The 56776-nt window shown below is 69.9% G+C and carries 56 protein-coding genes and 1 tRNA gene (1 of these 57 running past the window's edge); 16 read left to right on the top strand and 41 right to left on the bottom strand.

The features are described 5' to 3' along the window. Positions 1 to 83, top strand: partial view of a transcriptional regulator gene (locus UA75_RS24910; RefSeq protein WP_075742332.1) — the 3' portion only. Its footprint begins 304 nt before the window's first position; the window shows 83 of its 387 coding nt (coding positions 305–387); its start codon lies beyond the left edge, outside the window; the stop codon is at positions 81 to 83. A gap of 143 nt (positions 84 to 226) precedes the next feature. Beyond that, positions 227 to 1366, top strand: a complete 1140-nt coding sequence (locus UA75_RS24915; protein ID WP_075742333.1) for a hypothetical protein — start codon at positions 227 to 229, stop codon at positions 1364 to 1366. Here the strand turns inward: UA75_RS24915 and UA75_RS24920 are convergent. Further along, positions 1349 to 1903 carry an NUDIX hydrolase gene (locus tag UA75_RS24920; protein WP_075742334.1) on the bottom strand — a complete coding sequence of 185 codons (555 nt, stop codon included), beginning with the start codon at positions 1901 to 1903 and terminating at the stop codon, positions 1349 to 1351. The genes UA75_RS24915 and UA75_RS24920 overlap by 18 nt on opposite strands. Positions 1904 to 1986: 83 nt before the next feature. Between UA75_RS24920 and UA75_RS33420 the strand changes: the two genes are divergently transcribed. Beyond that, entirely contained in the window at positions 1987 to 3219 is a 1233-nt protein-coding gene (locus UA75_RS33420) for a hypothetical protein (protein WP_157434422.1), read from the top strand. Positions 3220 to 3705: 486 nt separating this feature from the next. Here UA75_RS33420 and UA75_RS24925 read toward each other — a convergent pair whose 3' ends face one another. Together UA75_RS24925 and UA75_RS24930 are read right to left on the bottom strand one after the other, a co-directional pair. Continuing rightward, positions 3706 to 4176, bottom strand: a complete 471-nt coding sequence (locus tag UA75_RS24925) for a hemerythrin domain-containing protein (protein ID WP_075742335.1) — start codon at positions 4174 to 4176, stop codon at positions 3706 to 3708. Positions 4177 to 4416: 240 nt separating this feature from the next. Then, positions 4417 to 4959, bottom strand: coding sequence for a PadR family transcriptional regulator (locus tag UA75_RS24930; RefSeq protein WP_075742336.1), 543 nt, complete (start codon positions 4957 to 4959; stop codon positions 4417 to 4419). Between the two features lie 73 nt (positions 4960 to 5032). On the opposite strand from UA75_RS24930, the gene UA75_RS24935 reads away from it, so the two are divergent. Then, positions 5033 to 6094, top strand: coding sequence for a serine hydrolase domain-containing protein (locus UA75_RS24935; protein ID WP_198044207.1), 1062 nt, complete (start codon positions 5033 to 5035; stop codon positions 6092 to 6094). A 180-nt stretch (positions 6095 to 6274) separates the two neighbouring features. Here the strand turns inward: UA75_RS24935 and UA75_RS24940 are convergent, their stop codons facing one another. Both UA75_RS24940 and UA75_RS24945 read right to left on the bottom strand, forming a co-directional pair. Next, positions 6275 to 7969: a CocE/NonD family hydrolase gene (locus UA75_RS24940; protein WP_232251121.1), complete on the bottom strand. Its 1695-nt coding sequence runs from the start codon at positions 7967 to 7969 to the stop codon at positions 6275 to 6277. 205 nt (positions 7970 to 8174) lie between these two features. Beyond that, the gene (locus UA75_RS24945) at positions 8175 to 9392 is read right to left on the bottom strand and encodes a DUF418 domain-containing protein (RefSeq protein ID WP_075742338.1); all 1218 of its coding nucleotides are present in this window, start codon (positions 9390 to 9392) and stop codon (positions 8175 to 8177) included. A gap of 690 nt (positions 9393 to 10082) precedes the next feature. Between UA75_RS24945 and UA75_RS24955 the strand changes: the two genes are divergently transcribed. Then, positions 10083 to 10604: a PadR family transcriptional regulator gene (locus tag UA75_RS24955; RefSeq protein ID WP_075742340.1), complete on the top strand. Its 522-nt coding sequence runs from the start codon at positions 10083 to 10085 to the stop codon at positions 10602 to 10604. Then, a complete protein-coding gene (locus UA75_RS24960) occupies positions 10601 to 11236 on the top strand; it encodes a GyrI-like domain-containing protein (RefSeq protein ID WP_075742341.1) in 636 nt (211 codons plus the stop codon). Before UA75_RS24955 ends, UA75_RS24960 begins: the two co-directional genes overlap by 4 nt. 86 nt (positions 11237 to 11322) lie before the next feature. Here the strand turns inward: UA75_RS24960 and UA75_RS24965 are convergent, their stop codons facing one another. The 5 genes from UA75_RS24965 to UA75_RS24985 form a co-directional block, all read right to left on the bottom strand. Next, entirely contained in the window at positions 11323 to 11958 is a 636-nt protein-coding gene (locus UA75_RS24965) for a response regulator (RefSeq protein ID WP_075744178.1), read from the bottom strand. Continuing rightward, the gene (locus tag UA75_RS24970) at positions 11955 to 13235 is read right to left on the bottom strand and encodes a sensor histidine kinase (protein ID WP_075742342.1); all 1281 of its coding nucleotides are present in this window, start codon (positions 13233 to 13235) and stop codon (positions 11955 to 11957) included. The genes UA75_RS24965 and UA75_RS24970 overlap by 4 nt, the downstream gene beginning before the upstream one ends. Positions 13236 to 13239: 4 nt before the next feature. Next, positions 13240 to 13980: an ABC transporter permease gene (locus UA75_RS24975; RefSeq protein ID WP_075742343.1), complete on the bottom strand. Its 741-nt coding sequence runs from the start codon at positions 13978 to 13980 to the stop codon at positions 13240 to 13242. Between the two features lie 10 nt (positions 13981 to 13990). Beyond that, positions 13991 to 14899, bottom strand: coding sequence for an ABC transporter ATP-binding protein (locus tag UA75_RS24980; RefSeq protein ID WP_075742344.1), 909 nt, complete (start codon positions 14897 to 14899; stop codon positions 13991 to 13993). Positions 14900 to 15147: 248 nt separating this feature from the next. Continuing rightward, positions 15148 to 16203 (bottom strand): saccharopine dehydrogenase NADP-binding domain-containing protein, encoded by a 1056-nt coding sequence (locus tag UA75_RS24985; protein WP_232251122.1) that lies wholly within the window; start codon positions 16201 to 16203, stop codon positions 15148 to 15150. 80 nt (positions 16204 to 16283) lie between these two features. Here UA75_RS24985 and UA75_RS24990 point away from each other — a divergent pair, with 80 nt between their 5' ends. Next, positions 16284 to 17219, top strand: a complete 936-nt coding sequence (locus UA75_RS24990) for a helix-turn-helix domain-containing protein (RefSeq protein ID WP_075742345.1) — start codon at positions 16284 to 16286, stop codon at positions 17217 to 17219. A gap of 463 nt (positions 17220 to 17682) precedes the next feature. Here the strand turns inward: UA75_RS24990 and UA75_RS25000 are convergent, their stop codons facing one another. Beyond that, on the bottom strand, positions 17683 to 18504 hold the full coding sequence (locus UA75_RS25000) for a helix-turn-helix transcriptional regulator (RefSeq protein ID WP_075742347.1): 822 nt from the start codon (positions 18502 to 18504) through the stop codon (positions 17683 to 17685). 102 nt (positions 18505 to 18606) lie between these two features. Here UA75_RS25000 and UA75_RS25005 point away from each other — a divergent pair, with 102 nt between their 5' ends. Together UA75_RS25005 and UA75_RS25010 are read left to right on the top strand one after the other, a co-directional pair. After that, positions 18607 to 19332 carry an SDR family oxidoreductase gene (locus tag UA75_RS25005; protein ID WP_083683581.1) on the top strand — a complete coding sequence of 242 codons (726 nt, stop codon included), beginning with the start codon at positions 18607 to 18609 and terminating at the stop codon, positions 19330 to 19332. After that, on the top strand, positions 19326 to 19757 hold the full coding sequence (locus tag UA75_RS25010; protein WP_198042854.1) for a hypothetical protein: 432 nt from the start codon (positions 19326 to 19328) through the stop codon (positions 19755 to 19757). The genes UA75_RS25005 and UA75_RS25010 overlap by 7 nt, the downstream gene beginning before the upstream one ends. A gap of 312 nt (positions 19758 to 20069) precedes the next feature. Here UA75_RS25010 and UA75_RS25015 read toward each other — a convergent pair whose 3' ends face one another. Further along, positions 20070 to 21224, bottom strand: a complete 1155-nt coding sequence (locus tag UA75_RS25015; RefSeq protein ID WP_075742349.1) for an epoxide hydrolase family protein — start codon at positions 21222 to 21224, stop codon at positions 20070 to 20072. Between the two features lie 226 nt (positions 21225 to 21450). On the opposite strand from UA75_RS25015, the gene UA75_RS34135 reads away from it, so the two are divergent. Further along, positions 21451 to 22413 carry a helix-turn-helix transcriptional regulator gene (locus tag UA75_RS34135; RefSeq protein WP_075742350.1) on the top strand — a complete coding sequence of 321 codons (963 nt, stop codon included), beginning with the start codon at positions 21451 to 21453 and terminating at the stop codon, positions 22411 to 22413. A gap of 61 nt (positions 22414 to 22474) precedes the next feature. Here UA75_RS34135 and UA75_RS25025 read toward each other — a convergent pair. Next, a tRNA-Asn gene (locus UA75_RS25025) sits at positions 22475 to 22547 on the bottom strand. Between the two features lie 143 nt (positions 22548 to 22690). Between UA75_RS25025 and UA75_RS25030 the strand changes: the two genes are divergently transcribed. Beyond that, a complete protein-coding gene (locus tag UA75_RS25030; protein WP_075742351.1) occupies positions 22691 to 22891 on the top strand; it encodes a hypothetical protein in 201 nt (66 codons plus the stop codon). Between the two features lie 237 nt (positions 22892 to 23128). On the opposite strand, the gene UA75_RS25035 is transcribed toward UA75_RS25030, so the two are convergent. The 3 genes from UA75_RS25035 to dnaG all read right to left on the bottom strand — a co-directional run bounded on the left by UA75_RS25035 (position 23129) and on the right by dnaG (position 26573). Continuing rightward, the gene (locus UA75_RS25035; RefSeq protein WP_075742352.1) at positions 23129 to 23908 is read right to left on the bottom strand and encodes a trans-aconitate 2-methyltransferase; all 780 of its coding nucleotides are present in this window, start codon (positions 23906 to 23908) and stop codon (positions 23129 to 23131) included. A 203-nt stretch (positions 23909 to 24111) separates the two neighbouring features. Beyond that, positions 24112 to 24660 carry a hypothetical protein gene (locus UA75_RS25040; RefSeq protein WP_232237419.1) on the bottom strand — a complete coding sequence of 183 codons (549 nt, stop codon included), beginning with the start codon at positions 24658 to 24660 and terminating at the stop codon, positions 24112 to 24114. After that, a complete protein-coding gene (dnaG, locus tag UA75_RS25045) occupies positions 24657 to 26573 on the bottom strand; it encodes a DNA primase (RefSeq protein WP_075742353.1) in 1917 nt (638 codons plus the stop codon). Before dnaG ends, UA75_RS25040 begins: the two co-directional genes overlap by 4 nt. A gap of 69 nt (positions 26574 to 26642) precedes the next feature. Here dnaG and sigJ point away from each other — a divergent pair, with 69 nt between their 5' ends. Then, the gene (sigJ, locus tag UA75_RS25050; RefSeq protein WP_232237421.1) at positions 26643 to 27674 is read left to right on the top strand and encodes an RNA polymerase sigma factor SigJ; all 1032 of its coding nucleotides are present in this window, start codon (positions 26643 to 26645) and stop codon (positions 27672 to 27674) included. A 602-nt stretch (positions 27675 to 28276) separates the two neighbouring features. Here sigJ and UA75_RS25055 read toward each other — a convergent pair. From UA75_RS25055 to UA75_RS25065, 3 genes are all read right to left on the bottom strand, one after another. Then, positions 28277 to 29401, bottom strand: coding sequence for a serpin family protein (locus UA75_RS25055; RefSeq protein ID WP_075744183.1), 1125 nt, complete (start codon positions 29399 to 29401; stop codon positions 28277 to 28279). 455 nt (positions 29402 to 29856) lie between these two features. Further along, the gene (locus tag UA75_RS25060; RefSeq protein ID WP_075742354.1) at positions 29857 to 31128 is read right to left on the bottom strand and encodes a deoxyguanosinetriphosphate triphosphohydrolase; all 1272 of its coding nucleotides are present in this window, start codon (positions 31126 to 31128) and stop codon (positions 29857 to 29859) included. Between the two features lie 145 nt (positions 31129 to 31273). Then, on the bottom strand, positions 31274 to 31930 hold the full coding sequence (locus UA75_RS25065) for a YdcF family protein (protein WP_075742355.1): 657 nt from the start codon (positions 31928 to 31930) through the stop codon (positions 31274 to 31276). A 265-nt stretch (positions 31931 to 32195) separates the two neighbouring features. Here UA75_RS25065 and UA75_RS25070 point away from each other — a divergent pair, with 265 nt between their 5' ends. Next, positions 32196 to 32933, top strand: coding sequence for a peptidase E (locus UA75_RS25070; RefSeq protein WP_075742356.1), 738 nt, complete (start codon positions 32196 to 32198; stop codon positions 32931 to 32933). A gap of 121 nt (positions 32934 to 33054) precedes the next feature. Here UA75_RS25070 and UA75_RS25075 read toward each other — a convergent pair whose 3' ends face one another. From UA75_RS25075 to UA75_RS25085, 3 genes are all read right to left on the bottom strand, one after another. Continuing rightward, positions 33055 to 34446 (bottom strand): glycine--tRNA ligase, encoded by a 1392-nt coding sequence (locus tag UA75_RS25075; protein WP_075742357.1) that lies wholly within the window; start codon positions 34444 to 34446, stop codon positions 33055 to 33057. A gap of 139 nt (positions 34447 to 34585) precedes the next feature. Further along, on the bottom strand, positions 34586 to 35311 hold the full coding sequence (locus tag UA75_RS25080) for a class F sortase (RefSeq protein ID WP_083690901.1): 726 nt from the start codon (positions 35309 to 35311) through the stop codon (positions 34586 to 34588). 311 nt (positions 35312 to 35622) lie between these two features. Further along, positions 35623 to 36021 carry an antibiotic biosynthesis monooxygenase family protein gene (locus UA75_RS25085; RefSeq protein ID WP_075742358.1) on the bottom strand — a complete coding sequence of 133 codons (399 nt, stop codon included), beginning with the start codon at positions 36019 to 36021 and terminating at the stop codon, positions 35623 to 35625. A gap of 235 nt (positions 36022 to 36256) precedes the next feature. Here UA75_RS25085 and UA75_RS25090 point away from each other — a divergent pair, with 235 nt between their 5' ends. The 3 genes from UA75_RS25090 (at position 36257) to UA75_RS25100 (ending at position 37534) form a co-directional block, all read left to right on the top strand. Next, positions 36257 to 36547, top strand: coding sequence for a hypothetical protein (locus tag UA75_RS25090; RefSeq protein WP_083684150.1), 291 nt, complete (start codon positions 36257 to 36259; stop codon positions 36545 to 36547). 133 nt (positions 36548 to 36680) lie between these two features. Next, on the top strand, positions 36681 to 37124 hold the full coding sequence (locus tag UA75_RS25095; protein WP_232237425.1) for an ArsR/SmtB family transcription factor: 444 nt from the start codon (positions 36681 to 36683) through the stop codon (positions 37122 to 37124). Next, the gene (locus tag UA75_RS25100; RefSeq protein ID WP_075742359.1) at positions 37121 to 37534 is read left to right on the top strand and encodes a Fur family transcriptional regulator; all 414 of its coding nucleotides are present in this window, start codon (positions 37121 to 37123) and stop codon (positions 37532 to 37534) included. The genes UA75_RS25095 and UA75_RS25100 overlap by 4 nt, the downstream gene beginning before the upstream one ends. A gap of 217 nt (positions 37535 to 37751) precedes the next feature. Here UA75_RS25100 and UA75_RS25105 read toward each other — a convergent pair whose 3' ends face one another. The 19 genes from UA75_RS25105 to UA75_RS25195 all read right to left on the bottom strand — a co-directional run bounded on the left by UA75_RS25105 (position 37752) and on the right by UA75_RS25195 (position 56472). Beyond that, positions 37752 to 38825, bottom strand: coding sequence for a TIGR03943 family putative permease subunit (locus UA75_RS25105; protein ID WP_075742360.1), 1074 nt, complete (start codon positions 38823 to 38825; stop codon positions 37752 to 37754). Between the two features lie 229 nt (positions 38826 to 39054). Next, a complete protein-coding gene (locus tag UA75_RS25110) occupies positions 39055 to 40137 on the bottom strand; it encodes a permease (protein ID WP_083683587.1) in 1083 nt (360 codons plus the stop codon). A 76-nt stretch (positions 40138 to 40213) separates the two neighbouring features. Further along, positions 40214 to 40675 (bottom strand): YbjN domain-containing protein, encoded by a 462-nt coding sequence (locus UA75_RS25115; protein WP_232251123.1) that lies wholly within the window; start codon positions 40673 to 40675, stop codon positions 40214 to 40216. Beyond that, positions 40676 to 41545 carry an isoprenyl transferase gene (locus UA75_RS25120; RefSeq protein ID WP_083683589.1) on the bottom strand — a complete coding sequence of 290 codons (870 nt, stop codon included), beginning with the start codon at positions 41543 to 41545 and terminating at the stop codon, positions 40676 to 40678. Between the two features lie 375 nt (positions 41546 to 41920). Then, the gene (locus tag UA75_RS25125) at positions 41921 to 42661 is read right to left on the bottom strand and encodes an ABC transporter permease (protein WP_075742361.1); all 741 of its coding nucleotides are present in this window, start codon (positions 42659 to 42661) and stop codon (positions 41921 to 41923) included. Between the two features lies 1 nt (position 42662). Beyond that, complete coding sequence (locus UA75_RS25130; protein WP_075742362.1) at positions 42663 to 43595, bottom strand: ABC transporter ATP-binding protein; 933 nt, start codon at positions 43593 to 43595, stop codon at positions 42663 to 42665. A gap of 48 nt (positions 43596 to 43643) precedes the next feature. Next, positions 43644 to 44375, bottom strand: coding sequence for a hypothetical protein (locus UA75_RS25135; protein WP_075742363.1), 732 nt, complete (start codon positions 44373 to 44375; stop codon positions 43644 to 43646). A gap of 256 nt (positions 44376 to 44631) precedes the next feature. Continuing rightward, positions 44632 to 45360 carry a hypothetical protein gene (locus UA75_RS25140; RefSeq protein WP_075742364.1) on the bottom strand — a complete coding sequence of 243 codons (729 nt, stop codon included), beginning with the start codon at positions 45358 to 45360 and terminating at the stop codon, positions 44632 to 44634. After that, positions 45357 to 46235: an ATP-binding cassette domain-containing protein gene (locus UA75_RS25145; protein WP_075742365.1), complete on the bottom strand. Its 879-nt coding sequence runs from the start codon at positions 46233 to 46235 to the stop codon at positions 45357 to 45359. Before UA75_RS25145 ends, UA75_RS25140 begins: the two co-directional genes overlap by 4 nt. After that, the gene (locus UA75_RS25150; RefSeq protein ID WP_075742366.1) at positions 46232 to 46600 is read right to left on the bottom strand and encodes a GntR family transcriptional regulator; all 369 of its coding nucleotides are present in this window, start codon (positions 46598 to 46600) and stop codon (positions 46232 to 46234) included. The genes UA75_RS25145 and UA75_RS25150 overlap by 4 nt, the downstream gene beginning before the upstream one ends. A 658-nt stretch (positions 46601 to 47258) precedes the next feature. Then, the gene (gene recO, locus UA75_RS25155; RefSeq protein WP_075744189.1) at positions 47259 to 48032 is read right to left on the bottom strand and encodes a DNA repair protein RecO; all 774 of its coding nucleotides are present in this window, start codon (positions 48030 to 48032) and stop codon (positions 47259 to 47261) included. Between the two features lie 375 nt (positions 48033 to 48407). Continuing rightward, entirely contained in the window at positions 48408 to 49316 is a 909-nt protein-coding gene (gene era, locus UA75_RS25160; RefSeq protein WP_075742367.1) for a GTPase Era, read from the bottom strand. 82 nt (positions 49317 to 49398) lie between these two features. After that, entirely contained in the window at positions 49399 to 50211 is an 813-nt protein-coding gene (locus tag UA75_RS25165) for a DUF3592 domain-containing protein (protein WP_157434424.1), read from the bottom strand. A gap of 783 nt (positions 50212 to 50994) precedes the next feature. Next, positions 50995 to 51381, bottom strand: coding sequence for a cytidine deaminase (locus tag UA75_RS25170; protein WP_232237427.1), 387 nt, complete (start codon positions 51379 to 51381; stop codon positions 50995 to 50997). Beyond that, positions 51374 to 52732, bottom strand: coding sequence for a hemolysin family protein (locus UA75_RS25175; protein ID WP_075742369.1), 1359 nt, complete (start codon positions 52730 to 52732; stop codon positions 51374 to 51376). Before UA75_RS25175 ends, UA75_RS25170 begins: the two co-directional genes overlap by 8 nt. Positions 52733 to 52759: 27 nt before the next feature. Beyond that, positions 52760 to 53347: an rRNA maturation RNase YbeY gene (gene ybeY, locus UA75_RS25180; RefSeq protein WP_075744191.1), complete on the bottom strand. Its 588-nt coding sequence runs from the start codon at positions 53345 to 53347 to the stop codon at positions 52760 to 52762. Positions 53348 to 53352: 5 nt separating this feature from the next. Further along, positions 53353 to 54372 (bottom strand): PhoH family protein, encoded by a 1020-nt coding sequence (locus UA75_RS25185; RefSeq protein ID WP_075744192.1) that lies wholly within the window; start codon positions 54370 to 54372, stop codon positions 53353 to 53355. 455 nt (positions 54373 to 54827) lie between these two features. Beyond that, a complete protein-coding gene (locus UA75_RS25190) occupies positions 54828 to 55211 on the bottom strand; it encodes a histidine triad nucleotide-binding protein (RefSeq protein WP_075742370.1) in 384 nt (127 codons plus the stop codon). A gap of 520 nt (positions 55212 to 55731) precedes the next feature. Beyond that, entirely contained in the window at positions 55732 to 56472 is a 741-nt protein-coding gene (locus UA75_RS25195; RefSeq protein WP_075744193.1) for a 16S rRNA (uracil(1498)-N(3))-methyltransferase, read from the bottom strand. Positions 56473 to 56776 lie beyond the last annotated feature (304 nt).

Raw genomic sequence — 56776 nt, forward strand, 5'->3', positions numbered from 1 at the left:
CCATCGCCGAGCGACTGGACACCCTGGACGATCGCCTTGCCCGAGCGTTCGACCAGCCCGGCGGACGAGACGACTCCCGCTAGCCGGTGGCTGCTGTTCAGTGCTGCGCTCATGTCACCAAGAAACGGCAAGAATCCGCTGCTCAACAGTTGTCACCGGTTAACGGGGGCACCGATAACCCCCGTTAAGTGCGCAGGTCGCAGGGTTATCGCTATGGTGGTCGGCGATGGCGAAAACCTTGTTGGCGCGCGTGCGTCAAGAGTTGGGACACAGCCAAGACGCAGTGATCCGGCTGCTATTGGCACGTGCCGAGGTGACGAATGCCGCCATCGCCACCGGCCGCAGCCTCAAGACCAAACTCTCCCGCTGGGAGAACGGACACGAGACACCAGCGCCGTACTACCAAGCGCTGTTCCGCGACGTCTACGGCCGAACCAACGCCGAACTCGGCTTCCCCACCGAGGATGACGAGATCGACGACGCGGCCACCGAACTCGCCGACCGGCTGATCATCGCGCAGCGGCTCGACACCGAGACAGTCGAGCTGTTTCGAAGACAGGTCGATCACGCACGCCACATGGATCAACGGTTCGGCTCGGTGGCGCTGCTTGATCAACTCCGCAGCCAGATCGGCCAGATGGAAGACCTCTTAAGTCATGCCCTGCTCAGCTCCCAACGCGCCCCGCTAGCGGGGACACTCACGGAAGCGAGCACCCTCGCCGGGTGGACGTCGCTAGACCGGGGATCGACCACGCAGGCATGGCAGCACTACGAACGCGCCAAGGCAGCCGCACGGGAAGCCGAGTCACCCTCGCTGCTGGCACACGCGCAGGCCGAACAAGCCATGGTGCTTCTGGAGATCGGCGAGACCGGGGCCGCCGTAGAGCTGGTCTCAGAAGCGGTCACGCTCGGACGGAACGGGGTGGCTCCACTTCTGCGGGCATGGCTCGCCGCGACACTCGGCGAAGTCCTTGCCGCCGACGGCCGCCGAGACGACGCGCTACGCGCATTCGACGAAGCAGACGCGCTCCTGCCCGCCGACCCACGCGACCCCGCGTTGCCCTTCGTCTTCCTCGGCGGAACACACCTTGTCCGTTGGCGCGGCAACGCCATCGCCCGGCTCGGCGAACCCGATGCCATCACTCAGTTGACCAACGCTCTTGACGGCCACCCGACGACCTTCAGCCGCGCCCGCGCAAGCCTGCTCGTCGATCTCGCTCACGCACACGCCGCGACCGGCGACCGCGACGCAGCACGCACCTACGCTGGACAGGCTCGCCGCCTCGCCGCGCAACTCTCCTCCGAGCGGCAGAAGCGACGTCTCACCCGTCTGATCCTCCCCGGAACGTCATCCCTCGGCGCGTGAGGCCAGGAAGTACAACAACGCCACCAACGTCCCCGAACCGAGCAGCTTGCGTTCCTTGGCGAGCTTGGTCGCCCGCTTCAGCGACACCCACTCGACGGTCCCCGCTTCCTCCGTGTCGGTCGGCTCCCCGATCCGCTCCGCACTACGCCAGTGATAGACGTCCATCTCCGACGTCACCATGCCGGGGATGGGCTCGAAGCTGATCAGGTGCTCAGGCTCGCCCGTCGGCAGCCACCCGCACTCTTCCCCCGCCTCACGAGCCGCCGTCGCGGCAGACTCCTCATCCCCGTCGATGATCCCGCCCGGCAGCTCATAGCCCCACGCATCCGTGGCGAACCGGTACCGCCACAGCATCAACACCTCGTCACGGTCGTTGGTGATCAGCGCCACCGCGACTCGGCTAAGATGCACAACGTGATGGTCCCAACGCTCAGCGTTAGGCGCCTCGACCTGTACGAGGCTCAGGTCAACCCATCGACTGCGATAAATCGCACGCCGACGCCCCACCTTCCAAGTTCCCACATCGTCACCTACCACGCCTCGGATTCTACGACAGCAACCGGAAGCACAACCCACCCGGATTCACCTAATTAATCAACTCCGAGACTGGGTCAATCCAAATGGAAGAATTCAGCCGGCACTTCGCAGAGGAATTCATCAAGATAGCCTCACCGTTTCCCGCCCTGGCGATAGCCATGGCCTTCTACTTGATTTACGTCAACAAATCTGTTGAATTATACATAAGAGCCAAATACCCCGAGATGTCAGATGGCCGACGTGAGCCAAAAAAACGCATTCCTTTGCGGGTGGCGATTTCGTGCCACCTACTATTCCCTGCCACAGCGGTGATAACCTGGTTGATTTTCTTCTTAACCGGGTCGAATGTCGACCTTCCTTTGGCATTACTCATCGCACCCCCACTTCTCCTTGGAGTTCCATTCCTGATTTCCGTGCGTTCCTTCAAGAAGGATCGACTCGAAGAAAACTGCGATTTGAATGCACATTTTGGCGCATCGTACAGCGTTCGCTGGAATTTTTTACTAATGCGCCACCACTCCTGGGAATTGCTCCACCTGTTCTCACTGCTTGCCATCGGCATACCCCTGGGCACGTATCTAGACAGTTTGCCAAATGGATCGGGCCACTCCAACGGCGAGAATCAAATTTTTACCATTGGCGCGACATCCTGCGCAATAGCGGCCTGGATTGCAGCATCCCTCGTCACACGTAAGGCCGTAGCGGCAATGACGCCGCACGCGTCCATAATCGACTACTACATGCGTCTACGGCGAACAATGCCTCTATCGTCAACGAGCCCACTTAGCGAATCAAATTACAAGGCCTCACGATGGAGAACAGGGTGTCATCAATACTCACATGCAATGGCACGCGAACTGCGTTACTACGCAGCAGGAACGCGCAGCAGGCTCACGCCCGGAGACTTCCAAAAAATCGCCTCGACTTACGACTTACTTGCAACTCGCCTCGCCGAGGCCGGAGCACGGAACGCCGGGAAGGAAGAGGAAAGTCCAGAATTTAGGTTACTTGCACACTCGGCATTTGACTTGATCACGAACCGTGACATTATGCACGCTGCCGAACTAGCAAAAATCAACCTCGGCGCGACCGACCACGAACTAGAAAAACACTCAAAAATTCATAGCCGACGCGAAAGGTTTAGCAATCGAATTAGCGACCTGTCGCAGCGATCCTCCGGACCACTGAAGTTGACAATAATCCTAGGAGCTGCCATTTACCTGATCGCGAACGGAGACATCGAAAGAGTAATCGACTACATCCTGAGCGTGGTAACCGAAAAATGGACCGTCGCTCAAGACTTCGCGAGACTGTGACAGCAACCCGCCGCTCGCCGACCTGCCGAGACTCAGGCTCGCCTTGGCAACTCGTCTGGATTCGCCTTCCCCTGGCCGTGCTGACAGGAGGACTATCACATCATGGGTGCGAACCTGGGTGCGAACTGGCGACGAACAGCGCCCCTCGCGCCGACTTCGCACCCAACTCCCGCGCACAAAAGCCAAGGTAGATGAGCTGGACGATGTGATCTGGGACACTCATAATCCCTTGGCCGTGGGTTCGAGCCCCACCCGCCCCACAAGATCACGCCACGCGGAGCAGAGCGGCCCACGGCCGCTTGCATGGGCCGCTCGGCTTGCGTTTCGCCCAACACCCCAGCCAATCAGGCATGGCGGGCGTCACTGGTCATCACCAGTGAGCAAAGACCTCGCCGAACATCGGGCTTCGGCAGCCTCGATCCTGCGACCGCCGCCGCGCCCGCAGCCGAAGACGGTCACGGCGACGGCCAGCCAGTCACCAACGGCTCACAGCGGCCCCAGCACGTCCCGGGGATTCGCGTCGAGTCCGAGTGTGTCGAGCACGGACAGGAGGCTGCGTTCCTCGTAGCGGAAGTGGTTCTCCATGATCGCGGCGATCCCCTCGAGGTGTTGGTCGAGTTCGGCAGGGGAGGCGGCTCGCTCGACGGCCGTCTGCAGCTTGGCGAGGAGGTAGGCCATCATCGAGTGATCCTGCTCCAGCAGTCGCAGGGTCTCGCGCAGCTCTGGATGCGCCGCCTCGATGGCGGGGAACAGGCTGCGATCTTCGCCTTCGTGGTGATCGGTCAGCGCAGCGCAGAAGCCGTGGCAGAACAGCAGCAGATCGCGGGTGGCGGACCCGGCGGTCTCGCCGTCGCGCACCGCGTCCCGGGTGATTCGCAGAGTTTCGCGCAGTCGCTGATGAACGGCGCGCAGTTCATGACTCCAGGCGGTCAGCCTGGCCTTCTCGCCCTCAGCCATACGAGGGCGAAGGGAACGACGTGGTCATCGTCGCGCTCCTTCGTGCTTCGACGCCTCCATGCCTGGCACTGCCTGCCACCGACACGCGACGCTGGAACCACGGTATCCGACCGCGGTTCGCCGCCGATCCCCGACGCCTGTCCCCTGTTCGGTCCCCGCCGCACCGACCTCCCGGCCACACCGACCTCCCGGCCACTACGGCGGACGGCGATCGACCCTGCCCGGCTGTCGTGATCACCGTCACGAACGACGCTGCGCTTCGTCGCGATCGATGTGGTCGCGGAACCGGCCGAGCATGAACCGCAGCGAGGCGAGGCCGTAGTCGAGGGTCGCACGCTGGTAGGTGGCGACCTCGCGAAGCTCCTCGGGGACGTCGGCGGCGTTGACGCGTTCGTCGAGCTCCGAGAGCTTCGCCAGGTCGGCCACGATGCGCGTCTCGATGCGGTGCAGTACCGGCGCGCGTTCTGGCTGGTCCAGCAGGCCGAGGAAGTAGAGCCGGGAGAGCGCTGCGCCCTCCAGATCCGATCCGGACAGCTCGCTCGTCATCCACGTGTGGAACTCCCGCCGACCGGCCTCGGTCACGCGGTACACCTTCCTGCCTCGGCCGACGGGTTCGACGCTGGCGACCTCGATGAGACCACGCTCGAGCAGGGAGTCCAGGGCGCGCTTGATGCTGCCCGAGCTGGCGCTGTAGAGGAGCGCGACGCCTGCCTCGAATGCCTTGATGAGGTCGTAGAGGCTCTGCGGCGCGATCAGGAGCAGGCCGAGGATCACGTGTGCCATGCGTCGAATCTAGCCTATAGTCTCTCATAGACATGTCTATGAGAGATGTCTATCCGCCGAGGAGGACCACCCCGTGACAGCGCCGCTCGCCATGACGCAGGCACCCGACAACCACGTGCCCGCCGACGTGGACACGCGACTGACCGACCTGCTCGCGGAGCTCGCTTCTCGCGGCGGGATTCGCCAGGCTGCCGTCGCCGTCGCAAGCGACGACGGCACGCAGCGCTGGTCGGCCGCCGCCGGTCCGGCCGACACCATCGCGCATCCGCTGCGTCCCGATACTCCGTTCTTCATCGCGAGCATCACCAAGCGGTTCGTCATCACGCTGGTGCTCCAGGCTCAGGAGCGCGGGGAGATCGACCTCGCTGCGCCGATCACCGACTATCTGCCCGCGAACACGATCACGGGTCTGCACGTCTTCGGCGGAGTCGACCGCACGTCCTCGATCACCGTGCGGCACCTCGCGAGCCACACCTCCGGGCTGCCGGACCATTTCGAGAGGCGTCGCGACGGCCCCAGTCTGAACGAGCACCTGCTCGCCGGTCGGGATACGGCCTGGACCTTCGAGGACGTGATCAGGACCACCCGCGACCGGCAACGTCCGCACTTCGCACCGCAGGATCTCGCTGCCCCGCGACAGAAGGCGCGCTACTCCGACACCGGCTTCCAGCTGCTCATTCGAATCCTGGAGACGGTGACCGGTCGGCCGTTCGCCGATCTGCTCGCCGAACGGATCACCGAGCCGCTCGGCCTGACCAGCACCTGGTTACCCGGTCACCGCCCGGCAGGCGCGACGACCACTGCACTGCTCCCGCTCTATTCGGGCCGAACCCCCGTGGAACTGACCTCGTTGCTGGAGTCCAGCAACGACCTGTTCAGCACCACCGGCGACCTGCTCGCCTTCCAACGGGCACTGCTTCGCGGCGACCTCTTCCGCGACCCGCACTCCCGAGGGCTGCTCACCGAGCGACGCAACCGCCTGCGCAACATTCCCATCCTGCGTACGGACTGGGCACCATGTTCTACAAGGTCGGTCGTCTCGTGTCCGGGGGGCGCCGCCCTGTCACCCTCATCGGCCACTCGGGAGCCACCGGAACGTGGCTCTTTCACTGCCCGGAACTCCAGCTGCATCTGACCGGCACCGTCAACCAGGTCAAGGGGCAGGCCGTCCCCTTCAGCCTCATGGCGCGGGCGCTGGGCATCTGGCGGGCATGACCGGCCGCCCTCGGAGTGCGTCCACGCCACGGATGCAGGCCCCGCCGCTGGGGTCGAAGCGGCGGGGCCTGGCTTGCGCACCCCCGTGCGGAGGGTCGGATCAGCCCCTGGCGGGCGGCACCGTGAAGGACGGGGTGCCGATGGGCAGCTCCTTGCTCCACGCCGCCAGATAGGTGTCCAGGTACGGGGCCCGCTCGCCGGGGACGCCGTTGTCGTCGGCCGGGTCGTCCAGGGCTAGCTCGAGTTCGATGTCGTCGACCTGGATCGTCTCGTGGGCCGGGGTCTTGAGCCAGTCGCCGCCGGGCTGGATGGTGCCGATCTCGACGGCCAGGGAGTGGCCTGCGGCCATGGTCCAGTCGGTCGACTTGAGATCGAAGCCCATCGCGCCCGGCTTCACCCGGGAGACCTGCTCGTCGAACATGACCGCGTTGCCGTCCGGGGCGACGTCGTACAGCTTGACCATGAGGTCGCCGTATCCCCCGGCGGCCAGGGAGATGCGCGGCGTGCCGGTGATCCGGGTGTCCTGCTCAAGCGGCTCGGACCACTGGACGAACGTGTTCTCGTCCGTGGGGCCGGCCTCGGCGCCGTCGTCCAGGTAGGAGCCGCCGCCGATCGGGAGGGTGGCGGCGCTGTCCGTGACGGGCCAGGAGTCCTGGGCGCGCCAGGTGCCGTTGCTGTCCTGAACGGCGAAGTTCGGGTACTCGACGGACGGTTCGACGTCCTTGAGGTACTGGTCGTAGAAGGAGATCGTCTCCTCGAACCAGCCCTCGCGACCCATGGCCAGTCTGCCGTCCTCGACACGGTCGTTGCCGCGCACGTGGTCCCACTGGCCGAGCCAGCCGCGCTGGGGTCCCTCATGATTCTCCAGGAACTCCTGCATCGCCTCCGGCTCGGTGTTCCACTCGAGGAAGCCCTGGGTCACGAACAGCGGTGTGTCGGTGCCCTTGGCGTGTTCCGCGAAGTCGCGGGCCCGCCAGTACTCCGACTCCGGGTCGGCGTTCTGGTATCCGAGCAGGTTCTCCACGATGCACATCGGGTTGTCGTCCTCGTACGCGGCGTTCGCCAGATAGCGGGGATCGTCGTCCGGCATCTGGGGCAGCTCGGCGATCTTGTTGTACGCGTTGGCCGTGTTGACGATGGTGGTGCGGGGCACCCCGTTCGAGCGGATGTTGCGTTGCAGGTCCCAGATGGGTTCCTGGGCGACGACGGCCTTGAGGGCGTCCTGATTCAGGTTGTTGCCCATCAGGCCGGTGATGGCGTCCCAGGACTTGCCGTACATTCCCACGGCGCCGGTGGACCAGGACTGGTCCGCGGCCCAGTCGATCGCCGCCTTGACGTCGGCCTCGTCGCCGGGGCCCGCGAAGTCGAGGCAGCCGGTGGAGCCGCCGAAGCCGCGCGTGTCCACCATGACGAAGGCGTAGCCCCGGTCGAACAGGTCGGTGCCTTCGATGAAGTCGTCGAAGCGGTCCGAGGGGCCGGTGTGCGTCCAGTCTTCGACGTCGGTCTGCCCGGAGTGTCCGAAGTACGCGCCTGCCGACAGGATGACCGGCACCTGCTCGCCCTCGGCCAGGTCTGCGGGCAGCAGGACGTCGGCGTGCAGTTCCACCTCCGAGCCGTCCGAGGACGGAAAGTAGTGCTGCGTCCAGGCCGCACCCTCGGGGATGCGGTCGTTCTCCTCGTGGGTGACCGACTTGTCGGCCGTGGCGACCGCACCGGTCGCAGGCTCGGCGACGGCGGAGCCTGCCATCGCACCGGTCGCGGCGAGTACGACAGCGGCCGCGGCAGAGACAGCCACCGGATGTCGGGATCTGTTCACAAGTTCCTCCATAGCGGCGTGATGGTCGGCGGAAACCGCTTCGGAGGTCAGCAGACACCCGGCCGTAACGGCACAGTCAAACGTCGCCGTGGTGATTCGGTTCACAGATCACGCCGGAAGGTCATCGATGCGGCGCCGCCGTCGGAGCCCGACGGCGACGGTGCATGCCAGGTGTCCGGCCTGGTCAGGACGAGACGGGCGTCGCGATGGACCGACGTCCGCGATAGGCGAGGGCGCGCAGCAGCCACTCGGCGGGTCCGCGCCTGCCTGCGCGTTCGAGCAGGACGGCGAAGGCCATCGAGACGAGCCACGCCGCCACCGCCACCAGCGCGGCCTGCCACTCGTCGAGGACGCCGCCCAGCCCGAGGCCCCAGGCGGACAACAGCGGCGCGAAGATCACCGACTGTAGGAGGTAGCAGGAGAGGGACCGCTTGCCGACGGCCGTCAGGCCACGGACCAGCCGGCCGGGCGTGCGTGTCGTCGCGAAGCGTGCGGCGAGGAGAGCGAACAGCGCCGCATAGCCGAGTGCGGCGAACAGCCCGGTCAGCGCATGGAGCAGGATTGGGGACCACTCTGGCAGGTCCCAGACTCCGTGGTGCACGAGCACGGAGGGCACCGCGCCGAGCCAGCCGACGGAGATGCCGACGATCGCGGTGCGTCGGAGCAGCGGTCGGTGGGTCTCCGGTGATTCGAGCACCCGACGACGCGCGCAGACGATCGCCAGGAGCACGGCGATCGGCACGACGAGGCTCAGCACGCCCTGCGCGACCGCCAGGGTGAGCCAGAACAGGAATCGAGACGTGATCGAGTCGACGTAGGAGGTCATCGCGGCTAACTGCGGCAGCGCGGCCTCGGCCATGTCGAGAGATTCCGGGGCGGTCATCCCGGCCAGCGACACCAGTGCCGTGACGATCGCGAGGAGGCTGCCGAGCGCGATGATCCACCTGCGCAGAGTCCGGTCGGTGCGCCGCAGGAACAGCCAGACCACGATGAGGCCGATGAGACCGTAGGCGCCGACGACGTCGCCCTGCCAGAGCAGCGCCGCGTGCACCGCGCCGAAGACGATCATCCAGAAGTGACGGAGCTGGAGCAGCCGCCGCGCGGACTTCTCCTCGACGCCTGCCGCCGCCTGCCTCAGGTAGAGCTGCCAGATGCCGTATCCGAAGAGAAAGGCGAAGAGCGGATAGCTTCGCCCGTCGATCGCGACGATCGCGATGGTCTGCCACACCACGTCGAGGCCGGTCGCATCAGGCCGGTGGACGCTGCCGAGCGCGGTGGGCTCCCCGTAGAGGAACCAGGGAACATTGGCCAGCGCGATGAACAGGAGCATGAGTCCGCGGGCGAGGTCCGGTGCGATGGCCCGGCTCAGTGGCGGAGTCGGATGGTCGTGCGTCGTCGTCATCGTGGTCCTTCTCGTCTGAACGAAGCTGTTCTACCTGCGGCGTATGGGGTCCGGGGGTATCCCGGCCGGGCGAGTTCGTCGCGGGCGGCCCGGCTGATCGGCCGTCGCCGACGGGAGGCCGGTGCGCGGCGTTCGGGGATCGCGGGCGAGTCGAGGGACGAGCGCATCGGCGGTGAACTCCGCGACCGGGATCGGGCTTGCCGCACTCGCTGATCTGCCGGAACCCACGTGGCGAGGTCGGGCTGGCGCTGACGCTCGTCCGCTTCGGCGGCCCGTCCCCCGCGACCATCCGCCATCGGCCGCAGGCGAGAATTCGTGACCGCCTTCACCTGATCGTCGATCTCCACAGCACAGCGCACAGCAGGCAGGCCCGCTCGTCCGACGAGAAGCCCGTCGACGGTCAAGAGTACTGATCTGCGGTCGTCGTGGTCGACGGAAGTGATCTCTGCGGCCCGGCGCACGGCACCGACCGTCGTCGTGGGCAGGATTCGGCATATCCGACCTGCGGCTCTCGCCGCCACGGCGCGGACCCGGTGGCCCCGCTCGGGTCGAGCCCTCGTCTCGCGTCTCCAGTCGCACCCACGGCCGCCTCCGGAGGCCGCCGGCGTCCTGAGCTGCCAGAACACCCCGGGAACGATCACGAGGGCACCCCGACCCGCCGACATCTATTCTAGCGCTAGAATAACGGGTGTGGAGCTGACCCCGTCCGAGCTGACCGTGCTCGGCCTGATCATCGAACGCCCGCAGCACGGCTACGACCTGGAACGGGTCATCGAGCGGCGCGGTGTCCGGCAGTGGACGGACATCGGGTTCTCGTCGATCTACTACCTGCTCACCAAGCTGGAGGGCCGAGGGCTGGTCCACGTACCGGCGGCTCCCGTCGCGGCGAGGTCTCGCCGCGTCTTCCACGCCACCGGCGCAGGTCGAGAGGCGGCGGCACGCACCGCGCTCGCCCTCGTCACCGAGCTGCATCCCGTCCCGAGCCCGTTCCTGGTCGGCGTCGCCAACCTGCCGCTGCTCTCCGCGCCGGAGTACGCCCAGGCGTTGCGGGCGCGTCTCGCCCAGGTCGACGCCCGCATCACCGCCGTTCGGCAGGCCGAGCAGGCGCCGGTCCCCCTCGCGTCCCCGGCACGCGAGGTCTTCTCCTACGCACTGAGCCTTCTCGAGGCAGAGAGGTCGTGGCTCGCCAGCCGAGTCGGAGGAACCCGATGACGAACAAGACTGACTTCACGAAGAGTCTCGACTCCTACCAGGCGAAACGCGGCGAGTTCCGGATCGTGGCGGTACCAGACCTGCAGTACCTCATGATCGACGGGCACGGCGACCCGAACACCGCACCGGCGTTCGCCGAAGCGGTCGAGGCGCTCTACCCGGTGGCCTACAAGCTGAAGTTCGCCAGTAAGCGCGACCATGGACGGGACTACGTCGTCACCCCGCTGGAAGGCCTGTGGTGGGCGACGGACATGGACTCGTTCACGACGACGCGGGACAAGTCCCGCTGGGACTGGACCTTGATGATCATGACGCCGGACTGGATCGACCAGGACATGTTCGCCGCCGCCGTGGCGCAGGTCGACAAGAAGAAACGACCGGCCCGGCTCGGCGAGATCCGACTGGAGACCCTGTCCGAGGGCCGGTGCGTGCAGACGCTGCACGTGGGTTCGTTCGACGACGAGACCGAGCTGCTCACCAGGATGCATGACGAGTTCATCCCGGCCAACGGGCTGCGCATGGTCGCCAAGCATCACGAGATCTACCTCAGCGACGCCCGCAGGGTCGCACCCGAGAAGCTGCGCACCATCCTCCGCCAGCCGGTCGTCGCCGCAGCCGTCTCGGACGAGTAGCCGCTGGCTGCGCAGCAATGCCTCGCCGGTGAGCTGCGGCGGACCGGGCGTTCACGGCGCACGGCTCGGGTGATCGGGCGTCCCGATCACCCGTCGCCCCGCACGGTCAGGTAGCCGCGGGAGAACGCGGTCGCCACCGCAGCAGCCCGGTCCTTGACACCGAGTTTCGCGTACACGTGCAGCAGGTGTGTCTTCACGGTCGCCTCGCTGATGAAGAGCTGCCGTGCCGCCTCGCGGTTCGTCGAGCCCTTGGCAATCAGCTCCAACACCTCCAGTTCGCGCTGCGACAGCAGCTCGGTGGCGGGCCTGCGCATCTGACCCATCAGCCGGGTCGCGACTGCGGGGGCCAGCGCCGCCTGTCCCCGCGCGGCCGCCTCCACCGCACGGAACAGCTCCTCCCTCGGCGCGTCCTTCAGCAGGTAGCCGGTGGCGCCCGCCTCGATGGCGGGCAGGACGTCGCTGTCGGTGTCGTAGGTGGTGAGCACGAGCACGCGGGCGGGCACACCGCGCCGGGCCAGCTCCTTGATGGCGGCGACGCCGTCGACCCTCGGCATCCGCAGGTCCATCAGGATCACGTCGGGCTGGAGTCGTTCGCCTGCGGTGACGGCCTCCGCGCCGTCGCAGGCCTCGCCGAGGACGCCGAAACGCGGATCGGCGCCGAACATGCCGCGCAGGCCGTCCCGCACCACCGGGTGGTCGTCGACGATCAACAAAGAGATCACGAGCCGCACCCGGCCGGGATCGCAGGCACCGACGCCGAGATCGCGGTGCCGCCGCCGGGTTCCGACTCGATGTCGAGCCTGCCCGCGAGGCGTTGCACCCGCTGCCGCATGCCCGCGAGCCCGAACCCACCGCTCGCCGAACCGCCCGCAGGCCTGGCGTCGGGATCGAATCCCCTCCCGTCGTCGCGCACGTCCAGGGTCACCAGGTCCTCCATGTAAGACAGGGTCAGGCCGACGCGGCCCGCGTTCGCATGCTTGGCCACGTTGGCGAGCGCCTCCTGCGCGGCACGCAGCAGCGTCACCTCGACGTCGGCATGCATCGGCCGAGGGTCGCCGGTGGTGGTCAGCATCGCGTCGATGTCGTTGGCCTCCGACCAGCGGCGGGTCACGTCGCTGATCGCGTCCGCGAGCCGGGCGTCGGCGAGCAGCTCCGGCCCCACCGCGTGGACGGTCCGGCGGGCCTCGGTGAGACTCTCGCGAGCGAGATTCATCGCGTTCGTCATGTGACGGTTCAGCGTCGACGGCTCGTCCGTCGTCTGCTCGGCGGCCTGGAGCTGAGTGAGGATGCCCGCGAGACTCTGCGCCAGCGTGTCGTGGATCTCCCGTGCCATCCGCTGCCGTTCGTCGAGCACGCCTGCCTCCCGGGCCTGGACCAGCAGCTGAGCCTGCAGGCCCGCGTTCTCCTCCAGCGCCGCCGCCAGCTTGACGTTGGCCTCGTGCAGCTCGGCGAGCGCGCGCTGCTGCTGGTCGTTACGGCGATACCCCAGCTCGGCGAAGTGGAAGAACGACGAGGCCAGCACCAGCGTGATGCCGAAGAGCGCCGCCCACTCCCACCAGCCGTTGCCGTCGATCTCGGCGATGCCGCCCACGTACGACACGGCCGCGATCATCGCCGTGACGGTGACGCCGAGGTACCGCCAGCGGCCGTGCAGGAAGAGGAACGCATGAACGTAGCCGACGAAGGCGAAGATGCCGTACCACGGCGCGATCGCCGTCAGGCTGCCCGCGAGGACCGTCAACCCGGCGTAGTACAGGACCGTCGACGGGCCGTTCCGCCGCCCCCTCGCCTGCACCACGTCGAACCAGACCAGCCAGAGCGCGGTGAGCAGCGCGAGGCCGAGCACGAGCGGCCCGGGTACCGGCTCACCCCAGACCGGTTGCAGCAACGTGACGACGGTGCTGGCCGCCAAGAGGAGGTACGGAAGGACGCTGATGACCACGATCTCCCGGCGTTCCTCCCGGTCGAACTCCGCACGCAGCTCGGCCTCGATGCTCAACGACCTACTCCCAACGGAAATACCGCGCGGCCAGTCCGCCTGCCACGATCGTCCACCCCAGCATGACGACCACGTGCAACAGTTGCGGCCAGTGCCCTGCCGCGGCGTCCTGCAATGACTGCACGCCCGCCCCCAACGGGCTGAAGTCGCTGATCGTCCGCAGGAGGTCGTTCATCGAGTCGCGTGGCACCCACAGGCCTGCGAAGAAGGCGATCGGGAAGAACAGCACCAGCCCGATCGCGCTGGCGCTCGTGCTGCTCGGCGCCAGCGCGGCCACGAGCAGCCCCACCGCGAGCATCGCCAGCGCCGCCAGCAGATAGACCACCGGGTAGGCGAGCAGTTGCCTCGGCAGGTTCACCTCGAAAGCCACCCTGCCGACGGCGACCACGACCAGCATCGTCACCACGGACATGATCGTGCACATCAGCAGGTGCGCGCCGAGCATCAGCGCGGGCTTGACCGGGGTGGTCCGCATGCGCCGCAGGACGCCCTTCTCCCGGTACGCGGCGAGCTGCTGGGGCAGGCTGACGAGTGCCAGGGTGGCGATCGCCAACGCGACGAGGATGGGCGTGTACACGTCGATCGGCCGCGCCCCGCCGAGATCGGCGGAGGCCTCGCGAAGCGACGGGATCGAGCCGAGGATGACGAGCAGGATCGGGGGGAAGCCGAGCACGAAGATCATGCTGATCGGCTCCCGGAAGAACAGTCTGGTCTCGGTGGCGGTGAGTCGGAGCAGGGGCGGCATTGCGGTCTCCTCAGACATCGACGGGGTGGCCGGTGAGCGCGACGAACGCGTCGTCCAGCGAGGCCTGCTCGACGCGGAGGTCGGCGGCGATGACCTGGTGCCGGGCGAGCACGGTGGTCACGGCGTGCAGCAGGTTCCCGCTGCCGGTCACGACGAGCTGCCCGCCCGCCCGCTCGACCGACGCGACCTCCGGCAACGCGGTCAGCACGGCGTGATCCAGCGGCACGGACGGTCGGAAGCGAATCCGCTGCCGGTCGTTGACCCTGGAGACCAGTCCGGCCGGGGTGTCGAGCGCGACGAGACGGCCCGCGTCGATCACGGCCAGCCGGTCGCAGAGCCGCTCCGCCTCCTCCATGAAGTGTGTGACCAGCAGGACCGTCACGCCCCGGTCGCGGATGCCCTCGATGAGGTCCCACGTGTCGCGGCGGGCCTGCGGGTCGAGACCGGTGGTGAGCTCGTCGAGCACCGTCACCTTCGGACCGCCGATCATCGCGAGCGCGATCGACAGCCGCTGCTTCTGCCCGCCGGAGAGCCGACGGAACTGCGTGTCCAGTCGGTCGGTGAGCCGCAGCGCCTCGATCAGTTCGCGCCAGTCGACGGGGGCGCGGTAGAAGGAGCTGTACAGCTCCATCGCCTCGCCCACCTTGAGCTTGGCGGGCAGCTCGCTCTCCTGGAGCTGCACGCCGAGCAGCTGCCGCAGCTCACCGGTGTCCCGTCTCGGGTCGATGCCGCAGACCCGGACGCCCCCGCCGTCGGGGGTGCGCAGGCCCTCGATGCACTCGACCGTGGTGGTCTTGCCCGCCCCGTTGGGCCCCAGAATCCCGAATATCTCGCTCTGCTCGACGGTGAAGCTGACGCCCTTGACCGTGGTGTGATCGCCGTAGCGCTTGACGAGGTCGGTCACCTCGATGATTGCCATACGTCGAAGCGTGCCGCCTGCCCGCGATGCGTCACATCGACTGCGCGGTCAGGCCGATGCCGGGTTCGGTGGATGCCGCCATCCACCGATCGGTTGGTGCCGGGGTCGGCAAGGCGGGCAGGGGTCGAGGTCGCGCCGGGGCCGTCTGCCTGCTCGAGACGTCGCGGCCTGCCCCGACCGATGTCGATGCGCGTGCAGGCGAGCGCCGCCTGCACGCACCGCGCGCCATGCCGCGCCACTCGCCGTGCTCAGCCTCGGGGCAGGTCGACCGTGACGTGCGCGGCCAGCGCGCGCAGGAAGTCGGGTGCGTCGAAGAGCCTGCCCGCCGAGGCGACGCCCGTCGTGCGAGTCCGCCCGGAGAGGATGCGGTCGACCGCCTCCACCGCCAGCGGGGCAGTGACGGCGTAGATGTCCTGCCCCCGCGCGGCCGCCCGTCGCCGGGTGTCGCCGGAGCGGACGATCACGTCGACGAGGAAGGTCTGGGCGGATCGACCCCGCTCGTCGACGGGGACCGGGCCGGCCGGGTCTGGCACCGACAGGTCCTTCGCCGCGTCGACGGCCATGTACGTGCGCACCTTGGGGACCGACAGATGGCTGGGGATGGTGACGACGTCGGTCATCGTGAACCCGCCGAGAACGGGCCGCACCCCGAGCGGAGCGGGGAAGTCCCAGTCCAGGACCGGCGACGCGTCGTCGTGGTAGGCCAGTTCGCCTGCGGTGTAGCGGACGCCCCTGCCGTTGCGCCGCTCCCGCGAGACCCTGCCTGCCGCGAGGGTCCCGGCAGTGGGATGCCAGCTGCTCAGGCCGTAGGCGACGTGCACCTCGTCGGCGGCCGTCCAGTCGCCCATCGCCGTGGTGGCCAACAGATCGCCGAGACCGCCGTAGAAGGCCATCGCGGGGAGCACGACGGTGCCCGCCTCGCGGGCCCGGTCTCCGAAGTGCGCGAACGCGTCGATGTTGGCCTCGATCTCGGCCGACACGTCCACATACGGGATGCCCGCGCGCAGGGCGGCCTCGATCACCTGGGCAGCGGTGGCGGCGAAGGGCCCGGCAGCGTTGATCACCGCTGCCGCTCCGGCGAGCGCGCGATCGAGCGCGGCCGAGTCGTCGACGGACGCCTGCCGAGCGTCGAGTCCGGGGTGTTCCGCTGCCAGCGCATGCAGCCGCTCCGCGTCACGTCCCGCCAGGAGCGGGACGAACCCTCGCTCGCGCAGCTCGGCCACCACGAACCGTCCGGTGTGCCCGTAGGCGCCGAACACCGCGACCGTGTGACCCGATTCCCGCTGTTCCGCGGTCATGCTCATGTGATCCACGGTGAGAATCGTGGCCGAGGGGAGCAGGCGCCACGAGTGTCTTGAACGCCGTCATGCGTACAGTTTCGGACATGAGCACGATCGCGGTGGCCGTTGCCGACGGGATGCGGCACTTCGAGCTGTCGGTGGCGTACGAGATCTTCGGCGCCGACCGGACAGGGCAGGCCGACGCCTGGTACGACCTCGTGATCTGCGGCTCGGGCCCAGTGCGGCTCGGCCGGTTCCGGCTGGAGCCGGACGGCGGGCTCGACCGGTTGGCCTGCGCGGACACGGTGATCGTTCCCGCACTGGCCGACGCCGACGAGCCGCCGCCCGCCGACCTCGTCGACGCGGTGCGCACGGCCCACGAGGCGGGCGCGCGAACGGTCTCGCTGTGCACGGGGGCGTTCGTGCTGGCCGCCGCAGGCCTGCTGGACGGCAGGCGCGCCACCACGCACTGGGCCCACGCCGGGGCGCTCGCCGCCCGCCATCCCCGCGTGACAGTCGACCCGGACGTGCTCTACGTCGACGACGGCAGCGTCCTCACCTCGGCGGGCAAGGCCGCAGCGGTGGACCTGTGCCTGCATCTGGTCCGCTCCGACCACGGCTCGGCGGTCGCCAACACGATCGCCCGCAGCCTGGTCGTGCCGCCGCACCGGACCGGCGGCCAGGCCCAGTTCGTCACCGCCCCGGTGCCGGCCCGAGACACGCACCCGCTCGCCCGGCTCCTCCCCTGGGCGGCACAACGGCTGGAGCATCCGCTGACCGTCGCGGATCTCGCCCGCCAGGCGAACATGAGCTCACGCAACCTCGGTCGCCATTTCCGATCCGCGACCGGCACCACCCCGCTGCACTGGCTGTCGACGCAACGAATCCGCCGCGCCCAGGAACTGCTGGAAACCACCGACGACGGCATCGACGCCGTCGCAGCGGCGGTGGGCATGGGCACGGCGGCCACCTTGCGCAGGCATTTCCACCGCACGGTGGGCGTGCCGCCGGACGCCTACCGCCGCACCTTTCGCAGCTAGGTCGCCACCCGCGAGATCCGCCCCGCGGCGATGCTCGCCGAGCGCAGCCGGCTCGTCAGCCGCGCGGCAGGCTCGGCGCCGATCACCTCGGGGATCACGCCGCGTCAGCCGCCTGCCGGCGGGCGCTTCTTCCGCGCCGCCGGACGTCACCGGGCGCGTCAGGTCTCACCGGACCGGACGTCAGCAGCCTGCCCGAACCGCCCGACAGCCCGAACTGCCCGAGCCGCTCGGCTGCCCCGCGATACTGCGCAGGCGTCGCCGTCGGATGCCTCGCCGGTCGTGGCGCGGTTCGGTGCCGGACCTGCTTCCGAGTCCGCCCCGCACCGCAGGCTGGTCGTCGCGGGTCGGCACCGAGTTCACGAACCGCACCCCGCCGGGATCACCGGCATCGACGCGGAGAGGTCAGCACCGCCGTCAGGTGCAGGCTCGGCGGCGAGTCCGCCCGCGAACCACAAATCACGAATCACAAGGCGAATCGTTGAAGCCCGGTGACGCGGAGAAGTTCCAGCGCCGATGCCGTCGCCGTGCCGGGTGCAGCCGAGTAGATGAGGACGGTCTGATCACCCTCGGGCTCCCGGAGCACGTCGACGTCCAGGGTCAGCATGCCGACTTCTGGATGCACGCGGGTCACGCAGGCGGCGCGCAGCCGCCCGGAGCGGCCCGCTCGCCACAGACTGTCGAAGCGGGCGCTCCCGCCACGCAGGTCGGCCACGAGTCTCGCGAGGTCGGGATCATCGGGGTAGCGGGCCTGCGCCGTCCGCAGGCAGCCGACGCAGTCGGCGGCCGCCGAGGTCTCCGTATCGGGATTCGGGCCGAGAAACCGCTGCCAGATGAGATTGCGTCGCGCGGTGGGCAACTCGGAGAAGTCGCCGAGCAGGGCGGCGCCGAGCGGGTTCCAGGCGAGCACATCGGACTTGGCCGACAGCACGAGGGCGGGCAGGTCGGACATCCGGTCGAGCAGGCGCAGCACGCTCGGCCGGACCAGCATCGGAATCCGGCCTGCCTGCGGCGGTTCCGCGCCCGCGAGCCGGAACATCATGTCGCGGTCATCGTCGCCGAGCCGCAGCGCCCTCGCCAGCGCGCCGAGTACCTGCGTCGACGGTCTCGGCCCCCGGCCCTGCTCGAGCCGGATCACATAGTCGACGCCCAGACCCGCCAGCTGGGCGACCTCCTCCCGACGGAGCCCGGGGACCTGCCTGCGCAGGCCGGTGGGCAGGCCGACGTCGGCGGGTCTGACTCGTGATCGCGCAGTGCGCAGCACCGCGGCCAGTTCGGCTCTGTCCACGCACCCATCGTGCCGGCGGAGCGGCCCGTTCGGGGTGGTACCGGCGGTCCCAGGCCACCTCGGTCCTGGCGTCGGCGCCTCATCATCGGCGACGCTGGCAGCGTGTCGACGAACAAGATGACGACCGCCCTGGTGACCGGGGCGAACAAGGGACTGGGACGCGAGACCGTGCGCAGACTCGCGGCCGCGGGCTGGGACGTGTTCCTCGGTGCGCGTGACGAGGCACGCGGCAGGAAGGCGGCGGCGGAACTGGCCGACGACGGCGTGACGGTGCGGTTCGTCCCGCTCGACGTGACCTCCGACGAGTCCGTCGCCGCGGCCGTGGACACGGTGCAGGCCCATGCCGGGCGGCTGGACGTGCTGGTGAACAACGCGGGCGTCGGCGGGCCGCCGAACCCGCCCGCCGAGGTGCGAGCCGACGATCTGCGGCAGCTGTTCGAGGTCAACGTGTTCGGCCCGGTCCGAGTCACGAACGCCTTCCTGCCGCTGCTGCGGGCCGCCGAGAAACCCCGGATCGTCATGGTGTCCAGCGGGATGGGGTCCTTCGCGGTCTCGAACGACCCGCGTTGGTTCGGGCTGGTGCCGCCGACACTCGGCTATCCGGCGTCGAAAGCGGCGTTGAACATGATCACCAGCCAGTATGCCCGTGCGCTGGACGGAGTCCGGATCAACGCCGTGGACCCCGGCTACACCGCGACCGACCTCAACGGCCACACGGGCACCCAGACCGTGTCCGAGGGGACCGACGCGATCGTCCGGCTGGCCGGCCTCGGCTCGAATGAGCCGACCGGCGGCTTCTTCAACCGCGAGGGAGTCGTTCCGTGGTGACGACGCAGGAAGAGCACACCGGTGATGTCGTCCTGTCGCTCGGGCTGCATCCGAGTGCGGTCGATTTCAGTCTCCACCCGGAGATCACCGAGGAGACGCTGACGGCCCGGCTCGCCGCAGGCGAGGCGGCGATCCGAGCAGCGGGGTTCGACCTCGTGCAGTGCCTGGTAGCGGCCGACGAGGCCGAGGCCGAGCGCACGATCCGGCAGTGCGTCGCCCGACGAGCAGTCCACGTCGTGATGATCGGTGCGGGCCTGCGCGTTGCACCGGAGCACACGCTGCTGTTCGAACGGGTCGTGAATCTGCTCAACGAACTCGTTCCCGGCATCGTGTTCTGCTTCAACACCTCGCCGGAGAACACCATCGACGCGTTGCGGCGGCACGCACGGCCCGGCAGCGGTCACGACGGCATGGGACCGCGCTGACCTGCGACCACGCTGACGGGTGCGCGCCTCGGTGCGCACGCGGCCGTCGAGACGCCGACGGCCGCACCCGTTCGCGACCGGCCGGCTGCCATGGCAGTCCGCTTGCCGCACCGCTCGCCGTGACCTTCGGACACCGATCGAGGCCGCCCACGTCGCGCGCGGACCGGCCCGGATCGGGACGAAGCTCAACAGCATCAGGTGGGGAATCGAGTCCGACGCGCGACCGCAGGCACCGGCGTCGAAGGCCTGCGGGATTCGAGGGTCCGGCAGGCGCAGGCATCGCGATGCCGGGGTCTGCCGGTCGGCCCCGCCTCAGGCAGCACGCAGGGTGCGGAAGAACGCCCGGACGTCCTCGACGAGCAGATCAGGAGCCTCCATCGCCGCGAAGTGGCCGCCCCGGTCGTACTCGGTCCAGCGCACGACGGTGTGCTGCTGCTCGGCGACGGCCCGGATGGTGACGTCGCCGGGGAAGAGCGCACAGGCGGTCGGGACGCCGGAGTCGGCCAGCTCGGCACCCCAGTGCGTGGACTCCTTGTAGATCCGAGTCGAGGACGCGAAGGTCTCGGTGAACCAGTAGATCATCACGTTGGTGAGCAGCGCGTCCCGGTCCACCGCGTCCTCCGGCAGTTCCTTCGCCGGGTTCGAGAAGGTCTTGAACAGGTCGACGATCCAGCCCAGCAGCCCGACCGGCGAGTCGTGCAGGCCGAAGGCCAGCGTCTGCGGACGCGTGGACTGGATCGCCGCGTAGCCCCCGACCTCCTCGAAGCCGCCCTGCTCCGCCAGCCTTCGCTGATCGGCCTCGTCCCATCCGCTGGTGTCCTGGTCCCAGCCGCCGATGGTGAGCAGGCCGTTGACGTGGACGCCGACGACGTGCTCGGTGGCGATTCGGCCGATCTGCGGGCCGACGAGCGAACCGAAGTCGCCGCCCTGCGTGCCGTAGGAGGTGTAGCCCAGCCGAGCCATCAGCGCGGCGACGACCTCCGCGTGGCGTTCACTGCCGCTCTGCCCCGCCTCACGGGTGGGCCCCGAGAAGGCGAAGCCCGGCGGCGAGGGGATGACCAGATGGAAGGCGTCGGCGGGATCGCCGCCGTGCGACCGGGGGTCGGTCAGCGGGCCGATCACGTCGAGGAACTCGACGAAGGACGCCGGCCAGCCGTGCATCATCACCAACGGCAGCGCGGCAGGCTCGGGAGAACGAATGTGCAGGAAGTGGACCTGCTGCCCGTCGATCTCGGTGATGTACTGCGGGATCTCGTTCAGCGCCGTCTCCTGCGCCCGCCAGTCGTACCCCGTCCGCCAGTACTCCACGAGCCCTCGCAGATAGGAGACCGGCATCCCGTGGTCCCACCCCATGCCCGGCAGTTCGTCCGGCCAGCGGGTGGCGGCCAGGCGGGCGGACAGGTCGTCGAGTCGATCCTGCGGAACGTCGATGCGAAACGGGCGGATCTCGGGGGTAGGAGTCGTCATGGCGGCGACGGTAGAACGGCGTTAGAGCCTGTCTTTGATCCCCCTCCGTCGTGAGCGGGGATCAGCGTGGATGAGCTGCAAGGCGGAGGAAGGAGACATAACGGAGTTATGTTGACTGACGACAACGCCGCAGATCGCCGCGCTGGCCCCGCGCAACAGGAAAGTGGGGATCAAAGACAGGCTCTGAGGACCGGATCGCTCCTATGTTCCTGCGAGGATCGACGGCATGTTGGAGACCTCCGCCCGCCTGCTCAAGCTGCTGTCCCTGCTGCAGGCACGCCGCGACTTCTCCGGTGCCGAGCTGGCCGAGCGGCTGGGGGTCAGCCGCCGCACGGTTCGCCGCGACGTCGAGCGGCTGCGGGACCTCGGCTATCCCGTGCACGCCAGCCAGGGCATCTCGGGCTATCGGCTGGGTGCAGGCGCCGCGCTGCCGCCGCTGCTGCTGGACGACGACGAGGCGGTCGCGGTGACCGTCGGACTGCGCACCTCGGCGGAGAACTCGGTGGCCGGCATCGAGGAGAGTGCCCTGGGGGCACTGGCGAAACTGGAACAGGTCCTGCCGTCCCGGCTGCGCCACCGCGTCGCGGTGCTGCACTCGACGACCATGCGGGTGGGCGATACTTCCGGCCCGCAGGTCTCCTCGCAGACTCTGATGGCCGTGGCCGACGCCTGCCACCGACGCGAGCGGCTGCGCTTCGATTACGCAGGCCCGCGTGGCGGGGTGACGATCCGGACGGTCGAGCCGCACAACCTCGTCAGCTTCAGCCGGCGCTGGTACCTGGTGGCCTTCGACGTCGATCGGGACGACTGGCGTGCCTTCCGCGTCGACCGGCTGACGCCGCGCACGCCGACCGGGCCCTCGTTCCCCCGCCGGACCCCGCCGCACGGCGACGCCGCGACATATCTGACGCACCGGCTGTCCGCGCGGACCTGGCCCTGTCAGGCGACGTTCACGCTGCACCACGCGGCCGAGGCCGTCGCGGACCGGATCTGGCCGGGAATGGGCGTCGTGGAGGCGGTCGACGAACGCAGCTGCCTCTTCCACGTCGGCGGCGAGACGGTGGCGGACCTCGTGTGGATGATCACCTCGGTACGGGTCGACTTCACCCTCGTCACCGGCCCCGCCGAGCTGCCCGACGCGCTGCGGGCACAGGGTCTGCGCTGTCTCCGGGCCGTCGACGCGCCGTGATCGTCTCGGCCCCGGCCGCAACGACGAAAAACCCCAGGCCGGCGGCCTGGGGTGAGTGAGGCTCCTCCGGTTGGACTCGAACCAACAACCCTTCGGTTAACAGCCGAATGCTCTGCCAATTGAGCTACGGAGGAAGGTTATTCAGTTCTCTCGCCGGACTTCAAGTCCGACGAGACATACTCTAGCGCACCATCGGAACCGGTTTTCACCACCCCTCGGTTGAACACCTCGCGATGCGGGAACATGGTCCACACGAGCATCGACCGAGGAGGGCACCATGACCAAGCTGTTGCTGGGCGCGGCCATTGGTTACGTATTGGGGGCCAAGGCTGGCCGGGCTCGGTACGAGCAGATCGTGCAGGCCTATCGCCGAGCCCTTGATCACCCGATCGTGCGAGACGTCACCGCGAAGGTGCGGGGCAGAGTGGAGCAGCAGACCCGCCCGAAGCACCCGCAGCCGGACGACCTGCTGGTCTGACACCGGTTCGCACGAGAGAACACGGACGGCCGGGGGTCGAACCTCGGCCGTCCGCTTCGTCGAGTGCCACCCCCGGACCCCTGGACCCGCGGCCGCCGGGCCGCGCCGGCAGCGTCCGCGGCCAGGCCGTCGTCCCGGTTCACCAGTTCCGCGGCCGGACCGAGCCCGCCCCCGCCTCGACAGCGCAGGACGGGTTGCGCGACGGGACCGGTCAGGACGGCCCGAGCACCGCCGACCTCAGCCGAGCCGCCGGGCGACGACGAAGATCCGCCGGAACGGGAACCAGGTCACGCCGTCGGCCTGTCTCGGATACGCCGACCGAAGCCTCGGCCCGAGTTCGGCCCGGAACTCGGCCCAGCCCGCCTGGGTCAACACGCTCCTGATCGGGCGCAACGCCGTTCCGCTCACCCAGTCGAGGACCGGGTCCTCCCCGGTCAGCCGCTGGAGGTAGGTGGTCTCCCAGGCGTCGACCTCGGCACCCAGCGCCGCCAGCGGAGTCGCGTAGCCCACCGCGTCGAGGACGGCACCCGGTGCGCGCATGGCCAGCCCGTCGAGGCGGTCTCGCCAGGCGGGCGACCCCGCCAACGTGCGGATCTCGTGATGCGAGGGCGCATCGAAGTTGCCGGGCACCTGAAAGGCCAGCCACGCGCCGGGCCGCAGCCGGGTCAGCCAGCTCCGCAGCAGCTCGCGATGGCCGGGAACCCACTGGAGCACCGCGTTGCTGAGCACGACGTCGACGTCCTCGTCGGGCTGCCAGGCCGTGACGTCGCACAGGCGCGCATGCACACCTGCCGCCTTCGCCGCGTCCACCATCTCCTGCGAGGAGTCGACCGCCTCGATGTCGGCGTCCGGCCAGCGTTGGGACAGCGTGGCGGTGAGGTTGCCCGGCCCACAGCCGAGGTCGACCACCCGCCGGGGATCTTCGGCACCGATTCGAGCGACCAGCTCGTGAAAGGGCCTGCCCCGCTGGTCGGCGAAGGTCAGGTAGGTCTCCGGATTCCACTTCGTCGTGGCCATCGCGCCTCCTCTTGAAAAACGTACGTACGTACTTTATTCCCTTCGTGGTGTCGATGGGGCCGGAACAGCCGGGATCGACGGGAGAAGTCCCACATCGTCACCGCCTGTCGACCGCGCCGTGACGCCGCCTCGACCGGACCCTGCGGACCCGCGAGGCGGCAGAAGGAGCACGGCGGAACGAATGAATCGGGAGAACCGAGTCGCTACTCGACGGGCGGTCTGGCCTGGGCGAGCTTCGCGGCCACCTCGGACGCGATGTCGGCCACCACGGCCCGGTCCGTGCCGGGGTCGATCCGTACCTGAAGCAGCACGCCGTCGCGGCCGGGCACCCGCCGCTGCACGAACCACGCCCCGCCGCCGGGCAGCTCACGATGATGCCGAGAGGTGATCGAGGCGTTCACCCGTTTCAGGACGGCCTCGGGGACGCGACCCGCCTCGGCGATGGCATACCGACGAGGCGGCAGGTCCGTGAGCAGCTCGGCCTCGCCCGCAGCACCCGCCGACTCCGCCTCGACCACCGTCAGGCTGCCGTCCTTCCAGGTCGCCTTGGAGATCAGGTGCCAGCCCACTCGCCGAGAGCCCGACACCTCGGGCAGCCACAGCCCGAGCCGGGTCGCGACGACCGCGCCGCCGCCCTTCGTGGTGGCCACCGCGAGCACCCGCTCATCGGTCTCCAGGGTTCCGGTGAAGCTCGCGGGCAGCTTCGGCGAACCGACCACCCACAGCCGCAGTCGACGGATGAGATCCCTCACGACAGTCCTCCCACCGCCTGGTCCTGAAGCGCCTTCCGATACTGCTCCAGCCCGACCAGGTCTCCGAACAGGGCGTGATACTCCTCAGGCTCCTCCGTGGCCGACATCCGCTGCAACCGAGACTTCAGCTCGGCGATCTCCCTGGCCACCACGGACTCCTTGAGCCTGGCCAGCAGGCTCGCCACGTACAGCGCGTCCTCCTCCGATCGGGACCGCAGCGACTCCACCGACAGCTCGGTGAGCAGCGACCGGACCGAGGCGTGCGGGCAGTGCTCCGCCATGGCCGCGACCAGTCCGGAGCCCGAGAGCCCGCCCGAGGCTCCGCCCGCCGCGATCAGCGCCCGATGCACCGCCAGGTAGGCGGGATGCGTGTAGGCCTGCTCGGAGATCGAGTCGTAGACGGGCCCCGCCAGCGCGGGCCACTGGAGCGCGACCTTCAGCGCCTCCCGTTGCAGCCAGAGCTGCGGGTCGTCCGGCGCGGGCCTCGGCGGGCCGCTGTCGTCCCCGGCTCCCCGCCCCGGCGCGGGCTGCCGGGCCTGCCGCGTCGGCCGCGCCGGTTCACGACGGCCGCCGCCTGCCAGTTCACGGACCTCGCGCACCACCGAGGGCGTGTCGTCCCAGCCCACCCAGCCCGACAGTCGACGGGCGTACTCGTCGCGCAGGGCGACGTCGCGGATCTGCGCCACCAGCGGCGTCGACGAGCGCAGCGCGGCGAGCTGGCCCTCTGCCGTGTCAAGATCATGGCTCTTGACCACGCCCCGGATGGCGAACTCGTACAGCGGGCGGCGGCGGGCGACCAGGTCGCGCACGGCGGGGTCGCCCTTCTCCTGCCGCAGCTCGCAGGGGTCCATGCCGTCCGGCGCCACGGCGATGAAGGTGTTCCCCGACCAGTTCTGGTCGCTGTCGAAGGCCTTTCGGGCCGCCGACTGGCCCGCCGCGTCGCCGTCGAAGGTGAAGATCACCTCGGAGCCGAGGGAGGCCTGGTTGAAGGAGGCGTCCATGAGCAGTCGCGACAGCACCTTGATGTGCTCGTCACCGAAGGCCGTTCCGCAGGAGGCGACCGCTGTCGGCACCCCGGCCAGGTGCATGGCCATCACGTCGGTGTAGCCCTCGACGACGACGACCTGATGCCGCCTGGCGATCTCCCGCTTGGCCATGTCGAGACCGAACAGCACCTGGGACTTGCGGTAGATCGGGCTCTCGGCGGTGTTGACGTACTTGGCCTGGATCGGGTCCTCGTCGAAGATGCGCCGCGCGCCGAAGCCGACGACGTCGCCGCTCAGGTCCTTGATCGGCCACAGCAGCCTGCGGTGGAACCGGTCGATCGGCCCCAGCCTGCCCTCCTTGGCCAGGCCCGCCTTGTACAGCTCCGCCGCCTCGAAACCTCGGCCCAGCAGGTGCTTGGTCAGCCGGTCCCATCCCGAGGGCGCGAATCCGCAGCCGAAGCGAGTCGCGGCGGCCTCGTCGAAACCTCGGGTCTTGAGGAACTCCCTGGCCTCGGCCGCCTCCGCGCTGCGCAGCGCCTCCGCATAGAACTCGGCGGCGGCCTTGTGCGCCTCGACCAGCCGCAGCCGGGTGCCCCGGTCGCGCTGCACGACGGCGCTGCCGCCGACGTAGTTGAGCCGGATGCCGACCCGATCCGCGAGGCGCTCCACGGACTCGACGAAGCTGAGGTGCTCGCGCTTCATCAGGAAGGCGATGACGTCGCCGCCCTCGCCGCAGCCGAAGCAGTGGAAGGTGCCGTGCGTGGGCCGGACGTTGAACGACGGACTCTTCTCATCGTGGAAGGGACACAGCCCCTTCAACGCGCCCGCGCCCGCACGACGCAGTTCGAGGTACTCGCCGATCACCTCGTCGATCCGGTTCCGGTCGCGTACCTCGGCGATGTCGCTTTCCCGGATGCGTCCTGCCACGGTCGGCGAGTCTATGGGAGGGGGCCGACCTGGCGTCGCCGAGTCGGCGAGCGGGCGGAGAATGCCGGGGTGAGCCGTGTCGAGAAGGAGACCGCGGAAGCTGCGGGGACCGCGGATCTCGTGGAACTGGCCGAACGCTTCGAGGAGCACCGTCCGCACCTGACGGGAGTCGCCTACCGGCTGCACGGCACGCGTGCCGACGCCGAGGACGCCGTGCAGGAGGCGTGGCTGCGGCTGGCCGCGCTGGGGGCGCCGGATCGAGCAGGCATCCGGGACCTCCGTGCCTGGCTGACGACCGTGGTCGGCCGGATCTGCGTCGACCGGCTGCGCTCGGCGAGTGCGCGACGCGAACGGTACGTCGGGCCCTGGCTGCCGGAGCCGTTCGTCGCTCGCCCGGACGACGGTCGGGCGTCGACGCCCGATCCGCTGGAGCAGATCGTGCAGGCCGACGGGATGCGGATCGTCGCGCTGCTGGTGTTGGAGCGGCTCACCCCGGACCAGCGACTGGCCTTCGTCCTGCATGACGGCTTCGCGGTGCCCTTCGCCGAGATCGCCGACATCCTCGGCTGTTCGGTCGTCGCTGCCCGCCAGCACGCCTCGCGGGCCCGGCGGCTGGTGGCCGCCGCCGATCCGCCGCCGCGCGCCGATCCCGCCGAGCAACGACGGCTGCTCGAGGAGTTCCTGACCGCGCTGGCCGCCAGGGACACCGAGGCGCTGACGCGCGTACTGCATCCCGACGTGGTCGTCCACGGCGACGGCGGCGGCCGGGCCAAGACCGCCGTCCGGCCGGTTATCGGCGCGGAGAAGGTCATCCGCTTCCTGCTCGGTCTGGTCAACCGGTACGGCACTCGGCTCGCGCTAGGCGGCGTACCGGTGCTGGTGAACGGGGATCTCGGGGTGTTGATCGGCGGCGACAGGCCGAGCGCAGAAGGGCCGAGCGCAGCCGGGTCGAGTACGGGCGGGTCGGCAGTGGATGTCGCGGTCGAGGCCGACGGTGTGCCCATCGAACGCCGCGTCGCCTGGATCGCGATCCGGGACGGCCGCATCGAGGCCGTCTTCGATCTGGTCAATCCGGACAAGCTGACTCGCGTGGACGTCTGACCCGCGAGAGCGGCAACGCCGACGGCAGCGGCGGCATCCCGCGTGCTGGGCCTGCGGCGACGCGGGGCGCGGCCGCGAGGCGACGGCCATGCAGAACGCCTCGCTCAGTCGCACCCCGCCCGCTCCAGGGCGCCGAGGAATCCGCCCGCCGATGTCGGCGGCCTACGCGACGTCGGTCGGCGATGAGTGCCGCCGTGGCATCGCAGGCCACCGTCCTCATCGCCTCGACGGCATCAAGTTCGTTTAATACTGAAGTAATTGTGGCGGCAATGGTGCTCGTGTCGCCCTCCTGATCCACGGCCGCCCGGCGGACTCGATCCGACGCCGTCGCACCGGCCTCGGTTCGTCACGTCCGACCCGACGACGCAGCGACGGACGTGACGCAGGCGATGAGCCGACCGGCGGCGCTCACGAGGGGGTCGCATGCGAGCCCCTCGACCAGGATCACCGCGACGGTCGCCCGTGCCCGAGCCGAGGAGCAGGCGGCTTCCTCGGACCACGACCCCGAGACCACGCGGCGGCGCCCGCCCGGCACGGGTCCGGGTCGGCGCCGCCGAGGTCGAGTGGGCCCGGCACGCGCGGACGACGCCGCGCGCGGCGACTCAGCTCGGGTCGGTGACGCGGGCCAGGAAGTAGACCGAGCCGCTCCGACGATGGCGGATCAACAGCAGGAACGGACGGTCGACCCGCACCGTGATCGGCCGCTGCGGGACCATCGCGCCCGCCAGCACGAACATCGCAGCCGTCGCGGCGGCGCCCTCCAGCCCCTCCTCGTCGATCTGCAGCACCGACTCGTGCAGCACCGAGGAGATCTGCACCGGATGCGACTCGCTCAGCCCGCTGAAGTCCGCATCGTCGCGGAACATCGAGCGCACCCCGAGCCCGCTGAGCGAGGCCTTCAGGTCGGCACGGCCCGTGACGCGCAGCCGAGGCAGGAACAACTCGACCCGGGTGGCCCGAATCGCGTCGAGCAGGGCGCCCAGCGTCGCGCCGTCCAGGCCCGCCTCGGCCTCGGCCAGTTCGCCGTCTGGCAGCAGGATCACCGCCTCGACTCCGCCCTTCGCAGGCAGCCCGACGACCTGCCAGCCCGAGCGGACGGCGTAGGGCATCCGCTCCGTCAGCGTCATCGTCGGCACCTCGCGGACGCCCGCCCTCGCGTGGAACGGCAGCGGGCTGGTGGCGCCCTCGGTGAACCGATTGACCCACGCCGTCTTGAGGTACAGGGCGTTGACCAGCGCCGCCATCGTTCGCTTCTCGACGGTTCCTGCGGGCAGCAGCTCCGGAATGAGCCCCCTGGTGAGGTCGGCGACGTCCTCGTTGATCAACGTGCGCGCGCCCTCCGGGTCCGCCTCGAACGGCGCACCCTTGACCGCGCCGCCCGGCCACTGTTCGAGGTTGCGCCGGAACGAGGGGTGGACGACGAGATCGTCCCTGGTCCACAACGTGTTCGCCACCGAGAGGATCGGCGGGTCCTCGCCACCGCCCGAGGTGCTCAGCTCCGCCGACGCGATCAGCGGCCCCGCGACCCGATGCAGGTCGTCCGGCGAGCCGTCGGTGAGCACGCGGCTCAGTTCGTCTCGGGTGCTGCCCCGCGCGCCCGCCGCGGCCAGGCCGAGCGCGCTGGCGACGGACAGCGGTGACCAGCAGAAGTCACCGCCGTCGCTCGGAGCGAGCGCCCGGTGCAGGTTCAGTGCGAAGGAGAGGTGTGCACGGTCGTCCACGGTGATCAACAACCCCTGTCTGTCGTCGGCTCGATCGGCGAAAGGCGCACGGACGCGTGACCGAGCGGCAGGCCCAACACGCTGCGGCAGACATCGGCGGTGACGTCCATCGGGTTCCGACGGCTGGTCGGAGTCGCCGTCCGACGGCCTTCCTCCGCCGTCGCGATCCCCTGCGGGACCTTCCCGCCGGCTCTCTCGGCGGGACATCCCACCGAATCTCCTGGCGGGACCTTCCCACCGCGACCTCCCGGCCGCGACCTCCGATCAGCGCAACTCGGCCCCGGCGACCCCGGCTCGGCAGCGCCGCCGCTCGTGATCAACAGGCAGCCCCGCTGCCCGCCGAGCGAACGTCGAAGCCTCGGCCCGGCGCCGCGCCCCCTGACGAGGTCGTCAGGTGCGAGAGCGATCCGCGCGCCATGGGCCCAGTCTGCCGGCCGAAGCGGGTCGGCCGGGGAGATCGCTCACTCGATGCCGGGGCCGTCCCGGCCGGTCAGTCTGGCGTGCCACCGCACCGCCTGGCCGTCGGTCAGCGCGGCCACCTGGTCCAGGACCACCCGCAGCCGCGCCGCGTCGTCGCCCGCGACCTCCCAGGCGGGCCGCAACGCCGGGTCCAGCTCGTCGGGTGCTCGGTCGGCCAGTGCCTCGACCAGTTCGGCCAGCAGCTCGCGCTGGATGGTCTGCACCTGAAGCCGCTTCGGATCGCTCATCACATACCGCAGGGCGACCGCCTTGAGCAGGGCGACCTCGGCGGCGACCTCGGCGGGGACCACCAGATCGGCCCGGTAGCGACACAGTGGACCGTCGCCGAACTTCGCCCTGGTCCCGGACACCGCGGCGGCGGCGAACCGGCCGACCAGTTCGCTGGTGAGACGCTTCAATGCCACCTGGTCGGACAGGCTGCCCGCGTGATCCAGGACGTCGACGACCACGGGCAGCCGCAGCAGCCCCTCGGCGGCGGCCTCCAGCGCGGCCGAGGAGTCGTCGGAGAAGCTCTCGGCCGCCAGCCGCGCCACGGCGGCCCGTTCCGCCGGATCGGCCAGCAGTCGCAGGGAGATCCGGCCGGACAACACCCCGTCCTCCACGTCGTGGACGGAGTAGGCGACGTCGTCCGCCCAGTCCATGACCTGCGCCTCCAGGCAACGACGCCGGTCGGGGGCGCCCGCACGCATCCAGCCGAAGACCGGGAGGTCGTCCTCGTAGACACCGAACTTCCGCGTGCCTGCGACGCGCGGCCACGGATACTTCGTCGACGCGTCCAGCGAGGCCCTGGTCAGGTTGAGCCCGTGCGGACTGCCGTCCTCGGCCAACGCCTTGGGTTCGAGGCGGGTGAGGATGCGCAGCGTCTGGGCGTTGGCCTCGAAGCCGCCGCACGGACCGGCGGCGGCGTCCAGCGCCCGCTCCCCGTTGTGGCCGAACGGCGGATGGCCGATGTCGTGTGCCAGCCCGGCGGTGTCGACGATGTCGGGATCACAGCCCAGCTCGGCGCCGATGCCTCGGCCGATCTGGGCCACCTCCAGCGAGTGAGTGAGCCGAGTGCGCGGCACATCGCCCTCGTCGGGCCCGACCACCTGGGTCTTGCCCGCAAGCCTGCGCAGGGCCGCGGAGTGCAGCACCCTGGCCCGGTCGCGCGCGAAGGCACTGCGCTGTTCGGCCCGGCCTGCGTCGAGGACGGCGTGCTTGGGCGGTTCGCTCAGCAGACGAGCCGCGTCATGGTCGCGGTAGTCGGACGACACCGGGGCAGCCTAAGGGCAGGGTGCGGGTCTCGACAGGGTGCCTGCCGGGATGCCGCCGTTCGAGCGGGCGGAACCACCCGACTCCTGAAGAACCACGTGATCGCGATCCTGCGGCAGCACAGCCGGGACCGGTGATCGTCCCGGATCACTTGAGCCCGTTGTCCTCGCCCTCGGCGGGAGCGTGGGTGAAGCGGTAATGGAGCAGGGCGGCCGTCTCTCGCAGGATGTAGCGGGCCTGGGTCTCCCTGGTCTGCACGATCGGACCACGTCGGGTCGGTGACACCCAGGCGTCGATGCCTGCGTCACGAGCCATGGTCCTGGCCCGCAGCGAGTGCCACGGGTCGCTGACGATCACGGCCGAGTCCCACCCTCGTTCGGAGATGGCGCGCGCGGCGACCCGGAAGCTGCCCAGGGTGTCGACGCCTTCGCCGACGGCGACCACCCGGTCCTGCGGGATGCCGTGTTCGACCAGCCAGAACTCGCCTGCCTCCGCCTCGGTGTAGTTGTCCCCTGCCTGTCTGCCGCCCACCGTCAGGATGTGGTCGGCGACGCCCGACTCGTAGAGCGTCACGGCGTGCTCCAGTCGCGCCTCCAGCACGGCGGACGGTCTCCCGTCGTACTGGGCCGCACCGAGCACCACAACGACGTCGGCGCGACTGCGGTCGTCCTGACGGGCCACGAACCACACCCGGAACAGCGTGCCGCCGACCACGAGCGCCATGATCAACATGGTGCCGACGACGGTGCGAGTCAGCAGCCTGCCGAGGTGGAGACCCCGCAGCCGGTCCTCAGGGGCGGTCATGTCGGAGATCGTCGCAGAGCGGCGGGTGTCCTGGCGACGGTGGTCTGGATTTTTCGACCGTCTCCCGCGCGTCGTCGGGCCCGGCCGGGACGGTGCGGGTCGACGACCGCCGGACCGGGCCCGCCGCCGTCGGTGCGGCCGGCTCGGGCGTCGGTCGCCCCCGAACCGCGCGACGGCCCGAGGTCGCGGGGCGCCCGGACCCGCGCTGGCGGCGCCGTGCAGGCCCCGGCTCAGCGGATCGACGACCGACCGCCAGGATGGGCCGATGCCAGCCGACCAGCCCACGATCCTCGCCACGTCCGGTGGAATGCGCCGGGGCGCCAGCACCGAGATCGAGTTCGCGCCGCTGATCCACTTCGCCGTCGAGCTCTCCGGCGTGACGGGACGCAGGCCACGACTCTGTCACGTGGGCACGGCAAGCGGCGATCAACGCTGGCAGAGCGCCGCGGTCACCGAGGCGGGTCACCAGGCAGACATCGAGGTCACCGCACTGAACCTGTTCCCGATGCCGCCCACCACGGATCTCGCGGGACTGGTGCTGGCGCACGACGTCGTGTGGGTCAACGGCGGTTCGGTGGCGAACCTGCTCGCCGTGTGGCGGGTGCACGGCCTGCCCGAGGTGCTGCGGCAGGCCTGGGAGGCCGGTGTGGTGCTCGGCGGCGTGTCCGCAGGCTCGCTGTGCTGGTTCGTCGGCGGCCCGACCGACTCCTTCGGCCCGGACCTGCGGCTGGTCACCGACGGGCTGGCGCTGCTGCCCTATGGCAACGGCGTGCACTACGACTCGGAGGCCGCCCGCAGGCCCGCCGTCCATGCCGCCGTCGCCTCGGGGGCGCTGCCGCCCGCCCACTGCACGGACGACGGCGCGGGCCTGCTCTACCACGGCACGACGCTGGTCGAGGCCGTGGCGGAGAACGGGCAGGCGGGTGCCTATCTGGTGGAGCGGGACGCCTCTGCCGAGACGGGCGCGGCCGAACAGCGGCTGGACGTCCGTCGCCTGCCCTGAATCGCCCGGCGCAGCGGCCCGCGCGGCGCCGCGTCGAACGACCGCAGCCGAGCCCTGCCGGGCAGGCGGCCTCCGCCCGCACCCTCCGCCGCCCCTGCGACGTCCGAGGCCGGGAGCCCGCTCAGCAGCCGCGCAGCCGGAAGGCCAGGTAGTCGTTGAGCTTGTCCAGCGACACCCGCTCCTGGACGAGGCTGTCCCGGTCCCGGACGGTGACCGCGTGGTCGAGAAGGCCGTCGAAGTCCACCGTGACGCAGAACGGGGTGCCGATCTCGTCCTGCCGCCGGTAGCGCCGCCCGATGGCCCCGGAGTCGTCGAACTCGACGTTCCAGCTGCGTCGCAGCTCCGCCGTCACGGCCGCCGCCTGCGGCGCGAGGTCGGGGCTGCGCGACACCGGCAGCACTCCGACCTTCACCGGGGCGAGCCTGCGGTCCAGCCGCAGCACCACCCGCCGGTCGACGCCGCCGATCGGGTTGGGCGTCTCCTCCTCGGTGTAGGCGTCCAACAGAAAGGCCAGCACCGCCCGACCGACCCCGACCGAGGGCCCGATGACGAAGGGCCGATACCGGCTGCCCGCCGCGCGGTCGTAGTAGGACAGATCGACGCCGGTGCGCTCCGCGTGGGCGTCGAGGTCGAAGTCGCCCCGATTGGCGATCCCCTCCAGCTCGTCCCACTCCCGGCCGGGGAACCCGAACCGGTACTCGACGTCGACCGTGCGACGCGAGTAGTGCGCCAGGTGGTCCGCCGGATGCGGGTAGTGCCGGAGGTTCTGCCGGTCGACGCCCAGGCCGGTGTACCAGTCGGTGCGCGCGTCGATCCAGTACCGGTGCCAGTGCTCGTCCTGATCCGGCGGCACGAAGTAGGCCAGCTCCATCAGCTCGAACTCGCGGGAGCGGAACAGGAAGTCGCCGGGGGTGACCTCGTTGCGGAAGACCTTGCCGATCTGGCCGACGCCGAAGGGCGGACGGCGACGCCCGGTGGCCTGCACGGAGTGGAAGTTCACGAAGGCACCCTGGGCCGTCTCCGGCCGAAGGTGATACGGGCTGTCATCCGCCTCGTCCGGCCCCAGCCGGGTGGCCAGCATCCCGCTGGACAGGCTCGGCTGGGTGAACCGTCCGCGACTTCCGCAGTCCGGGCAGGTGAGCGCCAGCAGCGCGCGTTCGTCCAGTTCCTCGCCCGTGCGGGCCCGGTACTCCTCGACGAGCTCCGCCGCCGGGAACCGGTGATGGCATGCGGTGCACTGGACGAGAAGGGCCACGAACTCCTCGACGTGACCGGAGGCGGCCCACACCTCGCGCGGCAGGATCACCGAGGTGTCCAGGCCGACGACGTCGTCCCTGCCGTGGACGACGGCCTTCCACCACTGCCGCTTGACGTTCTCCTTCAGCTCGACGCCCAGCGGCCCGTAGTCCCAGGCCGCCCGGACCCCGCCGTAGATCTCCCCGCTCGGGTAGACCAGGCCTCGGGCCCGGCAGAGTCTGACGATGGTGTCGATCCGATCGGCATCGGCAGGCACGGACGCTCCCCAAGGCCTGGTGAACTGCGTGGCAGGCGGTCGGAGTCGAGCGTAGCGGCCGGGGCGGCGATGACGACCATGAGCGTGAAGTGCAGGTCGGGGCAGGTGACCGACCGCGATCGAAGATCGTCTGCGCTGCTCAGGCGACGTCGGGTGTGCCCACCAGGGTGGCGACCACGATGCGGTTGTCCTCGTAGCCCGACGGGCCGCCGACATAACGCCCGCCACAGGTCACCAGGACCAGTCGGTGATCGCCGTCCTGACCGAACAGGTCGGCGGCCCGGCCGGGCAGTTCGTCCTTGTGCAGGGTCAGCACCTCGCTGGTCTGATAGGTCCACTCGCCGCCGTCGACGTCGACGATCTCGATGCGCTCGCCGACCTCGGCGCGGTGGAGCTGATCGAAGGGGCCGAGGGCACCCTGCCAGTTCACATGGCCCGCCATCACCGACGCGCCGGCTGCGGCGCCAAGCCCGGCTCCCCACCAGGTGGCCTCGCCGAGGCTGTCCGGCACCGGCAGCGTGCCGGTGGCGTCGACCTCTTCGCGTACCAGGCGCGCGGAGCCGCCGTCGGCCAGGTAGATCGTCCCCGGCTGCCTGGCGTGCTCGGCAGGCGGCGGGGCAGGCTGAGCCTCGGGCGTCTCCTCCGCCGTCGGCTCGGCCTCGACGGAGGGTGTGTCACCCGCCGCACTCGCGGAGCCGGGCACGACGCTCGGGTTGCCCACCAGTCCACCGACGGTGATGCCGATCGTCACGGCGGCGAGGACGGCGATCAGCGACGTCGTCCGCCCCCGAGTCCAGAACCGCTGACGAGTCTGCTCAGCCGCAGCCGAACCGTGCGGTCCATCCTCCGAAAGGGGTCGTCCCACCGGTCATCAGCCTCTCACTCCGTGTAGTCACGCTGCCGACCATGCCGGTTCCGGATGATGGCAGAGCGACGGAGCAGGCAGGCAGGAAGTCGACGAAGATGACATCGAAGCTCACTCGATCAGCCCAGCCGCCGCCGATCGGCCCCGGCTCGCCCAAAGCCACGAGGCAGGCGGCAGATTCGTCGTCACGGCCTGCCGCCGCCCGGTGTGGGCCCGCCGGGCCAGGCACCCGGCCTGCGAGCACCGTGGCGACCGGCAGGCACTCGACCGGCGGAGCGTGCCGACACGGCGGGACGATCCGGCGACGGACGTCAGCGCCGGGGAACGTCCGGGCCCGCGACCTCGCCGAGTCGGACGCTGTCGCGGTCCTCGGCCAACAGGCTGTCCTGCTCTCGGAGCGACTCCTCCCCGGAAACCGACTCCACCAGGACCTCGTGCACGGCCGAGCCGCCGACCTCGGCTCTGGAGAGGAACGGGACGACGTGTTCTCGCACGTCGAAGGGCGACAGCGCCCGGCGGTAGGCCACCACCGAGTCGAAGCGGGCGATCAGCGTCCAGTCGACGCCCTCGGCATCGTGCTCGACGGTCCGCGCGAGCTGTACGCCCCGACAGCCGGGCTGCGCGCCGAGCAGCCGCATCGCCGTCCTGGCCTGGGCCAGGAAGTCCTCGATGCCCGTCTCAGGCACGGCATAGCGACAGATGAGCAGCATCGGGCAGGCTCCTTAGAGTCTGTCTTCGGTCCCTCTCCGCCGTGCGTGGCTGAGCTGCCAGGCGACAGGAGGGAGCCATGGCGGAGTCATGGTGACCGACGACGACGCCGCAGATCGCCGCGCCGCCCCCGCGCGACTTCAGAAGGCAGGGATCAAGGACGGGCTCTCCAGGACGCGGGGTGCGAGGATAACCGCTCTCGGATCGGACGGGGAGCACGCGGAAGGAGACCTGTCGGTGCCAGGCAGAGGAGATCGGCGCACACGGCTGACACCGGGCGAGGGGCCGCTGTCGCGGGTGCCTCCCCCGCTGGCCTTCCTGGTCGTCATCGCGTTGTTCCTGCTCGGAGCGTGGCTGGGCGGCTGGATCGGCGTCACGCTGTTGAGCGCCCTCATCCTGCTCGTCCTGGGCCTGCTGCTCGTCACCTGGCGGACGCTCACGCCGGGGGAGCGCGCCCTCCGGGTGATCACCCTGCTGATGCTGATTGTGATTACCGCTACTGTCGGCTACAACAGTCTGGCGAGCTGAGCCGAGAGACGGCGCCGAGGGGCGGGCGGCCGATCGGACGCCCCAGGCAGGCGACGGCCCGCAACTAGTATGGACGGCAGCAGGCGGGCGACGCCCGACCCCGCGTCACGACACCCGAGTCCTGGAGACCGAGATGCCCACCGCAGACGCCATGAGGCACGTGCCCGGCCTCGAGCACACCGCCCGAGGCGTGGCGTTGGCCCCCCATGACGAGGCGCCCGGCTCCCCCTGCGACGAGCGGGCGGCCGCCGGAGACCTGCCCACGCCCGATCCCAAGACGCTGATCGCGGCGGGCGACCTGCTCCGGGCCCTCGCGGCTCCCGTCCGCATCTCCATCGTCCTCCAGCTCCGGCAGGCGGAACGCTGCGTGCACGAGCTGGTCGAGTCGCTCGGCGTCACACAGCCCCTGATCAGCCAGCATCTGCGGGTGCTGAAGTCCGCAGGCGTGGTGCAGGGCACCAGGCAGGGCCGCGAAGTGGTGTACCGGCTGGTGGACGAGCATCTGGCCCACATCGTGGTCGACGCGGTGACGCACGTCGAGGAACCCCAGCCGAGCAGCGGAGCGGAGGACGCGTGACCACCAGTGAGAGACCGTCGACGACGGTTCCCGGAGTACGCACGACCAGACAGCGCACGGCGGTGTCTCGACTGCTGGACAATCAGCCCGAGTTCCGCTCCGCTCAGGAGATCCATGAGGAGCTGCGCAGGAACGGGGAGGGCATCGGCCTGACCACGGTCTATCGCACCCTCCAGACCCTCGCTGAGGCAGGCGAGGTGGACATGCTGCGCACCGACACCGGCGAGGCCGTCTACCGGCGGTGTTCGAGCCACCACCATCACCACCTCGTGTGCAGGCATTGCGGTCGGACCGTGGAGGTGGAGGGGCCCGCGGTGGAGCGCTGGACGACCCGCATCGCCGAGGAGCACGGCTTCCACCGCGTCAGTCACACCCTGGAGATCTTCGGCGACTGCGCCGACTGCGTCTGACCGCCGACGACGGCGGAAGCGGCCCTTCGACGACGTCCGGCTCGGGCAGCGGCCCGCTCACCAGGCCGAAGCACGGCTCCCGTGATTCGAGAGCGTCGACACCGGACAGCGGCCCGCCGCAGGGCTCGCCATCCGCAGGGTGCCCGGCCCGCTCCCGACCGGTCCGGACTGCGATCACGCTCCGGAGGGCGGCACCCGAGGCGCGGCGTCGACGGGTCTAGTACTCGTACGGATCGGCCGGTGCCTCGACGGGCGTGACGCCCGAGACGACGAACTCCGGGACATTCCCGTTGGCCTCGGTCGCCGAGCCGGTGCGCACCTCGCCGGTGACCTCCAGCCAGCCGTCCACCGGCAGGGCGGCGAGTGTGGCTGCCTCGGCGCCGTCGGCGTCCAGCCGAAGCTTGACGGGCAGGGCATCGGCGGCGCAGCACATGATGCGGATGCGCGCGACGTGGACCGCACCGGGTTCCGCCTGTGTGCCCGCGGAGGCTGTGGCGTCCTGGGTGTCGACCTCGTCGCGAACCAGGAACCCGGTGACCGAGATCTGCCTGCCCGTCAGCGCGCCGCTCGCGTCCCAGACCGATCGCATCACCACGTCGGTGATCGGCATCTCGGGCACGTCGCCCTCGGGAAGCGGGCCGAACAGACCGCCGCCCGACGGCGGTCGCTCGGTGATCACCGAGCGATCTCCGGCCCGCTGCACCGAGTCGGAGCCCAACGCGGGCGGCGCGACCATGAGGATGGCGAGGACCGGCAGGATGAGCATCCACGAGGACCGGCCGTGACCGTGGCCATGGCCGTCCGCCCCGCTGTGGACCAGGGCGGCATCGGCTCTCTCCGGAGCAGCCCGGCGGGCCTCCCCCGAGGCCTGCGCCGCACCGGCCGGGCCCGAGGCAGGGCCGGGAGCCTCGTCGGCAGCGGCCGTCGCCCGCCCGGCCGCACCCACGAGGTCGACCGCCCGTGACCGGGACGTGGACGCGGCGTCGACCGTGGTGACGGACCCGATTCCGGGCAGCCCGTCCGGGGTCGGATCGGCTCGGCCGGGCGAGTGGCCCGGCTCCCGGTCGCGACCCTCGCCGCCTGCTCCAGCCGCCTGCGCGGCAGCGCCCCGATGTCCCCAGATGTCGAAGACGATGGCCGCCACGCCGACGGCGACGATGACCACACCCGCACCGAGCAGCAGCGGAAGCAGCGAAGGACGGACATAACGCAGATAGGTGCCGTCCAACGAGATCTTCACCAACGCGCCGCCCAACAGCACCAGCAGCACGTTCTGCGTCTCGCGTCGCATGTCACCGCCCTCTCTCGTGTGTCAGGCCCGGCGGTCTCGACGAGCCCGGCCTACTCGACGACACCGCACCGGAGTCGACCCCGTCGTTCGACGGCGGCCGCCACCCGACGCAGCCCACCGCAGCTGCCACGCCCACGACGACGCCGGACCGGCGGCGGGCACCTCGATAGACGTCGAGTGTCCCCGATCGCGCCCCGGCAGGCCGAGCCGACCGGGTCGCGCCCGGATTTCACCACTCGAGCAGCAGCGCGCTGACCAGCACCGCGCTGAGCACCGCGACCAGGAAGGTCGCGGGAGCGAACCGAGCGGCGAAGGACCGGCCGAAGGTGCCTGCCTGCATGGCGATCAGCTTGATGTCCACGGCGGGGCCGACCACCAGGAAGGCCAGCCGCGCAGGCAGCGGCAGCCCCGGCAGGGAGGCCACCACGAAGGCATCGGCCTCGCTGCACAGGGCCAGCAGGACGGCGGCGAGCGCCATCACGATCACCGCGAGCAGGACCTGTCCGCCGAGGCTGTCCAGCCAGGAGGCCGGGACCGCGACATTGAGCACGGCGGCGGCCAGCCCGCCCAGCACCAGGTAGCCGCCCGCCTCGACCAGGTCGTGGCGCACCGTCTCGACGAAGCTCACCCAGCGGGAACCCGCCTGCTGGTCGGGCAGCCTGCGCAGGGCCCGCTCGGCGATCCACTCCGTCCGCCCCCACTTGATCCAGAGCCACCCCATCACCATCGCGGTGAGCAGGGAGGCGAGGAACCTCGCGAGCACCATCAGCGGCTCACCGGGGAACGCGACGGCCGTGGAGACCAGCACGATCGGGTTGATCGCAGGCGCGGCGAGCAGGAACACCAGGGCGGCGGACGGGGCGATGCCCTGCTGCATCATGCGCCGTGCCACCGGCACGGACGCACATTCACAGCCCGGCAGGGCCAGCCCGGCCAGCCCGGCGACCGGGACGCCCGCCGCCTCGTTGCCCGGCAGCAGCCGCCGGAGCACCTTCGGCGGCAGGAACGCCGCGATCAGCCCGCTGATGAGAACGCCGAGGACCAGGAACGGCAACGCCTGCACGCAGATGGCGACGAAGACGGTCGCCCCGGTGCGCAGGGCAGGCGCGTCGAGCAGGCCGACCAGCCGGTCCTGGAAGAGCATCGCGGCGAGCAGCAGGACGCAGAGCAGTTCGAGCGAGGTGACCCGCCGAGTTCTCGGCTCGCCCGCGACGGGCGGCTCGAGCCCGGTTGCCGAGGTCGGCGATTCCCGGACGTCTGGCCCGTTCGATGCAGGCTCCGGCGAGCGCGTCGCCTCCTGACCACCGCTCATCGTCGTACCGGTCTCCCATCCGCGCCCGAGGCCGCTCGCCCGCGAACCGCCGCGGACTCCGACGGCGCACCACGGATCACGGCCTGTCCTGACCGCCCACCGTGTCCAACAGCTCGGTCCGCAGCTGCGACGCGGTGGACACCACCAGCATCAGCATGGTGCTCAGCGGGGTGGCGCCCATGCCTTCGGCCGGGAAGGCATACCGAAGGGTGACGTCCATGCCCCGCTCCGTGCGCACGACGCCGAGGGTGCCGAACAGGCCCTGCCCGGCCCGTTCGGCGGCCGATCTCGCCAGCGTGCCGTCGTCCGGCAGGTCCCAGGCGACGACGCAGGTGAGGCTGAGCACGGTGAGCCCCTCGGCCAGCTGCATGGCCTGCACGGCACACGGCACCTCACCGTGGCGGAAGGTCAACGCGCCGTCGTCGTCGGTGTGCACCTCGTGATAGCGCTCCAGCGCTTCACGGGCGGCGGCGAGGAGTTCCGCGGTCTTGGCCGCCTCGCCCGCTCTCTGGTCCGAGGGAATCTCCGAGTCCGTCACTTAGCTGGCGCCTCCGTTCGGTTCTTCGATGACGACGTCGTCGCCCTCGGCGGGCGGGGTGGGTCCGGCCTGCTGGTTCTTCACGCCGCCGAAGCGCCGGTCCCGCTGGGCGTAGGCCTCGCAGGCCCGCCACAACGCCATCCGGTCGAAGTCGGGGAACAGCGTCTCCATGAAGACCAGCTCGGCGTAGGCCGACTGCCAGACCAGGAAGTTCGAGGTACGCAGCTCGCCGGAGGGCCGGAGGAAGAGATCGACGTCCGGCATCTCCGGGTTGTACAGGTACTTCGCGATGAGCTTCTCGTCGACCTTGTCCGGGTTGATCTCGCCTGCGGCCACCCGCTGCGCGATCTCCTTGGCGGCGTCGGCGATCTCGGCCCGGCCGCCATAGTTGACGCACAGCGTGAGGGTGAGGACATCGTTGTCCTTGGTGCGCTCCTCGGCGTCCTCCAGCTGGTCGATGACGCTGCGCCACAGCTTGGGACGGCGGCCCGCCCAGCGCACCCGCACCCCGTGCTCGACCATGAAGTCGGTGCGCTTGCGCAGCACGTCGCGGTTGTAGCCCATCAGGAAGCGCACCTCATCCGGGCTTCGCTTCCAGTTCTCCGTGGAGAAGACGTAGACCGACAACCACTTGACGCCGAGTTCGATGGCTCCGCTGACGACGTCGCTGAGCACCTCCTCGCCCCGTCTGTGACCGTCGGTGCGGGGCAGCCCTCTGGCTTTCGCCCATCGCCCGTTGCCGTCCATCACCAGCGCAACGTGGTTGGGCACCAACGCTGGCGGAATGGCGGGGGGACGTGCCCCGGACGGGTGCGGGTCAGGCGGGCGGGGCGTGTACTGGTCTCGCCCGCTCCGGAACCGACGCAGCATCAGACGACTGACCTCCTCATGGTCTCCCCCTGCGACGCTGGACAAACACGGTCATCCTGCCCGACGGCGTGTCGGGACCGGCCGGCGGCCGGTCGGAGATCGCTCGGCCTGCTTCGGCAGGACGTAGGAGACACCGGAGCCGCCGACCCGGCAGGCGGGTCGGCGGCTCTGGCCGAAGTGTGGTCGGCAGCTCTGAGCCGACGCCGCAGCAGCTCCCTCTTTCACCGGCTCGCCCGCAAGGGGCGGCTCGGCTCTGCTGCGATCGTCATCGGGCTGCGTGATCGGTGCCGACGTCCGGCCGTCACGCGGCTCACGGACGATGTCGATCAGACCGTCAGCGACCGGAACGCACCGACGCTCCCGATCACATCCGGGTCAGTCCCACCGGAAGGTCTTGGCCGCGATCCCGATGAGCACGACGCCGTAGGCGACGACCACGGCGACGGCACCGAGCACGGGCCAGCCGCCCTGGTAGGTGTCCTGCAGGAGTTGCACCCCGGCACCGATGGGCGTGAGGTCGCTGATCGTGCGCAACAGGTCGGACATCGTGTCGCGGGGCGCCCACACTCCGGCGAAGAACATGACCGGGAAGTAGATGAACGTCGCCACTCCCGAGGCCATCCGGGAGTTCGGTGCCAGCGCACAGACGAGCAGCCCGATACCGAACAACGAGACCGCCAACAGCACGACGACCAGCACTAGACCGAGGGGGTTCGCCGGCAGCGGCGAGTCGAAGGCGAACCGTGCCACCACGATCACCACGGCGATCGAGGCGAGCGCGACGGCCATGTTCACCAGCAGCTGGGCGAGCAGCATCGACAGCGGGGACACCGGTGTCGTGGACAGCCTGCGCAGGATGCCCTTCTCCCGGTAGGTGGCCATCACGGCGGGCAGCGTGTTGATGGCGACGGTGGCGAGCGCAATGGCGATCATGATCGGCACGTACAGATCAAGCAGCCGCACACCCCCGGCCTCGGGTATCACGTCCCGGAACATCGGGATCATGCCGAAGATCACCAAGAGTGCGGGCGGGAAGGCGAAGCCGAGGATCGCTGCGGTCGGGTCGCGGAAGAAGAGCTTCCACTCGTGGACGAAGAGCCTGGTCAGTTGAGACATGTCACTTGCTCCCTGCTGCGACGGGGTTCTCTTCGATGCGCCGCCCGGTCAGGGCGACGAAGGCGTCTTCGAGGCTGGCCTGATCCATCCGCAGGTCGACGGGGCTGACACCGACGGCGGCCAGGCCGGTGGTCACTGCCAGCAACAGGTCTCCCGAGCCGCTGACCAGCAGCCGGTCGCCCTGTCGTTCCACGGACGTGACCTCGGGCAGTGCGGCGAGGACGCGGTCGTCGATCGGGGCCGACGGGCGGAAGCGGATGCGCTGCTCGGCCTGGACATTCGCGATCAGCCCGCCGGGACTGTCCACTGCGGCCACTCGGCCCCCGTTGATCAAGGCGATGCGGTCGCAGAGGCGCTCGGCCTCCTCCATGAAGTGGGTGACCAGCACGATCGTGACGCCCCGCCGCCGGACGCCCTCGATGACCTCCCAGGTGTCCCGCCGGGCCTGCGGGTCCAGCCCGGTGGTCAGCTCGTCGAGGAAGGCGATCTTCGGCCCGCCCACCAGTGACAACGCGATGGACAGCCGTTGCTTCTGGCCGCCGGAGAGCTTGCCGTAACGGCTGCTCAGCTTGTCCGTGAGGCCGAGGGCCTCGGCGAGGGGCCGCCAGTCGACCGGCGTGCGGTAGAAGGAGCTGTACAGCTCCAACGACTCGCGCACCGTCGCCTTCTCCGGCAGCGCGCTCTCCTGGAGCTGCACCCCGATCAGCTGGCGCAGCTCCGATCGGTCCCGCCTCGGATGCCGACCGAGCACCTCGATGCTGCCGCCGTCCGGGGCCCGCAGGCCCTCGATGCACTCCACCGTGGTGGTCTTCCCGGCACCGTTGGGACCGATGATTCCGAAGATCTCGCCCTCCTCCACGGTGAAGGAGACGTCGTGCACCGCGACGTGATTCGGATAGCTCTTGCGCAGGTTTCGCACTTCGATGACAGACACGGGTACTCCTCGTGGATGATCTGAATTCTTGGGACGAGAACGGCAGACTTATTCGGCGGCGGCGGTGAACGGAATCTCCCGCGCCAGGAGATGAGTGGCCACCGCAGGTATCGCGACACACACCGCGCCGATTCCCAGGAACCACGCGACGGAGGTCGCGTCGGACCCCGGGAAGCCGCTGGCAGCGCTGCCGCCGAATCGAATGAGAGCCCATTCGACGATGACCACCGGAATGACCGGCAGCGCGAGCAGCGGCCACCGTCCGAGGCCGCTCCCGCGATGGAAGATCACGCCGATCAGACAGCCCGCGACCAGGTGAACCAGGCCGATGACGAGGTTCTCCGCCAGGATGAGATGCACCTGCTCGATCGATCCGTACAGGTGGGCGCCGCTGAGCTGAGCCGGGAGCCCGACGGCGTCGTGGATGAGGCGCTCGCCCCAGAGAACGACCGTAGTGCCGATTCCGAGCAGGAGCGCCATGGCCACGGCGACGACTCGCCAGGCGGCCAGGAACTCACCGCGCGTGATTCCCGTCGCCACGGACTGCAGCAGCGAAACGGTCAGCATTCCCATTCCGATGCCTGCCAGCGCGTATTTGATCGAATACGGGACGATCCAGTCCGCGACGCTGAACTCAAGCTGCCCGAAGATCGCGATGAGAACACTGACGATGGCGACCGCGACGAGCACAATGGCCCAGAAGATCGCCAGCCACGAGCTCTGAGTTCGCAGCAGTCGGGTGCTGAGGGTGGGCAGAATCGATTTTCTCGTGGTCACCATGATTGATCTCTCTCCGGGTTCGACGGGACGACGCGGGGTGTCTCGCCGGATTCACCCTGGGGTGCGCCGCAGCCGGACCAGCCGCGGCGGTTCCGTCCTCGGCCGCGCTCGGCGATGCGCGTGGCCTGACCGAGCCCCCTCGCCCGCACGCAACCGCGGGCAGAGAACGGGCGAGTCGGGGATGTGCGGTCGGGCGCTGCGGTCGGGGGATGTTGCGGGTCGGGGTCGGCCGGGCACGGTTCGGCGAACGCGCAGGTCAGGGTGTTCGGATCGGGATGTCGCGGAGTAGCAGGTGACAGCCCGCCGCCGCAGCCAGGACCGACAGGACCACGATCGGGGTGCCGACGGCGACCGACAGCCGGGACAGGTCGAGCGCCGCCACGGCCCTGCTGACCCAGCCGGTGGCCATGGCGAACTCCGTGACCACAGCGGGCACCAGCGCGACGGGGATCAGGAACAGGCCGCGCAGCCAGCCGAACCGATAGAAGCCCGCACCGATCACCGCGCCTGCCAGCAGGTGCACCAGCCCGAGCACGCCGAACTCCGTGATCGCCAGCAGGACCTGCTCCCGCGACGTGAACAGGTGTGCCCCGTTCACCTCTTGATCAACGGACATGGTGCCGAGGAGGAAGCCCTCGAACACCAGCCCGCCCCATTGCATCAGTGCGAAGGCCGCCGAGATGAGCACGGCGAAGATCCCGGCATCCGCCACGAACCTCCGGCGCGTCACACCGTGCGTCACGAACATCGGCAGGAACAGCGTCGGCAGCATGATCCCGATCGCGAAGAGGAAGTACCTCGGCGGATTCGAGAACGACCAGCCTGCGGTGGTCGTCGGATCACCTGCGCCGAGGACGTTCGCCACGACCCAGATCACGATCACGACGATGATCAGGACGGCCCAGTAGCCGATCAGCACGGCGCGGAGGCCGCCGATCAGGGCCGTGAGGATGCTCCCGGTCGCCGGGGCCGCACGGGTCTTCATCGCTCCGCCTCTCTGGACCCGGTCAGGTGCACGAACAGGTCCTGAATCCCGACCGGCCCCAGTTCGAGCCCCTCGGCGCGGGCCCGATCGCGCTGGTCTGCCGTGAGTGCGCCGTACACCGTCGCCGACTTCGTGCCGCCGAGCTGCTGTTCACTGAGCACGGTCAACGACGCGGTGAAGCGATCCACCGTCTCGGCGGGGCCGGTCACCGCCGCACCGCGCTCCCGCAGTGTCTCGGTCTCCTCGTGCAGCACCAGGCCGCCGCGATCGATGATCACGACCTCCTCGAACAGCGAGCCGACCTCCTCGATGAGGTGCGTGGAGAGGATGACCGTCCTGGGGTTCTCCAGGTAGTCGTCGAGCAGCTCGTCGTAGAAGGCGTACCGGGACGGGGCGTCCATGCCGAGGTAGGACTCGTCGAAGATGGTCAGCGGCGCCCGCGAGGCCATCCCCAGCGTCACGCCGAGTGCCGACTTCTTTCCCCTGGACAGCGCGTCGACCGACTTCTTCTTCTGAATCTCGAACCGCTCCAGCAGCCGCTCGGCGTAGTCGGCGTCCCAGTTCGGCCGGAAGGCGGCGGCGAAGTCGAGCGTCGCCTTGACACTGCTGCCCGCCGTGTCACCGCTCTCCCGGATGAAGCAGATCTGCCGGACGATCTCGGCGTTCTCGAAGGGCTCCTGCCCGCCGACCCGCACGACACCGCCGGAGGCCTTGCGGAAGGCCGCGATCACCGACAACAGGGTGCTCTTGCCCGATCCGTTGCGACCGAGCAGCCCATGGATCTTGCCCCCGGCGAGGGTGAAGCTGAGATCCCGAACGGCCGTGAACCTGCCGTAGTCGACGCGAAGCCCTTCGACTGCGATGTCCAACGTCATCGGTCACTCCTCTGCTGCTGTTCCTGGATTCGCTGGACGACCTCGTCGAGGGAGATGCCGACGATCCGCGCCTCGGTCACCATCGCGTCGACGACCTCCTCGAAGAAGCGCTGCCGCCGCTGAGCCCGCAGGGTCTCCTGCGCCCCCTGACTGACGAACATCCCGATACCCCTCTTCTTGTAGAGCACGCCCTCTTCGATCAACTGGTGGAAACCCTTGGCTGCGGTGGCGGGGTTGATCCGGTAGAAGGCGGCGTACTGGTTCGTCGACATGACCTGTGCGTCCTCAGCCAGTTCGCCGCCGAGGATGTCGTTCTTGATCCGCTCGGCGATCTGTTGATAGATCGGGCTTCGGTCGTCGAACACCTCGGCCCCCTAGTTCGCTGGTTCATTACTCATGTAATGAACCATAGCACCAGCGAACCTCGCGGCGAGCACGCCGCCGCGACACCGGCCGACCCCAGCAGGCATCACCGCTGGTCAGCGGCCTGAAAATTCTCCGTTGTCGGGATGGCTCGCGGCACAGGCCCGCCGGGGAGGTTCGTCGGTCCCGGCCGCCAACTGCCAGACCGACGAACCGGACCGAGGCGGATCACGAACCTCGTCGAGTTGCGGGCCCACGAACCGGCAGGCCTCGATCACGACTCCGCGACGAGACCGGACGACCGGCGTTCCGGACTCGTCGCGGGGCCGGGCACTCGACAATGACGACTGTCACGTCGGATCACTGACTGTTGTCATGAGAACTCATGACAGTTGCTACTACCTGCGGCGAACTCGACCGGCCACGATCAACGGCATGATCTCGACGACGAACTCCCGGCTCGGTGGCCGCTTCGCAGGCCGGGGCACCGCGACCGCACAGGTGCAGGCTCCGCGCGGCCGCCTGGGAGGCCTTCGCGCGCCCGGCACGCAGGCAGCAGACCTCTCGGTGTCCGGCCTCTCAGTGTCCGGCCTCTCGGTGTCCGGCCTCTCAGCGCCCGACAGTCCGGGACCTGTCCGGTCCGGCACCGCGCCGCGTCGATCAGGCCGGCGCCGACGCCGACGTCACGCCGTCGGGCTCGCCGCCACGCCGGTCCACCAGGGGCAGCGAGCGCAGGCTGCGCTCCAGGTGCCATTGCAGGTGGGCAGCCACCAGCCCGCTGCCCTCTCGCCGGGATCGCTGGTCGGCGGCCTCGGCGGCGGGCCAGTCGCCGTGCAGCAGGGCGGCCAGCAGCGTCAGGGTCTCCGGGGCGGGCGACACCGAGCCAGGGGGCCGACAGGTCTCGCACACGGTGCCGCCCGCCGGAACGTTGAAGGCCCGGTGCGGTCCAGGCCGTCCGCATCGCGCGCACTCGGCCAACGCGGGCGCCCAGCCCGCCTGCGTCATCGCCCGGAGCAGGAAGGCGTCCATGACCAGCATCGGGTCCCGCACTCCGTCGGCCAACGCACGCAGGGCCCCCACGACGAGCAGATACAGCCGGAGCACCGGCTCGCCCTCCTCGGCACTGAGCCGGTCGGCCGCCTCCAGTACGGCACAGCCCGCCGTGTACCGCTGGTAGTCGGGCACCAGACCCGCGCCGAAGGCGTCCATGGTCTGCACCTGGGTGATCACGTCCAGGGTTCGCCCGGTGTAGAACTGCACGTCGACGTGTCCGAAGGGCTCCAACCGGGCGCCGAAGCGGGAGGACATCCGCCGGACGCCCTTGCCGACGGCACGCACCTTGCCGTGCCTGCGGGTGAGCAGGGTGATGATCCGGTCGGCCTCGCCGAGCTTCTGCACCCGCAGCACCACACCGGTATCGCGGTACAGGGCCATCGCGTCATCGTGCCACCCGCGCCCGACACGGTCATCCGCTGCCCGCCGGACCTGTGCTGCCCCCCGTCGCACGAGGCGGCGACGGCCCTGGCGCCGAGGCCACGTCGGGTCCGCACGGTCGTCGATCGGCTCGCCGCCGACGCCGTTCGCCCGATCGACGTCCGCGACTCGCCGGGCGCGGGGCCGCCCCTCGGGATGCCGGGGTCGTCGAGTCTCACCGGCGACCGTCCGGTACGGCGACGGCTCAGGACACCGAGCGGAGCCGAGGCGGGTGGGCGGGTCCGTGATCAGTCCGCCCACCGTTCCCGAGGAGTGCGGGCGATCCTGGGCCGCGCCGAGTCCTGTCCCCGCCGGACCCCGGTGCGGACGGGCGGCTCAGAAGCCGAGCCTGCGAAGCTGTTTCGGGTCGCGCTGCCAGTCCTTGGCGACCTTGACCCGCAGGTCGAGGAAGATCTTGCTGCCCAGCAGCGCCTCGATCTGGCGACGCGCCTCGGAACCGACGTGCTTGAGACGTTCGCCCGCGCGGCCGATGACGATCGACTTCTGACTGGGGCGCTCCACGTACATCACCGCGTGCACGTCCAGCATGTCGTCCCGGCCCTCGCGCGGCACCATCTCCTCGACGGTGACCGCGATGGAGTGCGGCAGCTCGTCGCGCACTCCTTCCAGCGCCGCCTCCCGGATCAGCTCGGCGACCAGCGTCGTCTCCGGCTCGTCGGTCAGCTCTCCGCCCGGGTACAGGGCAGGACCGACCGGCAGCCTGCCGATCAGCAGGTCCGTAAGCGTCGTCACCTGGTAGCCGTCCACCGCCGAGACGGGGATCAGCTCGGCGAAGTCCATCACCTCCTGAAGGGCCATGAGCTGCTGTGCCACTCGCTCGGCAGGCACCAGGTCGGTCTTGGTGACCACCCCGAACACCGGAGTCCGCCGGGCCACCTTGGCCAGCTCGGCGGCGATGAACCGGTCGCCAGGGCCGATCTTCTGATCGGCGGGCACGCAGAAACCGACCACGTCGACCTCGGCCCAGGTCTCGCGCACGACGTCGTTGAGCCGCTGTCCCAGCAGGGTGCGCGGCCGGTGGAGGCCGGGCGTGTCCACCACGATCAGCTGGGCCTCCGGCCGGTGCACGATGCCTCGGATGGCATGTCGGGTCGTCTGCGGCCTGCTGGAGGTGATCGCGACCTTCGTCCCGATCAGCGCATTGGTCAGCGTGGACTTTCCTGCGTTCGGCCGACCGACGAAACAGGCGAAACCGGATCGATGATCGGCGGGGCTGCTGCTCATCCCCGCATTGTCGCAAGCACGACGTGTACGGCTCAGTCCAGCCGTCGTCCGGCCCGCCCGAGGTCTCCCCCGCAGGCGCGCCTCAGCCTCGGGGCCGGAGATCGCGTTCAGTCTCCTCCCGCTCCAGGTACGGACTTCCCGAGGCGAGACCCGGCCTGCGCCCGAGCACCCGGTCGACCAGGTCGTCCAGCGGGCCCTGTTCGGAGGAGTGCGCGAACTCCACCTGGTCCGGGTGCTCCGGGTCGTACCAGACCACGGTCTGATCCCCGGTCCTGGGCAGATGGGCGACGGGGACGGCTCGCTTCTTGGTCTGCCTGCGCACCGCCCCGTCCTCACCCGAGTACTCGGCGGTGATCACCACCAGCGGTGCGCCCTTGATCTCGTCGTCGGTGATCTGCACGGAGGCGATCCGCCCCGCCACCGGCGTGCCGAGTCGCATCAACGAGACGCTGTCGGCGGTCTGACGGCGAGAGCGCAGCGCGACGCCCCACTGCACACAGCCGAGGACGACGCCGAGGAACAACAGCGCGCCGGCCAGACCTGCCAGCCACGGACGATCATCGCCCATCGGCAGCCGCCACCAGACCGACAGGAGGGCGGCGCCGCCGACGGCCAGGCCCAGCGGGAGGATCGACGAGCGGAGCCGACCGGCGCCCAGCAGGCCGCCGACGAGCAGCAGACCGAAGAGCCCGACGGTGATCGGGGCCCGGTCCGACAACGGAGTGTCACCGATGCACGTCTCCCATTCCGCAGAAGAACAGGTGAAGACACCCGCCAGCTGATAGGCGAGCAGCGCGAAGCCGACCAGGCCGAGCAGGGCCAGGAGGAACGAAAGTCCGTTACGGAGAGAAATCGGCCTAGCGACAGAAGCCGCATCGACATCGCGGTTGACCATGATCCACATGCTAAGGCGTTCATCACCCTGGAGAGAAATCGGCGAACACGCCAAGGGGGACTCCATCGGGATTCCGCGAAGAATCGAGAATAAATCGAACAGAGAATGCCATGACGAACAGCGGACGAATCCAACCAGGTCAACCGCCTAGAACGGCGCGGACTCCGCCGATCGCGACGCGACAGTATACGGTCCCGCCAGGACGGTCTCACCGCCGACCACACCGCAGGCACCCGGTGGCAACCGCGCCGCCGAGGGCCCGACGGAGCGAAGAGAACACGCCTAACCCTCGGCGAGAATTCCGGCTCCGGAGTGCGTCCGAGAAGAACCCGGGAAGATACCGCCGCACCGAAGTCCGTGTAAACGATTTATCCCACCATATCGATGGTTTCAGCGACAGAAGTCGGCAAGACGGTCGAGTCGTCGGGCACCGAACAGTCGGCGCTGTCGGTGGAGGATTCCCCATGGGGAATCGGCCCGGCGGCACCACATCGGAGGGGCACCACATCGGAGCGGGCCGACGTCGGCATCGCGGCTTTGCGTCAGTGCCCGGTACCGGCTTGCGCCCACAGACCCGGTGCGGCTCGCGGCGGCGCGACATGGTCTTCGCGCGGGCCGAGCAGAATGCCGCCGCCGACTCGGATTCGAGATGCCCGAGTCACCGGCGGGTGCTGCTCCATCCTGGGATCGGGGAACTTCATCGGGAGCGCGGCCCGGCCTGCGCCCGCAGACCGGCGCCCGCAGGCCGGGCCGCCCCCATGCGCACGGCGGCGGCAGGCCTGCTCAGCGCAGCGTGTCGAGCAGGCGACCCGAGGCGTCGGCGCGGAACACCGGCGCGTTGGGCGACAGGTCACGCACTGCGGCGGCGGACGCCTCGTCCACCGCAGGCGACTCGGTGACCACGGCGGCCGCCTCCAGCCCGGTCGCCCCGCTGGCCACCGCTGCGGCCACCGCGGCCTGCAACGCGGTCAGACTCAGCGATGGCAGGGCCACGGTGCAGGCGGAGTAGGTTCGGCCGTCGGTGTCCCGCACAGCCGCCCCCTCGGCGGCCCCGATCCGTGCCCGGCTCGCGCGGGCGAGCGTGATGATCTTCTGGTCCTCGCCGTCCAGCACGACGGCCTCGGCCGACGAGGCCGCAGGCTCCACGGCGCCCTTCGCTGACTCAGCCACCGGCCGTGCTCCTCTCCTGCGCGCGGCCGACCGACTCGGATTCCGCGTCCTGATCCTCGGCTGTCGACGGGGCCACCCTGCTGACCAGCAGCGTGCTGATCCGCATCCGCCCACGACCGTCCTTGCCGCCCTCCGCCCGCAGCCGCAGACCACTGATCTCGGCCTCGGCACCGGGCAGCGGCACCCGACCGAGCTTGCGAGCCAGCAGACCGCCTGCGGTGTCCACGTCGTGATCGTCGATCTCCACGCCGAACAACTCGCCCAGATCCGCCACCGGAAGGCGGGCGCTGACCCGCGCGGAGGCCTCGTCGATCCGCTCCACCGGGGGACGCTCGCCGATGTCCGACTCGTCGGTGATCTCGCCGACGATCTCCTCCAGGATGTCCTCGATGGTCAGCAGGCCCGCTGTGCCGCCGTACTCGTCGACCGCGATTGCGAGATGGTTCCGGGAGACCTGCATCTCCCGCAGCAGCTCGACGAGGCGCTTGGAGTCGGGAACCAGCACGGCAGGGCGCATCAGCGTGTCGACCTGGACGTCCACCCGCTCGCCTGGCCCGCCCGGCGCCCCGTCGGTCCAGGACCGGACGAGGTCCTTGATGGTCACCACACCGACCACGTCGTCCACGGTCTCGCCGATGACGGGAATTCGGGAGAACCCGGTCCGCAGACAGAGCGCCAGTGCCTGCCGGACCGACTTGTCCTGCTCGATCCAGATCACCTCGGTACGCGGCACCATCACCTCGCGGACGACCGCGTCGCCCAGCTCGAAGATCGAGTGGATCATCTGCCGTTCGCCTGCCTCGACGACCCCGCGCTGCTCGGCGATGTCGACCAGCTCCCGCAGCTCGACCTCGGACGAGAACGGGCCCTCCCGGAAGCCGCGTCCCGGTGTGATCGCATTGCCCAGCAGGATCAGCAGCCGCGCGAGCGGGCTGAGCACCCGGCCGAGCATCTTCACCGGGCCCGCCACCAGGCAGCCCACTCCGTAGGGGTGCTGCCTGCCGATCGTCCTCGGTCCGACACCCACCAGCACGTAGGACACCAGGAGCATGATCAGGACGGCGATGAGCACCGCCAGTCCGTCCGAGTCGAAGGTGGCGACCACGACGACGGTGACCAGCACCGTGGCCGTGAGTTCGCAGGCGAGGCGAAGCAGCAGCAGGAGGTTGATGTGTCGGGGTCGATCCGCGACGACCTCCGCCAGGGTCTTGGCACCCGAGCGGCCGGTGCGGACCAGCTCGTCCACTCGGGCGCGCGACACCGTGCTCAAGGAGGCATCCGCGGCGGCGAAGGCCCCCGCGAAGACGACCAGCAGCGCGGCCAAGGACAGCATCATGAACGGGCTCCCCATCGACGAGTCCGAGTCACCGGGTCCGGATCACCGACCCGGTTCCGGCGGAGGTGCGGCAGCAGAGCCGCCCTGCTTCTCGGTGCCGGTGCGTTCCAGGCCGACCACGCCGAGCACTCGCGCGTCGGCGTCCTCGCGTGCCGCCGTCTCACGCTCCTCGCGAACCGTGGTCTTGAAGTCGGCCAGCAGCCGGTTCTGCAGGCCGAACATCTCCCGCTCCTCGGCGGGCTCCGCGTGGTCGTAGCCGAGCAGGTGCAGCACGCCGTGCACCGTCAGCAGATGCAGCTCGTCGATGAGGCTGTGACCGGCCTTCTTCGCCTGCTCCCTGGCGAACTCGGGGCACAGCACGATGTCACCGAGCAGAGCAGGCCCCGAAGCCGCCGTGTCGGGCCTGCGGGCCGAGTCCAACTCGTCCATCGGAAAGGCCATCACGTCGGTGGGACCCGGCAGGTCCATCCACCGCTCGTGCAGATCGGCCATCGCCTCCAGCTCGACCAACAGCACCGAGAGCTCGGCGAGCGCGCTGACGCCCATCCGATCCAGTGCATAGCGAGCTGCGGCGACGATGGAGGTCTCCTCAACCGCCACGCCTGACTCGTTGGCGATCTCGATACTCACCGTGTTCACCGTCCCTGTCGGCGGCCACGACCGGATCGCGCACCGGAGCTCTCCTCAGCGGCGGCGTCCGAGTGCTCCTGCACCACCTGCCACCGCTCGTAGGCGTCCACGATGTCGCTGACCAGTCGATGCCGGACCACGTCGTGGCTGGTGAGCATAGAGAAGTGCACGTCGTCCACGTCGCCCAGGATCTCCCGGACGACGCGAAGGCCGCTGCGAGTGCTGCCGGGCAGGTCGACCTGGGTGATGTCACCGGTCACCACGATCTTCGAGCCGAAGCCCAGCCGGGTGAGGAACATCTTCATCTGCTCGGGCGTGGTGTTCTGCGCCTCGTCCAGGATGATGAACGCGTCGTTGAGGGTGCGGCCCCGCATGTACGCCAGCGGCGCGACCTCGATGGTGCCCGCCTGGGTGAGCCGGGGCACCGACTCCGGGTCGACCATGTCGTGCAGCGCGTCGTAGAGCGGCCGCAGGTACGGATCGATCTTGTCGTAGAGGGTGCCGGGCAGGTAGCCGAGCCGCTCGCCCGCCTCGACGGCAGGCCGGGTGAGGATGATCCGGTTGACCTGCTTGGCCTGGAGGGCCTGCACGGCCTTGGCCATCGCCAGGTAGGTCTTGCCGGTGCCCGCCGGGCCGATGCCGAAGACGATGGTGTTCTTGTCGATGGCGTCGACGTAGCGCTTCTGGTTCACCGTCTTGGGTCGGATCGACCGGCCGCGCCGAGACAGGATGTCCAGGCTGAGCACCTCGGCAGGGGACTCGCCCGCGTCGGCCGAGAGCATCCCCACGGTGCGTCGGACCACGTCCGCGCTCAACTGCTGGCCGCGCCCGACCAGGATCAGCAGCTCACTGAACAGTCGCTCGGCGAAGGCCACCTCGGCGGGCTTGCCCGTCAGGGTGATCTCGTTGCCTCGGACGTGCACGTCGGCGCTGAGCAGCTCCTCGACCGCCCGCAGGTTCTCGTCGCGAGATCCGAGGAGGTTGAGCACGAGGGTGTCCGGAACGGTGATGTTCGACTTGGCCATGACCTGTTGCACGGCTGCCGCAGCAGCCGCAGCGGCCTGGGCCGACGAGGTGGCGGCCGGAGTGCCGCCCTCGGGCGGTGTGGTGCCGTTGCCCGCTGCTCGTCGTTCTGAATCGGCACTGCGAGCGGAGCTCGCTGCGGTTCCTGCCACGGTGTGTTCCGGCCCACCTTCTGCGCTGTCACGCTGACGGCTTCGGCCTGCCTTGGACAGGCCGTCTCTTCGACACCTCGATGCTAGCCGCACCGCACGACGGAACGCACTCCTGATATGAGCGGCATGTCGGCGGCGCAGGCGGCCTGCCCCCGGAGGCGGCCGTGCCCGCGCGGCGCCGGGTGCTCGGCGCGGGAGCCGCGTCCCGCAGTCCGTCCTGTGCCGAGATCATCCGCCTGCCCTGCAGGAGCCACACAGGCGACGACGTACGTCGCCTCCCGGACCGCACCGCCGACCGCAGGCTCTCAGCCGTTGCGAGCGACGCCCGCGGGCGAACCGACGAGCGGCCCCAGCGGCTGCCCGCCCAGCAGGTGCAGGTGCGCGTGGAAGACCGTCTGGCCCGCATCGGCGCCGGTGTTGAACAGCAGCCGGTACCCGCTCTCGGCCACGCCCTCCTCCTCGGCGACGTCGGCCGCCACATGGAAGAGGTCGACCAACAGGGCCGGGTCCTCGGCGGCGAGGGCGGCGGCGTCGGGATAGTGCGATCTCGGCACGAGAAGCACGTGGGTGGGCGCCTGCGGATTGGCGTCGCGGAACGCGAAAGTGGTGTCCGTCTCACGGATCACGCTGCACGGCAGCTCGCCCGCCAGCAGCTTGCAGAAGAGACAGTCGGACTCCGAATCACTCATGACGTGCAGGCTAAACCTCGATGACGAACCGGGGCGCGAGGTGGTCCTCGACGGCGCCCGGCAACAACCCGTCCGGCGCAGCGATGGTGACGCGGGGCAACCTCGCGGTGACGTTCGGAAGCCGAGGATCGCGCCGTTCTCAAGGCCGACGGCGACCTGTTCCAGGGCGGGATCGGCTCCCCGGACTGCGGTGGGCGGCCTTGGCAGGCGTGCCCCACCAGCGCGGCCCGCACCGTCCTGGCCTGGTCGGACGGCACCTCAGCGCGTCGAGACGACGTGCCGGAGGTCTCACCGTGCCGGACGTCTCACCACGCCCCGCCCGCACCAGGTCCCGTCCTTCCGGCGAGGTGTCCGGCAGGCTGGGCGCCCCGCAGCAGCCCGCGAGGCTGCTGCGCCGGGTATCAGGCGCAGGCCGATCAGACCGCACGACCTGCCGACCCGAGTTCAGCCCCGGAGTCGACAGGCGACGGTGCCTCGAGCCGGACTCGGGGACGGCCCTCGGCGCAAGGCCGACTCCGACTCACCACCGGCCCGTGCGAGCCGCGAGCGCACCCAGCGCGGCGACGCCCGCGGTGGAGGCTCGCAGCACCGTGTCGCCCAGCAGCACCGGGCGGGCGCCCGCCTCGGTCAGCGTCGCCAGCTCGGTCTCGTCGATCCCGCCCTCCGGCCCCACCACCAGCAGCAGCTCCCCCGTCGTCGGTAGGTCCACCGAGGTCAGCCGAGTCGAGGCGGACTCATGCAGCACGAGCGCGAGGGCGGCCGACCCGACCCGCTCGGCAAGCCCGGCGGTGCTCGTCGGCTCGTGCACGGGCGGCAGCCAGGATCGCCGCGCCTGCTTGGCGGCGGTGCGGGCCGTGGCACGCCACCGGTCCAGCGCCTTGGCGCCGCGCGGTCCCGCGTCCCAGCGGGCCACGCAGCGGGCGGCCCGCCACGGCACCAGCGCGTCGACGCCGACCTCCACGGCCTGATCGACGGCCAGCTCGGCTCGATCGCCCTTGAGCAGCGCCTGAGCCATCGTCACGCGGAGCTCGGGCGCGGGCTCCTGAACCCGTTCGAGGACGTCCGCGCGCAGCTCGTCCTTGGTGACCGAGGTCACCTCGGCCCTGGCGATGCCGCCGCGACCGTCGGCGAGCAGCAGTCGCTCGCCGACCCGCAGTCGGGTCACGGTGGCCGCGTGTCGCCCCTCCGGTCCGCTCAGCACCACGTGATCCGCCCCGGCGGGCAGCTCCGTGAGGAACAGCGGCAGGCCGCCCCTTGCCATCGGCGAGGTCGTCATCGTCATCCCCTCCAGCACGTCATGGGCGTGGTTCTCGCCCCTCGCCGTCAGGCCGCCGCTCCGCGACGGCCGAGCCACCGCGGTCGTCGAGACATCACCGAGGCCGACTGCCCGCCGAGCACGGCGTCCCGGCGCGCACCGTGTCGTCGGCGACCGGGCAGGACCCGGCCCGCCTCCGCCCGAAGACTCGGCCGAGCCACCCGCAGGCGCGGGCGAGGGCGGGTGCCGACCAGTCCATCGCAGGCGGGTTCGTGCGGGGACGTCAGACGCCTACCTCCGAGATCCGGTC

The organism is Actinoalloteichus sp. GBA129-24 (assembly GCF_001941645.1).
Taxonomy (GTDB): domain Bacteria; phylum Actinomycetota; class Actinomycetes; order Mycobacteriales; family Pseudonocardiaceae; genus Actinoalloteichus_A; species Actinoalloteichus_A fjordicus.

What these genes read in the sequence shown, in the direction of transcription:
- UA75_RS24915 (WP_075742333.1), top strand. Translation starts at nt 227, where the DNA reads ATGGCGAAAACCTTGTTGGCGCGCGTGCGTCAAGAGTTGGGACACAGC.
- UA75_RS33420 (WP_157434422.1), top strand. Translation starts at nt 1,987, where the DNA reads ATGGAAGAATTCAGCCGGCACTTCGCAGAGGAATTCATCAAGATAGCC.
- UA75_RS24925 (WP_075742335.1), bottom strand. Translation starts at nt 4,176, where the DNA reads ATGGCTGAGGGCGAGAAGGCCAGGCTGACCGCCTGGAGTCATGAACTG.
- UA75_RS24930 (WP_075742336.1), bottom strand. Translation starts at nt 4,959, where the DNA reads ATGGCACACGTGATCCTCGGCCTGCTCCTGATCGCGCCGCAGAGCCTC.
- UA75_RS24945 (WP_075742338.1), bottom strand. Translation starts at nt 9,392, where the DNA reads ATGACGACGACGCACGACCATCCGACTCCGCCACTGAGCCGGGCCATC.
- UA75_RS24960 (WP_075742341.1), top strand. Translation starts at nt 10,601, where the DNA reads ATGACGAACAAGACTGACTTCACGAAGAGTCTCGACTCCTACCAGGCG.
- UA75_RS24975 (WP_075742343.1), bottom strand. Translation starts at nt 13,980, where the DNA reads ATGCCGCCCCTGCTCCGACTCACCGCCACCGAGACCAGACTGTTCTTC.
- UA75_RS24980 (WP_075742344.1), bottom strand. Translation starts at nt 14,899, where the DNA reads ATGGCAATCATCGAGGTGACCGACCTCGTCAAGCGCTACGGCGATCAC.
- UA75_RS24985 (WP_232251122.1), bottom strand. Translation starts at nt 16,203, where the DNA reads ATGAGCATGACCGCGGAACAGCGGGAATCGGGTCACACGGTCGCGGTG.
- UA75_RS24990 (WP_075742345.1), top strand. Translation starts at nt 16,284, where the DNA reads ATGAGCACGATCGCGGTGGCCGTTGCCGACGGGATGCGGCACTTCGAG.
- UA75_RS25015 (WP_075742349.1), bottom strand. Translation starts at nt 21,224, where the DNA reads ATGACGACTCCTACCCCCGAGATCCGCCCGTTTCGCATCGACGTTCCG.
- UA75_RS34135 (WP_075742350.1), top strand. Translation starts at nt 21,451, where the DNA reads ATGTTGGAGACCTCCGCCCGCCTGCTCAAGCTGCTGTCCCTGCTGCAG.
- UA75_RS25030 (WP_075742351.1), top strand. Translation starts at nt 22,691, where the DNA reads ATGACCAAGCTGTTGCTGGGCGCGGCCATTGGTTACGTATTGGGGGCC.
- UA75_RS25035 (WP_075742352.1), bottom strand. Translation starts at nt 23,908, where the DNA reads ATGGCCACGACGAAGTGGAATCCGGAGACCTACCTGACCTTCGCCGAC.
- UA75_RS25065 (WP_075742355.1), bottom strand. Translation starts at nt 31,930, where the DNA reads ATGACCGCCCCTGAGGACCGGCTGCGGGGTCTCCACCTCGGCAGGCTG.
- UA75_RS25070 (WP_075742356.1), top strand. Translation starts at nt 32,196, where the DNA reads ATGCCAGCCGACCAGCCCACGATCCTCGCCACGTCCGGTGGAATGCGC.
- UA75_RS25085 (WP_075742358.1), bottom strand. Translation starts at nt 36,021, where the DNA reads ATGCTGCTCATCTGTCGCTATGCCGTGCCTGAGACGGGCATCGAGGAC.
- UA75_RS25095 (WP_232237425.1), top strand. Translation starts at nt 36,681, where the DNA reads ATGCCCACCGCAGACGCCATGAGGCACGTGCCCGGCCTCGAGCACACC.
- UA75_RS25105 (WP_075742360.1), bottom strand. Translation starts at nt 38,825, where the DNA reads ATGCGACGCGAGACGCAGAACGTGCTGCTGGTGCTGTTGGGCGGCGCG.
- UA75_RS25110 (WP_083683587.1), bottom strand. Translation starts at nt 40,137, where the DNA reads ATGAGCGGTGGTCAGGAGGCGACGCGCTCGCCGGAGCCTGCATCGAAC.
- UA75_RS25120 (WP_083683589.1), bottom strand. Translation starts at nt 41,545, where the DNA reads ATGCTGCGTCGGTTCCGGAGCGGGCGAGACCAGTACACGCCCCGCCCG.
- UA75_RS25125 (WP_075742361.1), bottom strand. Translation starts at nt 42,661, where the DNA reads ATGTCTCAACTGACCAGGCTCTTCGTCCACGAGTGGAAGCTCTTCTTC.
- UA75_RS25135 (WP_075742363.1), bottom strand. Translation starts at nt 44,375, where the DNA reads ATGGTGACCACGAGAAAATCGATTCTGCCCACCCTCAGCACCCGACTG.
- UA75_RS25140 (WP_075742364.1), bottom strand. Translation starts at nt 45,360, where the DNA reads ATGAAGACCCGTGCGGCCCCGGCGACCGGGAGCATCCTCACGGCCCTG.
- UA75_RS25145 (WP_075742365.1), bottom strand. Translation starts at nt 46,235, where the DNA reads ATGACGTTGGACATCGCAGTCGAAGGGCTTCGCGTCGACTACGGCAGG.
- recO (WP_075744189.1), bottom strand. Translation starts at nt 48,032, where the DNA reads ATGGCCCTGTACCGCGATACCGGTGTGGTGCTGCGGGTGCAGAAGCTC.
- era (WP_075742367.1), bottom strand. Translation starts at nt 49,316, where the DNA reads ATGAGCAGCAGCCCCGCCGATCATCGATCCGGTTTCGCCTGTTTCGTC.
- UA75_RS25165 (WP_157434424.1), bottom strand. Translation starts at nt 50,211, where the DNA reads ATGGTCAACCGCGATGTCGATGCGGCTTCTGTCGCTAGGCCGATTTCT.
- UA75_RS25175 (WP_075742369.1), bottom strand. Translation starts at nt 52,732, where the DNA reads ATGGGGAGCCCGTTCATGATGCTGTCCTTGGCCGCGCTGCTGGTCGTC.
- UA75_RS25185 (WP_075744192.1), bottom strand. Translation starts at nt 54,372, where the DNA reads ATGGCCAAGTCGAACATCACCGTTCCGGACACCCTCGTGCTCAACCTC.
- UA75_RS25190 (WP_075742370.1), bottom strand. Translation starts at nt 55,211, where the DNA reads ATGAGTGATTCGGAGTCCGACTGTCTCTTCTGCAAGCTGCTGGCGGGC.
- UA75_RS25195 (WP_075744193.1), bottom strand. Translation starts at nt 56,472, where the DNA reads ATGGCAAGGGGCGGCCTGCCGCTGTTCCTCACGGAGCTGCCCGCCGGG.